The organism is Micromonospora humidisoli (assembly GCF_016900955.1).
Lineage (GTDB): Bacteria > Actinomycetota > Actinomycetes > Mycobacteriales > Micromonosporaceae > Micromonospora > Micromonospora wenchangensis.
In genome coordinates, this window is the sequence record NZ_JAFEUO010000010.1 from 115,344 (window position 1) to 173,014 (window position 57,671).

The 57,671-nt window shown below is 72.8% G+C and carries 40 protein-coding genes (2 of these 40 cut by a window edge); 21 read left to right on the forward strand and 19 right to left on the reverse strand.

Annotation, left to right across the window (positions count from 1 at the left end; translation table 11 throughout):
• The 4 genes in view from JQN84_RS28895 to JQN84_RS28910 are tightly spaced (each overlapping or abutting the next) and all read right to left on the reverse strand, a layout consistent with a single transcriptional unit that may run on beyond the window.
• Positions 1-426, reverse strand: partial view of a molybdopterin-dependent oxidoreductase gene (locus tag JQN84_RS28895; RefSeq protein ID WP_307821471.1) — the start only. Its footprint begins 735 nt before the window's first position; the window shows 426 of its 1,161 coding nt (coding positions 1-426); the start codon lies at positions 424-426; the stop codon falls past the left edge of the window.
• Positions 423-1,064, reverse strand: coding sequence for a methyltransferase domain-containing protein (locus JQN84_RS28900; protein ID WP_281896210.1), 642 nt, complete (start codon positions 1,062-1,064; stop codon positions 423-425). Before JQN84_RS28900 ends, JQN84_RS28895 begins: the two co-directional genes overlap by 4 nt.
• Positions 1,061-1,738, reverse strand: coding sequence for a TIGR04282 family arsenosugar biosynthesis glycosyltransferase (locus JQN84_RS28905; RefSeq protein WP_204961748.1), 678 nt, complete (start codon positions 1,736-1,738; stop codon positions 1,061-1,063). The genes JQN84_RS28900 and JQN84_RS28905 overlap by 4 nt, the downstream gene beginning before the upstream one ends.
• Positions 1,735-2,394, reverse strand: a complete 660-nt coding sequence (locus JQN84_RS28910; protein WP_204961749.1) for a glycosyltransferase family 2 protein — start codon at positions 2,392-2,394, stop codon at positions 1,735-1,737. Before JQN84_RS28910 ends, JQN84_RS28905 begins: the two co-directional genes overlap by 4 nt.
• 143 nt (positions 2,395-2,537) lie before the next feature.
• On the opposite strand from JQN84_RS28910, the gene JQN84_RS28915 reads away from it, so the two are divergent.
• The 3 genes from JQN84_RS28915 to JQN84_RS28925 all read left to right on the forward strand — a co-directional run bounded on the left by JQN84_RS28915 (position 2,538) and on the right by JQN84_RS28925 (position 6,969).
• The gene (locus JQN84_RS28915; protein WP_307821472.1) at positions 2,538-3,590 is read left to right on the forward strand and encodes an NAD-dependent epimerase/dehydratase family protein; all 1,053 of its coding nucleotides are present in this window, start codon (positions 2,538-2,540) and stop codon (positions 3,588-3,590) included.
• A 98-nt stretch (positions 3,591-3,688) separates the two neighbouring features.
• A complete protein-coding gene (locus tag JQN84_RS28920) occupies positions 3,689-4,996 on the forward strand; it encodes a hypothetical protein (protein ID WP_372446024.1) in 1,308 nt (435 codons plus the stop codon).
• A gap of 209 nt (positions 4,997-5,205) precedes the next feature.
• Positions 5,206-6,969 (forward strand): DUF1996 domain-containing protein, encoded by a 1,764-nt coding sequence (locus tag JQN84_RS28925; RefSeq protein ID WP_204961752.1) that lies wholly within the window; start codon positions 5,206-5,208, stop codon positions 6,967-6,969.
• 109 nt (positions 6,970-7,078) lie between these two features.
• Here the strand turns inward: JQN84_RS28925 and JQN84_RS28930 are convergent, their stop codons facing one another.
• From JQN84_RS28930 to JQN84_RS28940, 3 genes are all read right to left on the reverse strand, one after another.
• Positions 7,079-8,626 carry a cellulase family glycosylhydrolase gene (locus tag JQN84_RS28930; RefSeq protein ID WP_204961753.1) on the reverse strand — a complete coding sequence of 516 codons (1,548 nt, stop codon included), beginning with the start codon at positions 8,624-8,626 and terminating at the stop codon, positions 7,079-7,081.
• 127 nt (positions 8,627-8,753) lie between these two features.
• Complete coding sequence (locus tag JQN84_RS28935; RefSeq protein ID WP_204961754.1) at positions 8,754-9,596, reverse strand: LacI family DNA-binding transcriptional regulator; 843 nt, start codon at positions 9,594-9,596, stop codon at positions 8,754-8,756.
• Between the two features lie 17 nt (positions 9,597-9,613).
• Entirely contained in the window at positions 9,614-10,870 is a 1,257-nt protein-coding gene (locus tag JQN84_RS28940) for an ROK family protein (RefSeq protein ID WP_204961755.1), read from the reverse strand.
• 218 nt (positions 10,871-11,088) lie between these two features.
• On the opposite strand from JQN84_RS28940, the gene JQN84_RS28945 reads away from it, so the two are divergent.
• The 7 genes from JQN84_RS28945 (at position 11,089) to JQN84_RS28975 (ending at position 24,765) form a co-directional block, all read left to right on the forward strand.
• Positions 11,089-12,090, forward strand: a complete 1,002-nt coding sequence (locus JQN84_RS28945; RefSeq protein WP_204961756.1) for a LacI family DNA-binding transcriptional regulator — start codon at positions 11,089-11,091, stop codon at positions 12,088-12,090.
• A 308-nt stretch (positions 12,091-12,398) separates the two neighbouring features.
• Entirely contained in the window at positions 12,399-13,775 is a 1,377-nt protein-coding gene (locus tag JQN84_RS28950) for an ABC transporter substrate-binding protein (RefSeq protein WP_204961757.1), read from the forward strand.
• 66 nt (positions 13,776-13,841) lie between these two features.
• Positions 13,842-14,801: a carbohydrate ABC transporter permease gene (locus JQN84_RS28955; RefSeq protein WP_204961758.1), complete on the forward strand. Its 960-nt coding sequence runs from the start codon at positions 13,842-13,844 to the stop codon at positions 14,799-14,801.
• Positions 14,802-14,804: 3 nt separating this feature from the next.
• A complete protein-coding gene (locus tag JQN84_RS28960) occupies positions 14,805-15,692 on the forward strand; it encodes a carbohydrate ABC transporter permease (protein WP_204961759.1) in 888 nt (295 codons plus the stop codon).
• A gap of 70 nt (positions 15,693-15,762) precedes the next feature.
• Positions 15,763-17,388, forward strand: coding sequence for a glycoside hydrolase family 13 protein (locus tag JQN84_RS28965; protein WP_204961787.1), 1,626 nt, complete (start codon positions 15,763-15,765; stop codon positions 17,386-17,388).
• A 115-nt stretch (positions 17,389-17,503) separates the two neighbouring features.
• Positions 17,504-20,380, forward strand: a complete 2,877-nt coding sequence (locus JQN84_RS28970) for a galactose-binding domain-containing protein (RefSeq protein WP_204961760.1) — start codon at positions 17,504-17,506, stop codon at positions 20,378-20,380.
• Between the two features lie 98 nt (positions 20,381-20,478).
• A complete protein-coding gene (locus JQN84_RS28975) occupies positions 20,479-24,765 on the forward strand; it encodes a discoidin domain-containing protein (protein ID WP_204961761.1) in 4,287 nt (1,428 codons plus the stop codon).
• 89 nt (positions 24,766-24,854) lie between these two features.
• On the opposite strand, the gene JQN84_RS28980 is transcribed toward JQN84_RS28975, so the two are convergent.
• From JQN84_RS28980 to JQN84_RS28990, 3 genes are read right to left on the reverse strand one after another with little or no spacing between them, the layout of a single operon-like run.
• Positions 24,855-25,655 carry a hypothetical protein gene (locus JQN84_RS28980; protein ID WP_239486382.1) on the reverse strand — a complete coding sequence of 267 codons (801 nt, stop codon included), beginning with the start codon at positions 25,653-25,655 and terminating at the stop codon, positions 24,855-24,857.
• A gap of 25 nt (positions 25,656-25,680) precedes the next feature.
• On the reverse strand, positions 25,681-26,706 hold the full coding sequence (locus JQN84_RS28985) for a zinc-dependent alcohol dehydrogenase (RefSeq protein WP_204961762.1): 1,026 nt from the start codon (positions 26,704-26,706) through the stop codon (positions 25,681-25,683).
• Positions 26,703-27,038 (reverse strand): L-rhamnose mutarotase, encoded by a 336-nt coding sequence (locus JQN84_RS28990; RefSeq protein ID WP_204961763.1) that lies wholly within the window; start codon positions 27,036-27,038, stop codon positions 26,703-26,705. Before JQN84_RS28990 ends, JQN84_RS28985 begins: the two co-directional genes overlap by 4 nt.
• Positions 27,039-27,210: 172 nt before the next feature.
• Here JQN84_RS28990 and JQN84_RS28995 point away from each other — a divergent pair, with 172 nt between their 5' ends.
• Positions 27,211-27,906 carry a FadR/GntR family transcriptional regulator gene (locus JQN84_RS28995; protein WP_204961764.1) on the forward strand — a complete coding sequence of 232 codons (696 nt, stop codon included), beginning with the start codon at positions 27,211-27,213 and terminating at the stop codon, positions 27,904-27,906.
• Positions 27,907-27,917: 11 nt separating this feature from the next.
• Here the strand turns inward: JQN84_RS28995 and JQN84_RS29000 are convergent, their stop codons facing one another.
• From JQN84_RS29000 to JQN84_RS29020, 5 genes are all read right to left on the reverse strand, one after another.
• Positions 27,918-28,799, reverse strand: coding sequence for an amidohydrolase family protein (locus JQN84_RS29000; protein WP_204961765.1), 882 nt, complete (start codon positions 28,797-28,799; stop codon positions 27,918-27,920).
• Positions 28,796-30,121 carry an enolase C-terminal domain-like protein gene (locus tag JQN84_RS29005; RefSeq protein WP_204961766.1) on the reverse strand — a complete coding sequence of 442 codons (1,326 nt, stop codon included), beginning with the start codon at positions 30,119-30,121 and terminating at the stop codon, positions 28,796-28,798. The genes JQN84_RS29000 and JQN84_RS29005 overlap by 4 nt, the downstream gene beginning before the upstream one ends.
• An 81-nt stretch (positions 30,122-30,202) precedes the next feature.
• On the reverse strand, positions 30,203-31,240 hold the full coding sequence (locus tag JQN84_RS29010; protein ID WP_204961767.1) for an ABC transporter permease: 1,038 nt from the start codon (positions 31,238-31,240) through the stop codon (positions 30,203-30,205).
• Positions 31,233-32,774, reverse strand: a complete 1,542-nt coding sequence (locus tag JQN84_RS29015) for a sugar ABC transporter ATP-binding protein (RefSeq protein ID WP_204961768.1) — start codon at positions 32,772-32,774, stop codon at positions 31,233-31,235. The genes JQN84_RS29010 and JQN84_RS29015 overlap by 8 nt, the downstream gene beginning before the upstream one ends.
• On the reverse strand, positions 32,771-33,838 hold the full coding sequence (locus JQN84_RS29020; protein ID WP_204961769.1) for a sugar ABC transporter substrate-binding protein: 1,068 nt from the start codon (positions 33,836-33,838) through the stop codon (positions 32,771-32,773). Before JQN84_RS29020 ends, JQN84_RS29015 begins: the two co-directional genes overlap by 4 nt.
• A gap of 479 nt (positions 33,839-34,317) precedes the next feature.
• Between JQN84_RS29020 and JQN84_RS29025 the strand changes: the two genes are divergently transcribed.
• From JQN84_RS29025 to JQN84_RS29035, 3 genes are read left to right on the forward strand one after another with little or no spacing between them, the layout of a single operon-like run.
• Positions 34,318-35,964, forward strand: a complete 1,647-nt coding sequence (locus JQN84_RS29025) for an amino acid adenylation domain-containing protein (protein WP_204961770.1) — start codon at positions 34,318-34,320, stop codon at positions 35,962-35,964.
• Positions 35,961-37,298, forward strand: a complete 1,338-nt coding sequence (locus JQN84_RS29030; RefSeq protein ID WP_372446022.1) for an FNR domain-containing protein — start codon at positions 35,961-35,963, stop codon at positions 37,296-37,298. The genes JQN84_RS29025 and JQN84_RS29030 overlap by 4 nt, the downstream gene beginning before the upstream one ends.
• Positions 37,299-37,314: 16 nt before the next feature.
• Positions 37,315-38,079, forward strand: coding sequence for an enoyl-CoA hydratase-related protein (locus tag JQN84_RS29035; RefSeq protein WP_204961771.1), 765 nt, complete (start codon positions 37,315-37,317; stop codon positions 38,077-38,079).
• Positions 38,080-38,122: 43 nt separating this feature from the next.
• On the opposite strand, the gene JQN84_RS29040 is transcribed toward JQN84_RS29035, so the two are convergent.
• Together JQN84_RS29040 and JQN84_RS29045 are read right to left on the reverse strand one after the other, a co-directional pair.
• Positions 38,123-38,803 (reverse strand): response regulator transcription factor, encoded by a 681-nt coding sequence (locus JQN84_RS29040; RefSeq protein WP_204961772.1) that lies wholly within the window; start codon positions 38,801-38,803, stop codon positions 38,123-38,125.
• Positions 38,804-38,858: 55 nt separating this feature from the next.
• Positions 38,859-40,184, reverse strand: coding sequence for a sensor histidine kinase (locus JQN84_RS29045; RefSeq protein ID WP_281896239.1), 1,326 nt, complete (start codon positions 40,182-40,184; stop codon positions 38,859-38,861).
• A gap of 499 nt (positions 40,185-40,683) precedes the next feature.
• On the opposite strand from JQN84_RS29045, the gene JQN84_RS29050 reads away from it, so the two are divergent.
• The gene (locus JQN84_RS29050) at positions 40,684-42,216 is read left to right on the forward strand and encodes a non-reducing end alpha-L-arabinofuranosidase family hydrolase (protein ID WP_204961774.1); all 1,533 of its coding nucleotides are present in this window, start codon (positions 40,684-40,686) and stop codon (positions 42,214-42,216) included.
• Positions 42,217-42,511: 295 nt separating this feature from the next.
• Here JQN84_RS29050 and JQN84_RS29055 read toward each other — a convergent pair whose 3' ends face one another.
• On the reverse strand, positions 42,512-46,066 hold the full coding sequence (locus JQN84_RS29055) for a ThuA domain-containing protein (RefSeq protein WP_204961775.1): 3,555 nt from the start codon (positions 46,064-46,066) through the stop codon (positions 42,512-42,514).
• A 522-nt stretch (positions 46,067-46,588) separates the two neighbouring features.
• On the opposite strand from JQN84_RS29055, the gene JQN84_RS29060 reads away from it, so the two are divergent.
• The 6 genes from JQN84_RS29060 to JQN84_RS29085 all read left to right on the forward strand — a co-directional run bounded on the left by JQN84_RS29060 (position 46,589) and on the right by JQN84_RS29085 (position 53,433).
• Positions 46,589-48,094 carry a sugar ABC transporter ATP-binding protein gene (locus JQN84_RS29060; RefSeq protein WP_204961776.1) on the forward strand — a complete coding sequence of 502 codons (1,506 nt, stop codon included), beginning with the start codon at positions 46,589-46,591 and terminating at the stop codon, positions 48,092-48,094.
• A gap of 55 nt (positions 48,095-48,149) precedes the next feature.
• Complete coding sequence (locus tag JQN84_RS29065; RefSeq protein ID WP_204961777.1) at positions 48,150-49,124, forward strand: ABC transporter permease; 975 nt, start codon at positions 48,150-48,152, stop codon at positions 49,122-49,124.
• Between the two features lie 2 nt (positions 49,125-49,126).
• Positions 49,127-50,110, forward strand: a complete 984-nt coding sequence (locus JQN84_RS29070) for an ABC transporter permease (RefSeq protein ID WP_204961778.1) — start codon at positions 49,127-49,129, stop codon at positions 50,108-50,110.
• 12 nt (positions 50,111-50,122) lie between these two features.
• On the forward strand, positions 50,123-51,307 hold the full coding sequence (locus JQN84_RS29075) for a substrate-binding domain-containing protein (RefSeq protein WP_307821473.1): 1,185 nt from the start codon (positions 50,123-50,125) through the stop codon (positions 51,305-51,307).
• Positions 51,308-51,312: 5 nt separating this feature from the next.
• Complete coding sequence (locus JQN84_RS29080; RefSeq protein WP_204961779.1) at positions 51,313-52,182, forward strand: sugar phosphate isomerase/epimerase family protein; 870 nt, start codon at positions 51,313-51,315, stop codon at positions 52,180-52,182.
• Between the two features lie 171 nt (positions 52,183-52,353).
• Positions 52,354-53,433 carry a cellulose binding domain-containing protein gene (locus JQN84_RS29085; protein WP_204961780.1) on the forward strand — a complete coding sequence of 360 codons (1,080 nt, stop codon included), beginning with the start codon at positions 52,354-52,356 and terminating at the stop codon, positions 53,431-53,433.
• Between the two features lie 96 nt (positions 53,434-53,529).
• Here the strand turns inward: JQN84_RS29085 and JQN84_RS29090 are convergent, their stop codons facing one another.
• Positions 53,530-57,671, reverse strand: partial view of a type I polyketide synthase gene (locus JQN84_RS29090; RefSeq protein ID WP_204961781.1) — the 3' portion only. Its footprint extends 2,305 nt past the window's final position; 4,142 of the gene's 6,447 nt are visible here — the last part of the coding sequence; its start codon lies beyond the right edge, outside the window; the stop codon is at positions 53,530-53,532.

Genomic DNA, 57,671 nt, shown 5'->3' on the forward strand with positions numbered 1-57,671 from the left:
CGGCGCGTACCAGCGGGCGACGTTCAACACCCCGCCGACCACCTCGAACAGGGCTGCGGCGACCAGCACGCCGACGCTCACCCGTTCCAGCGCGTGGACGACCGAGCGCACCGGCGGCCAGCGGAACAGGTGGTGGTAGACCGACCACAGCTTGGCCCCGAGCAGCGGCACCGTGGCCAGCCCGGTCGCCACGTGCAGCCCCTGGGTGAACCGGTAGAGCCCCACCGGCCGTGCCGGCCACCGGAACCAGCCAGGCGGGTGCTGGATCAGGTGACTGAGCAGCCCGGTGAGGAAACAGACGGCGAACGCCACCCCGAGCGCGACACCGAGCTGGCTGGTCAGCCGGGTCGACCGCAGCGGGGACGGGAACCGGTCGGGGGTCACCGGCGGGGCGGGCCGCCGTGGCACCATCGGCCGGCCGCTCACCCGGGGCCGAGGGTGGCGAACCACCGGCCCCCCTCGGTCCAGGTGTCGCGCACCCGCAGCGCCGTCGCCCCGGCCAGCGCCGCAAGACCGTCCAGGGGTACGCAGGCCCAGGGCAACGGACCGTCCGCACCGTCAGGCGTCCGCACCGTGGCCGTACCGGACCAGGCCGGGGTGCCCGGCGGCGCGAACTCGACGTGCAACCGGCCGTCGGGGGCCACCAGCCGCCGGCACCGGCGCAGCAGCCGGTACGGGTCACCGCCGATGCCCACGTTGCCGTCGGCCAGCAGCAGGTGCCGCCACCGCCCGGCACCCGGCACCGGCCCGAACACGTCCCGGCGCAGGGCCACCGCGCCGCGCCCCCGGGCCAACCGGACGGCGGTGGCGCTGACGTCGATGCCGAGCGCGGGCTGCCCGGCGTCGATCAGCGCACCGGTGAGCCGGCCCGGTCCACACCCGACGTCGAGGGTCGGGCCGGTGCACCGGGCCAGCAGCGACGCGTCCCCGGCGACGGCGTCCCGACACCACACCGCCGGATCGAACCGCAGCACCCCACCACCGGGATACCGGGCGGTGAACGCGGCGGGCACACCCGCCGCGGCCCTGTCGAACACGGCGTCGAACAGCGCCACCGCGTTCACCAGGCCACCGCCGTGGGCGACGGGACGTCGACGGCGACCGCGCGGGCGAACCGGCTGTCCGGTGGGCACAGCGCCGCCACCGCGTGCGCGTCGACGGCGGTGTCCACGTCCCGCAGCCGGGGCAGCAGGTGCACCCGCAGACCCCGGTGGCGCAACGCCGCCAGGGTGCGCGCGCCGGTGCTCGCCACCGAGGTGGGCACCGTCCGCAGCGCCGTGGCGTGGCCGGGATCGCGCAGCCCCAGCGTCCACCAGCCGCCGTCGTCGGCCGGTCCGAGCACCGCGTCCGGCCCGTCCGCCCGGCCGAGCAGGTGCCGCGCGGTGTCCAGGTGCACGGCGGTGAGCTGCGGGGTGTCCATGCCGACCAGCAGGGTCGCCGCGCCCGCCACCCGGGTGTCGGCGAACGCGTGGGCGAGGCGGTCGGCGAGCGGGCCACCCCGCTGGGCGAGCCGCTCCCAGCCGGGCGGGGCCGGCAGGTCACCGTCGACGACCAGCACCCGGGCGTCGGCGGTGGCGGTGGCGACGGTGTCGAGGGTGTCGGCCAGGGCCGCCGCGGCGACCCGGGCGGCCTGCTCCGGGGTGCAGGGCGGGCAGAGCCGCGTCTTGACCCGGCCGGGCACCGGCGTCTTGGCCAGCACCAGCACCTGGAGGGCGGGCGGCCGGCGGTGGACGTTCACCGGGCCAGCACCGTGCCCATGTCCCGCACGGCGCGGGCGGTGCCGAGCACGGTGCCGGTCACCTTCGACCGGGTGCCGGCCGCCCGGGGGTGGTAGTCGACGTCGACCTCCAGCACCCGCCAGCCCGCCCGACCGGCCGCGATCAGCAACTCCAGCGGGTAACCGAAGCGGCGGTCCCGCAACCCCAGCGCCAGCAGGTCGTCGCGGCGCACGGCCCGGATCGGCCCGATGTCGTGCACGTCGAGGCCGGTGGTGCGGCGCAGCCGGTGGGCCAGCACGGCGTTGCCGACCCGGGCGTGCCACGGCCACACCCCGCGTCCCGTCGGCCGCCGCCGGCCGGTGCCCAGGTGCGCCGCGCCGGACCGGACCGGATCGGCCAGCCGGGGCAGCTGAGCCGGATCGAACGAGCCGTCGGCGTCCAGCACGCACACCACCCCGTCGACCGGGTCGGCGGCCAGCACCCCGGCGTGCACGGCCGCGCCGTACCCGGGCTCGGCCACGCTGATCACCTCGGCCCCGCAGGCCCGGGCCACCGCAGCCGACCCGTCGGTCGAGCCGTTGTCCACCACGATCGGCCGGTAGCCGGCCGGCATCCGGGCCAGCAGGTCGGGCAGGGCCGGGGCCTCGTCGCGGCAGGGAAGAACCACATCGGTCATGCAGCGGGACGCTAGGGCACCACCGGCCCGGAAATTCTTACCTGACGATGACGGATCCCCGCCCGCCGCCGCAGTTCTTACGAACCACTGACGGCTGGTCGCCGTCGCGGCGCGACGCCGGTCGCCGGCCCTACCGTCGGCGGGTGACCCACGTACTCGTCACCGGCGGCGCCGGTTTCATCGGCACCCATGTGGTGACCGCCCTGCACGCTGCCGGCCACCGGGTGACCGTGGTGGACTCCGGCCACCCCGGCGCGCACCGCCGGCCGCTGCCGGACACCGTGGCGGGCGCACCGCTCGTCCGGCTCGACGTCCGCGACCGGCCCGCCCTCGCCGCCGTCCTGGCCGACGGGGTCGACGCGGTGGTGCACCAGGCCGCCATGGTGGGCCTCGGCGTCGACCTGGACGACCTGCCCGAGTACGTCGGCTGCAACGACCTCGGCACCGCCGTGCTGCTCGCCGCGATGGCCCGGGCGGGCGTGCACCGGCTGGTGCTGGCCAGCTCGATGGTGGTCTACGGCGAGGGCGCGTACACCTGCGCCGGGCACGGTCCGGTGCGCCCCGCGCCGCGTACCGTCGCCGACCTGGCCGCCGGCCGGTACGACCCGACCTGCCCGCGCTGCGCCGCCACGCTCACCCCGGGGCTGGTCGACGAGGACGATCCGCTCGACCCGCGCAGCGGGTACGCCGCCAGCAAGGCCGCCCAGGAGCACCTGACCGCCGCGTGGGCCCGGCAGACCGGTGGCGCGGTGGTGGCGCTGCGGTACCACAACGTCTACGGGCCGGGGATGCCCCGCGACACCCCGTACAGCGGGGTCGCGGCGATCTTCCGGTCCGCGCTGGAGGCCGGCCGGGCACCCCGGGTCTTCGAGGACGGCGGCCAGCGGCGCGACTTCGTGCACGTCCGGGACGTGGCGGCGGCCAACCTCGCCGGGCTGGACGCGACCGGCACCGGCACCGGCTGGCGGGCGTACAACGTGGCCTCCGGCCGGCCGGTCACCATCGCCGACGTCGCCACGGAGCTGGCCCGCGCCGCCGACGGACCGCCGCCCGTGGTCACCGGCGAGTTCCGGCTCGGCGACGTGCGGCACGTGGTCGCCTCGCCCACCCGGGCGGAGACCGAACTCGGGTTCCGGGCCGCCGTGGGACTCGCCGAGGGGATCGCCGAGTTCGCCCACGCCCCGCTGCGCGGGTGAGCGCCACCCCCGGCAACCGTCCGGCTCCGCCCGAGGGCGCAGGAGGACTCCGAACGGAGCCGGACGGTGGTCCGCGCCGTCGCCCGCCGCGCGCCGACGTGATCGCCGCCGCTGCCGCCGTCGGCCTGTTCGCGGTGGCCGCCGTCACCGGCGGGGTGCTCTACCTGCTGGGCCGCCCGGTGCACGCCAGCGCGGCGCCGCTGTTCGCGCAGTGGCTGCCGCACGTCGGCCTCGGCACCCCGGCGGCCCTGCTGCTGGCCGCGCTGGTCTGCTGGCACGGGCCGGCGGTGGCCGCCCGGCTGCCCTGGCGACCGCTGCTCGCGCTCGGCTACGCCACCGCCGTGGCCTGGACGCTGTCGCTGGCCCTGGTCGACGGCTGGCAGCGCGGCGTCGCCGGCCGGCTGGCCACCCGCTACGAATACCTGCACGAGGTCCCCGGCGTCACCGACGTCCCCGCCATGCTCGCCGGTTTCGCCGGCCGCATCCTCGACGGGCAACCGGACTCGTGGACCACCCACGTCTCCGGCCACCCGCCGGGTGCGCTGCTCGTCTTCGTCGGGCTCGACCGGGTCGGGCTGCGCGGCGGCGGCTGGGCGGGAATGCTGTGCATCCTGGTGGCGGGGCTGGTCGCCGTCGCCGTGCCGCACACCGTCCGGCTGCTCGGCAGCGATCCGGCGGCCCGTGCGGTGCTGCCGTTCGTGGTGCTGTTCCCCGGGGCGGTGTGGGCCGGGGTGTCGGCCGACGGGCTGTTCGCCGGGGTGACCGCCACCGGTGTCGCCCTGCTGGCCCACGGCGTCACCCGGGGCCGCGCGGTGGCGGCCCTCGCCGGTGGGGCCCTGTTGGCGTCCGGTTGTTACCTGTCGTACGGGCTGGTGCTGATGGGCCCGCTCGCGCTGGCGGTCGTCGTGCTGGCCGACCGGCACCGCCGCACCGTGGGGTGGGCGTTCGTCGGGGCGCTGCCGGTCGTCGCCGGGTTCACCGCCGCCGGATTCTGGTGGCCGACCGGCTACCACCTGGTCGTCGAACGCTACTACCAGGGGGTCGCCGCCGACCGGGCGTACGGCTACTGGGTCTGGGCCGACCTGGCACTGGTCGTGGTGGCCGCCGGCCCGGTGGCGGCGGTGATCCTGCGGCGGACGGTGCGGGCCGGGTGGCGGGCCGTCGTGCTGCGGCTGCCGGACCCCGAACGCGCCGCCTGGCTGCTGCCGATGGCCGCCACGGCGGTGATCGTCGCGGCGGACCTGTCCGGTTACAGCAAGGCCGAGGTGGAACGCATCTGGCTGCCGTTCACCGTCTGGCTGACGGCAGGTGCTTCCCTGATCCCCGCGGCCGACCGGCGCGGGTGGCTCCTGGTGCAGGCGGCGGTGGCGCTCACGGTCAACCACCTGCTGCTGACCGGCTGGTAGTCCACCGCCTGCTCTCGACGGTGCCGGGCACGCGCGGCGGCCGGTGACCCCGTCACCCGGCCGCCGCGTCCGGTTGTGCCCGGTCGGGTCGGGACTTCTTACCGAACCATGACGCACCCGGCCGACGGTGACCGTTGCCCACCGCCGGGCCGTATCCCCGCACGACAGCACATCACCGCAGCCGGTTTCCGGCTTGGAGGAGATTTCCGATGAACCGCAGACCCGACGGGACCCCGCTGATCCACACCCGGCCGGCCCGGATCGCCCTGGCCGCACTGGTTCTGGCGGCCACCGGTGCGCTCACCGTCACCTTCGTCTCCGGCGGTGGCAGGGGCACCGCGGACGCCGCCACCAGCCTGGACCAGTTCGTGCCGATCGAGAAGGTGCCGCCGAACGTGCGCAACCCGCAACCGGCCCCCGGCGGGTCGACCGGCCGGTTCACCGTGGACTGCGGCACGAACGGCAACGGCAAGTTCAGCCCGGACAACCCGGTGGCCCAGCCCGGCATCCGCAACGGCGCCGAACACGTCCACGACTTCGTCGGCAACCTGGCGATCACCGCCAACTCCTCCAACGCCGACCTGGACGCCTCCGGCACCACCTGCCGCAACGGCGACAAGTCGTCCTACTTCTGGCCGGTGGTACGCATCGACAAGAGCGTCCGCAACGACGACCAGGTGCGGCAGGCCCTCGCCCAGACCCAGCCGATGGTCGTCTGCCCCCCGGTCGGCAAGCGGCTGCGCGCCGTCCCCACCGGGGCCCGGGGCACCGTCGACCGGTTGCTGGCCGACCTGGACCGCCAGCAGGCCGCCGCGAACCAGCGGATGAGCGCCAGCCGGGGCCGCATCGACGCCGCGTTCAACCGGGAGGTCACCGACGCGTTGCGGGCCCGCCGCGCCACGACGATCAGGCAGATCAGCAGCACGGTCACCGCCGCCGGCGGCAACCAGCCCGGCCTGGTCTCGCTGGTCGAGTGCGACGTCAGCTACGACGACATGCACGCCCGGATGCCCGCCGGTGCCCACCGCGCCAGCGTCACGGCGGCCCAGGCGGCCAACCCACGCATCCAGTGCCCCACGGTGCGGGACAAGCTGCCCGGTGTCCCGGCCGGGGCGCTCGCCGAGGTGAACCGCAACCTCGACGAACTCGACAGGCAGCTCTCCGAGGCCAACGAACGCCTCGTCACCAGCCGGGGTCAGGGCGGCCCGGCCTTCGTCGACAACGCCATCCTCGGCCCGCTACGCGCCAAGCGGATCGCCGTGCTCGACCGGATCGCCATCGCGATCAGCCGGCAGGCCACCCGCCCGCAGGGCCTCGACGCGTTCGCCACCTGCACCCTGGACCAGGCCCCCGCCCCGGCCGGCACGCCCACCACCGCAGCGCCCACCACCGCAGCCGCACTGCCCGACCCGCAGGGGCCCGACCTGGAACTGCCCGGCAACACCGGCGGCATCGTCCGCCCGGCGCAGGTGCTGATCGAATACCGCGGCAACCCGGTCAGCCGGGTGGTGCCGATGCCGAAGTTCCTCCGGGCGCTCACCGGTGACGCCAAACCCACCAGCCGTGGCCCGGCCAACGCCCGCGCCACCTGGACCTGCTCGGGCTTCGCCGACCGGCTCTCCGACAGGTACCCGATCTGCCCCGCCGGCAGCCAGGTGCAGCGGGTGCACGACTTCCCCGGCTGCTGGGACGGCAGGAACATCGACAGCGACAACCACCGCAACCACGTCGCGTTCGCCGACCGGGCCACCGGCGCCTGCCCGCAGGGCTTCCGGGCGATCCCGCAGTTGCGGATCACCGTCGGCTACGACATCCCCCGGGACGTGCAGCTCAAGGGCCAGTACGCACTCGACTCGTTCCCGGAGGAGAACCACAACCCGTTCTCCGACCACAACGACTTCGTCAACGTCAACTCCGCCCAGACCATGCAACGCATCGCGACCTGCATCAACAAGGGCAAGAACTGCTCCTGACCCCTGGGCGCCCGGCGCGGGAGGGCGCGACACCACCGCCACGCCGAGGGCGGTGGTGTCGCGCCGACCCGTGGCCGGCCCGGCCGGTCGGAACCGGTCGGATGGTCGGTTACGGGGTGACGGAGAGCAGGTGGGCCCGGTAGCCCTCGCCGTAGCTCTTGGTCGGGGTGCCGTTGTAGTCCTCGATGAGCACGTTGCCGCCGCTGCAACCCCACGGGTTCCAGGTCCACGCGGTGTAGCCCAGCCGCTTGCCGTCCAGCCAGGTCATCAACCGGTCGATGTAGTCGTGGGCGCAGGTGTCCTGGCCGATCTCCCCGGCGTGCACCGGCACCTGCGCGGCCACCGGCGCGATCTGGGTGTCCCAGCAACTCTCGGTGACGCAGGCGTTGAAGTTGTACGAGTGCCAGGAGGCGACGATGTTGTTGCGCGGGTCGGTCGGTTTGTAGGTCAGCCACTGGGTCAGGTCGTTGGTCCAGGTCAGACCGGGAACCAGCAGCACGTTGGTGGCCCCGGTGGCGCGGACGGCGTCGACCAGGCTCTGCATGCCGGCCACCTGGTACTCGATGCCGGTGCAGGTGCCGCCGTCCCGCAGGCAGCGCCACGCGGCCGTCATGTCCGACCAGTTGTTGGCGGCGTCCGGGTACGGCTCGTTGAACAGGTCGAACAGCACCGCGTCGTTGCCCTTGAACGCGGTGGCCACCCCGGTCCAGAACTGCGGCGTGTACTGCCGGCTCGGCATCGGCTTCTGGCAGGTGGCGTTGACGTCGGTGCAGGCCGAGATGTTGCCGGTGTACTGGCCGTGGGTCCAGTGCAGGTCGAGGATCGGGTTGATCCCGTTGGCGACGAGCAGGTTCACGTACGCCTTGACCGCCTGCTGGTAGGTGGCCCCGCTGGGCGACCCGGACAGGCCGAGCCAGCAGTCCTCGTTGAGCGGGATGCGTACCGCGCGGATGTTCCAGGCCTTCATCGCGTCGACGGAGGCCTGGTCGACCGGGCCGCTGTCCCACATGCCCTTGCCCTGGACGCAGGCGAACTCGCCGCTGGCCCGGTTGACGCCGAGCAGGCGGTAGGTCGCCCCGGCCGCGGTGACCAGCCGGTTGCCCGACACCCGCAGGCTCGGCGCGGCCCCGCCCGGCGGCGGGGTGGTGGTCGGCGGGGGAGTGGTGGGTGGCGGCGTGGTGGGCGGTGGGGTGGTCGGCGGTGGCGTGGTCGTGGGTGGGGGCGTGGGTGTCGTCGGGCTGACCACGCCGGTGCAGGTCGTCCCGTTGAGCGCGAACGAGGTGGGTACGGGGTTGGTCCCGCTCCACGCGCCGTTGAAGCCGATCGTGGTGGACGCGCCGGTGTTCAGCGCGCTGTTCCAGCTCATGCTGGTCGCCGACACCCGGGCACCGGACTGCGACCAGGTGGCGCTCCAGCCCTGGGTGACCCGCTGGTCGGTGTCCGGGAAGTCGAACGTCAACGTCCAGCCGGTCAGCGCCGAGCCGAGGTTGGTGATGGCGACGTTGCCGCTGAACCCGCCGTTCCACTGGCTCTGCACGGTGTAGGTGACGGCACAGCCCGCGGCGGCGGCCGAGGCCGGCAGGGTGGCCGCGGTCAGGCTGGCGGCCACCAGCGTGCCGGCGGCTGTCGCCGCCAGCAGGGCATGACGACGTGTCATGAAGCTCTCCTAGGCATAGAGGGGAGCGTCGATGGGAGCGCGCCTGCGAGCTTTCTTTATTCGCCTTATTAAGTCAAGCGTATCGATGCCGTTTCGACGGACCGCCAGGTGGAACCGCATTCCCGCCCTACCGGGGCGGGCCGGTCGTGCCCCGGGCGACCACCGTCTCGGTCGCGCACCAGCGCTGCGGCACCGACTCGCCGGTGACCAGCCGCAGCACCGACTCGCCGACCGACTCGCCGAACGAGTGCACGTCGAGGCTCATCGTGGTCAGCGCCGGCGAGGCCAGCCGGCACAGGCTGGAGTCGTCCCAGGCGATCAGGCTGACGTCCCGGGGGACCCGGTACCCCAACTCGGTCACCGCGTGCAGGCCCGCCACCGCCATCAGGTCGTTGTCGTAGATGACCGCGGTGGGGGGTGTGGGCCCGTCCAGCAGCCCGGTGGTCAGCCGCGCCCCCGACTCCGCCGAGTAGTCGCCCGCCACGACGACCGCGTCGACCCCCGACTCCGCCGCCGCCGCCAGCATCGCGGCCGTGCGGGTCCGGGTGTGCAGCAGCGCGTCGGGGCCGCTGATCCGTGCCACCCGCCGGTGCCCCAACGTCACCAGGTGCGCCAGGGCGGCCCGCATCGACCCGGCGTCGTCGCGGCGTACCGCCGGGTTGTCCCCGGTGGGCTCACCCGCCACCACCACGGGCAGCCGCAGTTCCCGCAGCACCGCCGGCCGGGCGTCGTCGACCGACGGGTTCACCAGCACGACCGCGTCGACCAGCCGCTGCCGCGCCCACCGGCGGTACGCGGCGATCTCGGCGTCGTGGTGCGCGACGACGTGCAGCAGCACCGACCGGCCGTGCGCGGCGAGCCGCTCCTCGATGCCCGCGATGAACTCCATGAAGAACGGTTCGGTGCCGAGCAGGCGGGGCGGCCGGGCCAGCACCAGCCCCACCGCGCTCGTGCGCCACGTGTCGTCCATCGCCTACCCCCGGATCCTCAGCCTGCCGATTCGGTGAGCCGGACCCGGTGACCGGCCACCTGCTCGGGTGGGCGTGGCCCGTGGCCCGGCGGGACCAGCTCCGATTCGAGGACCAGGGCCGCCGCGCCGATCGCCGAGGCCGTCGCGGCGGAACGGGAGAGCCGGACGTCGACGGTGTGCGTGCCCCGGGCGAAGCAGGCGCGCAGTTCCTGCCTGACGATCGGCAGGTACACCGACCCGGCGGTGGCCAGGCTCGGCCCGGTCAGCACCAGCACCTCCAGGTCCATCAGGTTCGCCAGCGTCCGGGCGGCCACCCCGACGTGCCGGGCCGACCGCTCCAGCAACGCCAACGCGTGCGGCTCGCCCCGACGGGCGGCCCGGCTGATCGCGGCGAAGTCGGCGACCACCGAGGGCCGGCGGACACCGGGCGTGAGCCCCACCGCCCGCGCCGTCGTCGGCTCCGACCGGGCGGCGGCGACCACCGCGGCCGGCCCGGCCACCGCCTCCACACAGCCCCGCGCCCCGCACCAGCACCGGGGCCCGTCGGCGGACACGCACACGTGCCCCAACTCGCCGACGTTGCCGCTCGGCCCCCGGTAGGTGCTGCCGTCGATGACCAGCCCGGCACCGATGCCGGTGCCCATGTAGAGGGCGGCGGCCGAGGTCGCCGTGCCGAACCCGCCGGTCCAGTGTTCGCCCAGCGCCGCCGCGGTCGCGTCGTTGTCCAGCGCCACCGGCAGGGTCGTCAGCCGCTCCAGCGCCGCGCCCAGCGGGAACCCGTTCCACTGTTGCATGGCCGGGGCGAGCCCCACGTCCGGCGGGCCGCCCATGCCCCGGGTGGCGTTGACCGGCCCGGGGAACACCAGGCCGACGCCGAGGATGCGGTCCCGTTCCACCCCGACCCCGTCGATCAGCGCGGCGATCTCGGTGGCGATCCGGGCGACCACCACCGCCGGCTCCTGCGCCCCGGCCCCCGGGCGGGAGATCCGGGCCACCACCGTGCCACCCAGGTTGGTCAGGGCGTACGTGATGACGCCGTGGTCCAGGTGCACGCCGACGGCGTACCGGGAGGCGTGGTTGAGCTGAAGCAGGACCCGACGTTTGCCGCCCGTCGACTTCGCGTGGCCGGTCTCGACCACCAGGTCCTCGTTGATCAGCTTGCGGACCAGGGTGGAGATGGTCGGCGCGGTGAAACCGGTGGCCCGGATCAGCCCGACCCGGCTGATCGTGCCGGCCGCGCGGATCGCGTCGAGAACGACCGACCTGCTGCTCACCTGGGGTTTGCTCGCTGCTGGTCCGCTCACTGCTTCTCTGCCAGGGGCTGTTAGGTCGGCGGACCAGAGTATACAAGTATCCCGATGGCACAGGATCGTGGCCGAGGCGCGGGTCGCCGGCTCGCTGACTCGCTCCGACGCCGTGACGGTCCGGGTCGGACCGATTCTCGCCGTCTTGCTGTTCAGTTTTTGCAAGAATCCGACGTAGTATTGCCGTCGTGACGAAGCGTCTGACGGAGGTGGCCCGCAAGGCGGGGGTCAGCGAGGCGACCGTGAGCCGGGTGCTCAACGGTCGCGGGGGAGTGTCCGAGGCGACCCGGGCGGCGGTGCTGACCGCCCTCGACGTGCTCGGCTACGAACGCCCGACGAAACTGCGCGGCGAGCGGGCCCGGCTGGTCGGCCTGGTGCTGCCGGAGTTGCAGAACCCGATCTTCCCGGCGCTGGCCGAGGTGGTCACCGGCTCCCTCGCCCAACGGGGGTTCACCCCGGCGCTGTGCGCCCGCACCATCGGCGGCGTGCCGGAATCCGGCTACGTGGAGATGCTGCTCGACCACCAGGTCAGCGGGGTCATCTTCGCGGGCGGCTCGTACGCGCTGGCCGATGCCTCACACGAGCACTACCGGCGGTTGACCGACCGGGGCCTGCCGGTGGTGCTGGTCAACGCGGGCGTCGAGGAGCTGGGCTTCCCCCGGGTGTCCACCGACGACGCGGTCGCCGTCGAGCAGGCGTACGGGCATCTGCGCTCGCTCGGTCACCAGGCGATCGGTATGGTGCTCGGTCCGGCCGACCACATCCCGTCGCGGCGCAAGCTGGACGCGATGGTCCGTACCGCCGGCTGGGACACCGACCGCCACCTGGTGGAGCGGTCCAGCTTCTCGATGGAGGGTGCCCGGGTCGCGGCGACCAGGCTGATCGAGCGGGGCGTGACCGGCGTGATCTGCGCCAGCGACGTACTGGCGCTGGGCACCGTCCGGGCCGCCCGCCGGCTCGGTCGCGCGGTGCCGGCCGACGTGTCGGTGGTGGGCTTCGACGACTCGGCGTTCATGACCTGCACCGATCCGCCGCTGACCACGGTGCGCCAACCCATCGAGACGATGGGGCAGGCCGCCGTCGACCTGCTGGTCACCCAGATCGAGGGGGCCGGTGTGCTGCACGACGAGCTGCTCTTCGAACCCGAGCTGGTGGTACGCGGCTCCACCGCCCCCGTCCCCCGCGACTGACCCGCCACGACCGAACCGCGACGCCCCCCACGGCCGTCGACCGCACCCGCGGTCGACGGCCGTGCTGCTGCCCGGGGTTGGCCTCGTTGCGATCAACCACTATCAAGTCGAATTCTTTCGTGATGCGGTCGAAACCTTGCTGTAAAGAGTCCGCGTCGCTACATTGACTCCACTCAACCCGACCCCCGGGCACCGAGTCCGGGGCAGGGCGCGGGCGGCTGCCACCCCACCACCCCCGTCACCGGCCGCCGCCCGGTCACCGCAGATCAGTGCAGGTCATGGATAACCGTTCCCGAAGGGATGGACAGATGTCCGTACCGCAGTACCGGAAGGTCGCGGCCCTGACGCTCGCGGCCGGCCTCGGGCTCAGCCTGGCGGCGTGCTCCACCAAGAGCGACGACAGCAGCGACGCCGGCGGCAAGGTCACCATCACGGTCGACTGCCAGCCGGTCGGCGCGCAGAAGGAACTGCTGAAGAACTGGAACGACGACGTCGCCGCGTTCCAGCAGCAGAACCCGGACATCGTCGTCAAGAGCGTCAGCGTCGGCGAGCAGTGCAACAACCCGCCGGACTTCACCGCCCGCCTCGCCGGCGGCACCGTCACCGACGTCTTCTACGGCTACATGACCGACCTGGCGCAGGTGCTGGACTCCGGCCAGGCGATGGACATCACCGACTACGCCACCAGGGACACCATCCCCACCTGGGACAGCGTCGACCCGGCGCTCAAGGAGGTCTTCACCGACGGCGGCAAGCTCTACGGCGTACCGGTGAAGAACTACTCGATGGGCCTGATCTACAACAAGGCGCTCTTCCAACGCGCCGGCCTCGACCCGGCCACCCCGCCGAAGACGTGGCCCGAGGTGCGTGCCGCGGCCAAGAAGATCTCCGCGCTCGGTGGCGGCGTCGCCGGCTACTCCGAGTACAGCGCCGGCAACACCGGTGGCTGGCACTTCACGTCGCTGCTCTACTCGCAGGGCGGCCAGGTGCTCAGCGCCGACGGCAAGAAGGCCGACGTCAACACCCCGGCGGGCAAGCAGGTCCTACAGAACCTCAGGGACATGCGCTACGGCGACGACAGCATGGGCAGCCGCCAGCTCCTGCAGTGGGGCGACCTGCTGACCAACGCCGGCGCCGGCAAGGTCGGCATGTTCATCGGCGCGCCCGACGCCACCCAGGCGATCGTCACGCAGTTCCAGGGCAGGTACCAGGACTGGGCGATGGGCCCGCTGCCCGGCCAGGACGGGAAGGCGTTGGCGACGCTCGGCGGCGGCGAGGGCTACTTCTTCAAGAAGGGCCTGTCGCCCGAGCAGGTCAAGGCCGGTCTGAAGTGGATCGCCTTCCAGAAGCTCACCCCGGGCAAGGGCCAGTTCGACTACGTCCGGGCCAAGCCGCAGAACTACCCGGTCGGCCTGCCCCAGCCGCTGCTGTTCGCCGCCGGCAGCGACGCGCAGAAGCAGGAACTGGACCTGCGCAAGGCCAACGCCAACGTGGACACCGCCAACTTCGCGGCCTTCGAGGCCAACCCGGTGCCGATCAAGGGCGAGCCGCGCAACGCCCAGGCCATCTACGCGGTGCTCGACGCCGCGATGTCCGGGGTGCTGACTAACCCGAACGCGAACATCGACGCCCTGCTCAGCACGGCCGAGAGCAAGATCAACCAACTGTTGGCCGCCGACAGCTGACCCGCCCGCGTGGGGGCCGGCCACCCGGCCCCCACGCCACCGGACCCACTACCGCAGGGAGTTGCCTTGGCGCTCACCACCGCCCCGGGAGCCACCCGCCGCCCCGGCCGCCGCACACCGTCGCCGCAGCCCACCGCCGCGCGCCGGGCCGGCCGCGGCCGGCGGGTACGGGACAACCTGACCGGGCACACGTTCCTCGTCGGCGCGCTCGTCTGCTTCGCCGTCTTCTCCTGGTACCCGATGGTGCGTGGCGTGGTGATGAGCTTCCAGCGCACCCGGCGCGGCGAGACCACCTGGGTCGGCTGGGACAACTACGCCCGGATCATCGCCGATCCGAGCTTCTGGACGGCCTGGAAGAACACCTTCGTCTTCACCGGCCTGGCCCTGGTGCTCGGCTACGCCGTCCCGTTCCTCGTGGCGATCCTGCTCAACGAGCTGCGCCACGCCACCGGCTACCTGCGGGTGCTGGTCTACCTGCCGGTGATGCTGCCCCCGGCGTCCGCGCTGTTCCTGTTCAAGTTCTACGCCTACGACCCGAGCGGGGCGGGACTGTTCAACGCGGTCCTCACCGCGCTCGGCCTGCCCACCTCCGAGTGGATGCAGTCGCCCACGATGACCATGCCGGCCATGGTGCTCGCGTCGACCTGGATGAACATGGGCGGCGCGGTGCTGATCTACCTGGCCGCGTTGCAGAACGTCCCCGGCGAGCTGTACGAGGCCGCCGAACTCGACGGCGCCGGACTGTGGCGGCGCATCGTCCACGTGACCGTCCCGCAGACCCGGCTGATCCTCGCCCTGCTGGCCATGCTCCAGATCGTCGCCACCATGCAGCTGTTCATCGAGCCGCTGATCCTCGCCAACGGCGCCGGCACCCAGGACTCGGCGACCTCGGTGGCGTACCTGATCTACCAGCACGGCTTCTTCCAGAACGACCTCAACGGCGCTGCCGCGCTCGGCGTGATCATGCTGGTGGTGCTGGCCGGGTTCTCCGCCATCTACCTGCGACTGACCGCGAGACAGGACTAGGACATGGCCGCCGCCCCCACCACCCGGACCCTCATCGCCCCGGCACAACTGCGACGCGGACGCGGCCGGGTCCTCTACTGGACCGTGCTGACCGTCGTCGTGGTCGTGTTCACGCTGGTCTTCCTCGGCCCGCTCTACTGGATGGTCACCGGCGCGCTCAAGAGCGGCCAGGAGATCGCCCAGACCCCGCCGTCGCTGTTCCCCCGCGACCCGCAACCGGGCAACTACGTCGACGCCTGGACCAGCCTGGATCTGGCCAAGCTGCTGTTCAACACCTTCTACTACGCCACCGGCGCGGTGCTGTTCCAACTCGTGTTCGACACCGCCGCCGCGTACGCGCTGTCGAAGCTGCGCCCGGTGCTGGGCGGGCTGATCCTCGCCATGATGCTGGCGACGCTGATGATCCCGGCGATGGTGCTCATCGTCCCGCAGTACGTGACCGTGATCGACCTTCCGGTCGTGCACCTCAACCTGCTCGACTCCCCGTTCGCGATCTGGCTGCCGCTGGTCGCCAACGCGTTCAACATCTTCCTGCTCAAACGGTTCTTCGACTCCATCCCGGACGACCTGATGGCCGCCGCCGTGGTCGACGGCGCGTCACCGCTGCGTACCCTCTGGTCGATCGTCCTGCCGATGTCCCGCCCGATCCTCGGCGTGGTGGCGATCTTCGCGGTGACGGCGGTCTGGAAGGACTTCCTCTGGCCCAAGCTGGTCATGCCGTCACCGGAGACCCGCACGGTCAGCGTCGGCATCTACGCCTTCGCCGGCGGCACCCCGATGAACGTGGTGATCGCCGCCTCGGTCATCGCCGCCATCCCCACCGTCGTGCTGTTCCTGATCTTCCAACGGAACATCATGTCCGGCCTGACCACCGGCGGCCTCAAAGGCTGACCGGGCATCCCGCCCGCCGCCCGCAGCCGCCGCAGCAGAACCGACCCGCAGAAAGCAGGTGACCGTGCCCATGCTCGACAGCAGCCCGTGGTGGCGCTCCGCGGTGATCTACCAGGTCTATCCGCGCAGCTTCGCCGACGGCGACGGCGACGGGATCGGCGACGTCGCCGGCATCCGCTCCCGCCTGGACCACCTCGCCGCCCTCGGCGTCGACGCGATCTGGTTCAGCCCCTGGTATCCGTCACCGATGGCCGACGCCGGCTACGACGTCGCCGACCACCGCGACATCGACCCGGTCTTCGGCACCCTCGCCGAGGTCGAGGCGCTGATCACCGAGGCGCACGCGCTCGGCGTCCGGACCATCGTCGACGTGGTGCCCAACCACTGCTCGGAGGCGCACCCCTGGTTCCGGGCCGCGCTCACCGGCGGCCCGGACGCCCCCGAACGGGAGCTGTTCTGGTTCCGTCCCGGCCGAGGACCCGACGGCGACCTGCCACCCACCGACTGGACGGGCGAGTTCGGCGGCCCCACCTGGACCCGCACCACCGACCCGGACGGCACCCCCGGCGACTGGTACCTGCACCTGTTCGCCCCGCAGCAACCCGACTTCAACTGGGACCACCCACAGGTCCGCGCCGAGTTCGAGGACATCCTGCGCTTCTGGTTCGACCGGGGCGTGGACGGCATCCGGATCGACTCCGCCGGCCTGCTGGTCAAGGACGGCACGCTGCCGGAGGTCCACCCGGACCGGCCGCACCCGTTCCACGACCGGGACGGCGTGCACGACATCTACCGCGCCTGGCGGCGCATCGCCGACTCCTACCCGGGCGGGCGGGCGCTGGTCGGCGAGGTATGGCTGCCCGACCGGCAGCGGTTCGCCAACTACCTGCGCCCGGACGAACTGCACACCGCGTTCAACTTCGACTTCCTCGGCTGCGCCTGGGACGCCGCCGCGCTGCGGGAGAGCATCGACGGTACCCTCGGCGCGCACGCCCCGGTCGACGCCCCGGCCACCTGGGTGCTGTCCAACCACGACGTCACCCGGCACGTCACCCGCTACGGCCGGGCCGACACCCGGTTCAGCTTCGCCGCCAAGCGTGAGGGCATCCCCACCGACCTGGAACTCGGCACCCGCCGGGCCCGGGCCGCCGCGCTGCTCAGCCTCGCCCTGCCCGGTGCCGCCTACGTCTACCAGGGCGAGGAGCTGGGACTGTGGGAGGTCGAGGACATCCCGCACGCGCTGCGGCAGGACCCGATGTGGGAACGCTCCGGGCGGGTCGACCCGGGTCGCGACGGCTGCCGGGTGCCGCTGCCCTGGCAGGGCGACGCCCCGCCGTTCGGGTTCAGCCCCGACGGGGCCGCCGCCGTGCCCTGGCTGCCGCAGCCGACCGACTGGAAGGACCGCACCGTCCGCGCCCAGACCGGCGACCCGCACTCGATGCTGGAGCTGTACCGGGCCGCGCTGGCGCTGCGCCGGGTCGAATCCGCCCTCGGCGACGGCACGTTGACCTGGCTGCCCGCGTCGCCACGGGTGCTCGCGTTCGCCCGGGAACCCGGGTTCGCCTGCCTGGTCAACCTCGGTGCCGAGGCGGTGGCGCTGCCCGCGTACGACCGGGTGCTGCTGGCCAGCGGGCCGTTGCACGACGACCGGCTGCCCCCGGACACCGCGGTCTGGCTGCGGACCCGGCCGACCTGAACCGCACCACCCGGCGGCCCGTCCCGGCCGCCGGAACACCTGGGGAGGAAGGGAAGGAGACAGCAGCACCGCCGCACGGGGGACCTGGCCACCGACGAAAGGGAGCACACCCCGCATGGCCGAGCACCCGCACCACCGACGCCCCACCGGGCTCGCGGCGCTGGCCGCCGCCGTACTCGCCGCCTCGACACTGACCGTCGTGGCGTTGACCTCCACCGCCACCCCGGCGCACGCCGCCGGCCTGTCCCCGTTCGACATCGCCGGCCGGGGCGCGACCGTGCCGTTCCGGGAGCAGGAGGCGGAACAGGCCGCCCACACCGGCACCCGGATCGGCCCCGACCGGCGCTACGGCACGCTGCCGTCCGAGGCGTCCGGCCGGGAGGCGGTCACCCTCGACGCCGTCGGCGAGTACGTCGAGTTCACCCTCACCGCCCCGGCGAACGCGGTCACCTTCCGCTACAGCCTGCCCGACAACGCCGCCGGCACCGGCCGGGACGCCAGCATCGACCTGCGCGCCAACGGCACCCTGGTCAAGGCCGTCCCGGTCACCTCCCGGTACGGCTGGTACTACGGCGGCTACCCGTTCAACAACAACCCGGGCGACACCAACCCGCACCACTTCTACGACGAGACCCGGACGATGTTCGGCACCACCTACCCGGCCGGCACGACGATCCGCCTCCAGGTCTCCTCGACCGCGCAGTCGCCCACCTTCACCATCGACCTGGCCGACTTCGAGCTGGTCGGGTCGCCGATCGCCAAGCCCTCGGGCGTGCTGGACGTGGTGGCCGACTTCGGCGCGGACCCGACCGGCGGCACCGACTCCACGGCGAAGTTCCAGGCCGCGGTGGACGCCGGCAGGGCGCAGGGGAAAGCGGTGTGGATACCGGCCGGCACGTTCACCCTCTGGGACCACGTGGTGGTCGACGGCGTCACGCTGCGCGGGGCCGGGCCGTGGTACTCGGTGCTCGGCGGCCGGCACCCCACCGACCGCAAGCGCGCCGCCGGCATCTACGGAAAGTACGTGCCCGGCGGCGGCTACTCCGGGGAGATCCGTTCGCACGAGGCCGGCGGACCCAGCCGCAACGTCACGCTGCGGGACTTCGCCATCATCGGCGACATCCGGGAGCGGGTCGACGAGGACCAGGTCAACGCCATCGGCGGCGCGATGACGAACTCGGTGGTGGACAACCTGTGGTTGCAGCACACCAAGGTCGGCGCGTGGATGGACGGCCCGATGGACAACTTCACCATCCGCAACAGCCGCATCCTCGACCAGACCGCCGACGGGGTGAACTTCCACTGGGGTGTCACCAACTCCACCGTGACCAACACGTTCGTCCGCAACACCGGCGACGACGCGTTGGCCATGTGGGCGCAGAGCGTGCCGAACGTCGGCAACTCGTTCACCCACAACACCATCGGCGTCACCGTCCTGGCCAACCACCTGGTCACCTACGGCGGGCGGGACATCACCATCGCCGACAACGTGACCGCCGACTCGGTCACCAACGGCGGCGGCATCCACGTGGCGAACCGCTACCCCGGGGTCACCGGTCCGACGGCGGTGGCCGGCACCATCACGGTGGCCCGTAACACGCTGATCCGCAACGGCAACTCCGACTACAACTGGAACTTCGGGGTGGGCGCGATCTGGTTCTCCGCGCTCAACGAGCCGATCCAGGGCGCGGCCGTCACCGTCACCGACACCGACATCCTGGACAGCTCCTACGCGGCGCTGCACTGGATCGAGGGGCAGACCAGCGGCATCGCGTTCAACAACGTCCGGATCGACGGCGCGGGCACGTACGCGCTCCAGGTGCAGGCCCCCAGCCAGGTCAGCTTCACAGGCGTGCGGGCCACCAACATCGCCCAGGCCAACCCGATGCACAACTGCGTCGGCAGCGGCTTCCAGATCACCCAGGGCACCGGCAACTCCGGCTGGTACACGTCCACCCCGTACTGCGGGCCGTGGCCACAGCCGCAGTGGGGCAACGGCCCGTCCAGTCCGCCGCCGACCACCGCGCCTCCGACCACCGCGCCCCCGACCACGGCCCCGCCGACCACCCCACCCCCGACGACCCCGCCGGCCGGCGGGAACCTGGCCCTGGGCCGACCGGCGACCGCCACCAGCGTCAACCAGTCCTACGCGGCCGGCAACGCGGTCGACGGCAACGCGGGCAGCTACTGGGAGAGCGCCAACAACGCGTTCCCGCAGTCGCTGACCGTCGACCTCGGGGCGTCGCGCACCGTCGACCGGGTGGTGCTCAAGCTCCCCGCCGGCTGGGAACGCCGCACCGAGACGCTCTCCGTGCTCGGTTCCACCGACGGCTCCTCGTTCAGCACGCTCGCCTCGTCGGCGGGTCGGGTGTTCGACCCGGGCTCCGGCAACAGCGTCGCGATCGCGGTGCCGTCCGGCACCCGCCGGTACGTCCGGGTCACCGTCACCGGCAACACCGGCTGGCCGGCGGCCCAGCTCGCCGAACTGGAGGTGTACGGCGACGGCAGCACCACGCCGCCGCCGACCACGACCCCGCCCTCCACCACTCCGCCCCCCACCACCGCGCCGCCGACGGGCAACCTGGCCGCCGGCCGCCCGGTCGCCGAGACCAGCCACGCCGACGTGTACGGCGCGGGCAACACCGTCGACGGCAACCCGAACACCTACTGGGAGAGCGCCAACAACGCCTTCCCCCAGTCGGTGACCGTCGACCTGGGCAGCGCCCGACCGGTCGGCCGGGTGGTACTCAAGCTGCCGCCGTCGACGGCCTGGCAGACCCGTACCCAGACGGTGGCGGTGCTCGGCTCCACCGACGGCGCGTCGTTCACCACCCTCAAGTCGGCGGCCGGCTACCCGTTCGACCCGGCGGCCGGCAACAGCGTGTCGATCACGCTGCCCGCCGGTGACCGCCGTTTCGTGCGGTTGACGTTCACCGGCAACACCGGCTGGCCGGCCGGTCAGCTCTCCGAGTTCGAGGTCTACGCCTCCTGACCCGACGCGGCGGGGACCCGCCCGGGTCCCCGCCGCACCACACCCCCCACCCCGTCAACGCCTCTCCACCTCCCCCGGGAAGAAGGTGTCCGTCCACCATGTCCAGACTCCGTACCAGAATCGTCGCGGTGTTCGCCGCGGTCGGCCTGGCCGTCACCGCAGCGCCCGCTCCACCCGCCCTGGCCGCCGGCGGCCCGAACCTCGCCGCCGGCCGCACCGCCACCGCCAGCAGCGTCAACGGGCCCTACGTCGCCGCCAACCTCACCGACGGCAACCAGGGCAGCTACTGGGAGAGCAGCGGCGCGCTGCCCCAGTGGGCCCAGGTCGACCTCGGCACCGGCCGCGCCGTCGACCAGGTGGTGCTCAAGCTCCCCGCTGCCTGGGAGGCCCGCACCCAGACGCTGTCCGTGCAGGCCAGCGCCGACGGCAGCGGCTTCACCACGGTCGTCGCGTCCGCCGCCCGCTCGTTCGGCCCGGCCGCCGGCAACACGGTGACGCTCGGCTTCAGCGCCACCAACGCCCGCTACCTGCGCGTCGTCGTCACCGCGAACACCGGCTGGGCCGCCGCCCAACTCGCCGAGCTGGAGGTCTACGGCACCGCCAACTCCTCGACCAACCTGGCGCTCGGCAAGACGATGACCGAGAGCGGCCACTCCGACGTGTACGCCGCCGGCAACGCCAACGACGGCAACGCGGGCACCTACTGGGAGAGCCCGAACACCGCGTTCCCGCAGTGGATCCAGGCCGACCTGGGTGCCACCACCAGCGTCAACCGGCTGGTGCTGCGGCTGCCCACCGGCTGGGGCGCGCGCACCCAGACGCTGACCGTGCAGGGCAGCACCACCGGCTCCACGTTCGGCACGCTCGTCGCGTCCGCGTCGTACGCGTTCGACCCGGCCGGCGGCAACACGGTCACCGTCACCGTGCCCACCGCGTCCACCCGCTACCTGCGGCTGCTGTTCACCGCGAACAGCGCCTGGCCCGCCGGACAGCTCGCCGAGCTGGAGATCTACGGCGCGGCGACCGGCGACACCCAGGCGCCCAGCGCGCCCGGCAACCTGGCGTTCACCGAGCCGGCCACCGACCACGTCCGGTTGACCTGGACCGCGTCCACCGACAACGTCGGCGTCACCGGCTACGACATCTACGCGGGCGGCGTGCTGCGCACCAGCGTCGGCGGCACCACGCTCACCTACACCGACACCCAGCCCGCCGGCAGCACCGTGTCGTACTACGTGCGGGCCCGCGACGCCGCCGGCAACGTGTCCGCGAACAGCAACACGGTCACCCGCACCGGCAACACCGGCGACACCACCGCGCCGACCGCGCCCGGCAACCTCGCCTACACCCAGCCGGCGAGCGGCCAGATCCGGTTGACCTGGACCGCGTCCACCGACAACGTCGGCGTCACCGGCTACGAGGTGTGGGCCAACGGCACGCTGCGCACCACCGTCGGCGGCTCCACGCTGACCTACACCGACGGCCAGCCGGACAGCGCCACCGTCTCCTACCAGGTGCGGGCCCGCGACGCCGCCGGCAACGTGTCCGCCAACAGCAACACGGTCACCCGCACCGGCAGCACCACCGGTGGCACCAACCTGGCCGTCGGCAAGCCGGCCACCGCGTCGTCGGTGGTGCACGTGTTCAACGCCGCCAACGCGGTCGACAACGACGTCACCACCTACTGGGAGGGCGCGCCGGGCGCGTACCCGGGCACGCTGACCGTGGCGCTGGGCGCGAACGCCAGCATCAGCGCGGTCGTGGTGAAGCTCAACCCGGACCCGGCGTGGGGTGCGCGCACCCAGACGTTCCAGGTGCTCGGGCGGGAGCAGTCCGCCTCCGGGTTCACCAGCCTGGTCGGCTCCGCGACGTACTCGTTCAACCCGAACACCGGCAACACCGTGACCGTCCCCGTCTCGGCGACCGCCGCGGACGTCCGGTTGCAGTTCACCGCGAACTCCGGCTCGTCCAACGGCCAGGTCGCGGAATTCCAGGTCATCGGCGTGCCGGCGGCCAACCCGGACCTCACCGTCACCGCCCTGACCGCCTCGCCCACCGCGCCGGTCGAGACCGACGCGATCACCCTGTCCGCCACCGTGCGCAACGCCGGCACCGCCGCGTCCGCCGCTACGAACGTCACCCTCTACCTGGGTACGACGAAGGTCGGCACCGCCGCCGTCGGCGCGCTCGCGGCCGGCGCGTCCACCACCGTCTCGGCGAGCATCGGCGCACGCGACGCCGGCAGCTACCCGCTCACCGCCAAGGTCGACGAGGCGAACACGGTGATCGAGCAGAACGAGGCGAACAACTCCTACACCAACCCGACCGCGTTGACGGTCAGCCCGGTGGCCAGCTCCGACCTGGTGGCCTCGGCCGTGACGTGGTCGCCGGGCACGCCGGCCGCCGGCGCCACGGTCAGCTTCGCGGTGACGCTGCGCAACCAGGGCACGATCGCGTCGGCGAGCGGCGCGCACGGCATCACGCTCACCGTGCTCAACGACGCAGGCTCCGTGGTCCGCACGCTGACCGGCGCGTACTCCGGCACGATCGCCGCCGGGGCCACCGCCGGCCCGGTGTCGCTCGGCACCTGGACCGCCGCCAACGGCCGCCACACCGTGCGGGTGGTGCTCGCCGACGACGCCAACGAGTTGCCGGTGAAGCGGCAGAACAACTCCAGCGACCGGCCGCTGTTCGTCGGCCGGGGCGCGAACCTGGGCTACGACGCGTACGAGGCCGAGGACGGCTCGGTCGGCGGCGGCGCGCAGGTGATCGGCCCGAACCGCACCATCGGTGACCTGGCCGGCGAGGCGTCCGGCCGGCGGGCGGTCACCCTCAACACCACCGGCGCGTACGTCGAGTGGACCACCAGGTCGGCCGCGAACGCCCTGGTCACCCGCTTCTCCATCCCGGACGCGCCGGGCGGCGGCGGGATCGACGCGACGCTCAACGTCTACGTCAACGGGGTGCTGCACAAGCCGGTCAGCCTCACCTCGAAGCACATCTGGCTCTACGGCGCGGAGGCCGCCCCCAGCGACTCGCCAGGCGCGGGCGCGCCCCGGCACCTCTACGACGAGGCGAACGTCCTGCTCGACTCCACCGTCGCGGCGGGCAGCCGGATCCGGCTCCAGAAGGACCCGGCGAACGCCACCACGTACGCGATCGACTTCGTCAACACCGAGCTGGTGTCGCCGCGCGCCAACCCGGACCCGACCCGCTACCAGGTGCCGACCGGCTTCAGCCACGCCGACGTGCAGAACGCGCTGGACGCGGTGCGGATGGACACCACCGGCACCCTGGTCGGCGTCTACCTGCCCGCCGGCACCTACGAGACCGCGCAGAAGCTCCAGGTGTACGGCAAGGCGGTGAAGGTCGTCGGCGCGGGCATGTGGTACACCCGCTTCCAGACGCCGACGAACCAGCAGAACACCGACGCCGGGTTCCGGGTCGAGTCCTCGGCCAGCGGGTCGACCTTCGCCCACCTGGCGTTCTTCGGCAACTACACCAACCGGATCGACGGTCCCGGCAAGGTGTGGGGCGAGCTGAAGGACGTCGACGACCTGACGCTGGACAGCGTCTGGGTGGAGCACACCGTCTGCGCGTACTGGGGGGTGAGCGTGGACGGGCTGACCATCCGGGACAGCCGGTTCCGCAACACCTTCGCCGACGGGGTGAACATGACCAACGGCAGCACCGACGCACTGGTCACCAACACGGAGGGCCGGTCCAACGGCGACGACGCGTTCGCCCTGTTCTCGGCCACCGACGCCGGTGCCTCCGGCGGCAACCACGGCAACGTGTTCGAGAACCTGACCGCCACGCTGACCTGGCGGGCCGCCGGCATCGCCGTGTACGGCGGTTACGACAACACCTTCCGCAACCTCTATATCGCCGACCAGTTGACGTACTCGGGCATCACCATCAGTTCGCTGGACTTCGGCTACCCGTTCGTCGGGTTCGGGGCGAGCCCACCCACCCGGTTCGAGAACGTCTCGCTGATCCGCTCCGGCGGGCACTTCTGGGGCGGTCAGACGTTCCCGGCGATGTGGTTGTTCTCCGCGTCCAAGGAGTTCCGGGGCATCCGGGTCAGCGCCGTGGACATCGTCGACCCGACGTACTCGGGGATCATGTTCCAGACCAAGTACACCGGCGGCCAGCCGGAGAACCCGATCACCGACACGGTGCTCACCGACGTGTCGATCTCCGGGGCGCGGCGCAGTGGTGACGCGTTCGACGCGAAGTCCGGCTTCGGCATCTGGGTCAACGAGATGCCCGAGGCGGGGCAGGGCCCGGCGGTGGGCTCGGCGACGTTCACCAACCTGCGGCTGAGCGACAACCACCAGGACGTCCGCAACACGACGAGCACCTTCACCATCGTCCGTAACTGAACCGGCGATCAGCCGGCGGCGGGTCGACCGGGCCGGGTGGCCTCCTCGGAGGTCCGCCCGGCCCGGGCGGTCCTCCGCGCCGCAGTGGCTCAGTCGCCGGCGGCCGGCCCCGTCCCGCGCCACCCGACCACCGTCGCGTCGTCGGTGGCCACCCCGTGCCGGGCCTCGGCCTCCCGGACCCGCCTGATGATCCCGTCCGGCCCGTCGGTGTCCAGCAGGCGCAGCAGGCCCGCCCAGTCGGTGCGCCCGAAGGTGTCCACGAGCCGGCTCGCCCCGTTGCTCAGCAGCGCCGCCACCGTCACCCCGCCCGCCGGGCAGTCGCCGGTGACCGCCTCCTCGACCACCAGCGGGTCGTCCTTGGCCACCCAGAAGCCGCCCGGGGCGTTGCGGTGCCCCCGCAGCTCGGCCAGCAACCGCCGGTGCTCCCCGCTGCCCTCGGCGACGCCGACCAGCCGCCGCTCGAAGGACCTGGCGATCACCACCTCGCGGGGGTCGTGGGCGACCAGCGGCCCGCCGGCCACCCGGCCGACGACCGCCACCGCGTCCCCGAGGACCAGGTGCTCGACCAGCCCGCCGGTGCACCGCAGCACCGCCACGGCCGCGTGCGGGCTGCTCGGGTGGGTGACGTCACAGGTGCCCCGGTGCGCGTCGGTGACCTGCTCGATCCCCTCGGCCAGCACCGCCCGCAGGCTCCCGCCCGTCCACAGGGCGCCCAGCAGCGCGCCACCGAGTCGCCTGGCGTACCAGGCCACGCCGTGCCGGCAGACCTCGCCGGCCCCGGGGACGCCGCCCGCGCCGTCGACCAGCACCAGGCCGGCCGGCACCGCCCCGGCGAAGTCCTCGTTGTCCCGCCCGGGGTGTCCCGCGTCGGTCGCCAGCACCACCCGCATCCGCCGATCATCACACGGCCGGGATTCACCACGTGACCCCGCAGTCGACGAGGATCTTCACCTCGCCGCCGGCGGCGAGCGCCCGGAACGCCTCGGCCACCTCGGGCAACGGCACGACCCGGGTGATCAGCCGCCCGGCGGGCACCAGCCCGGCGTGCACCAACCGGACGGCCTCGGTGTAGTCCTCCCGTTCGTACACCCGCACCCCGATCAGCTCCAGCTCCCGCCAGAAGACGCGGTGCAGGTCCACCTCCCGGGGGGTGGGGTGGATCGCCACCACGACCAGCCGGCCGCGTGCGGCGAGCAGGTCGGTCGCGGTGCGGACCCCGGCGGCGGACCCGGACACCTCGAACGCCACGGCCGCCCCGGCCCCGCCGGTCGTCTCGTGCACGTGCCGGGCGACGTCGACCGTCGCCGGGTCGACGGTACGCAGCCCGAGTTCGGTGGCCAGGGCCCGGCGACGCGGGTCGAGTTCGAGCACCGTCACCTCGGCCCCGGCGGCCCGGGCGACCGTCCCGATGAGCAGGCCGACCGGCCCGGCGCCGACGACCACCGCGTGCTCCCCGGCGGTCAACCGGGAGCGGCGTACGTCGTGCACGGCGACGGCGGTCGGCTCGATCAGTGCGGCGTGGGTCAGCGGCAAATCCGCCGGCAGCGGCACCACGATGCGTGCGGGCACCGTCCACGAGCGCTGCATCGCGCCGGGGGAGTCGATGCCGACGAAGGTGAGCCGGTGGCAGATGTGGCTGTTGCCGGCCCGGCAGGCGGGGCAGTCGCCGCACCAGTCCAGCGGCATCACGGTCACCGGGTCGCCCACCCGGTGCCCCGCCACCCCCGGGCCCACCTCGGCGATACGTCCGGACATCTCGTGCCCGATCACCGCCGGCACCCGGACCCGCTGGTCCATCGCGCCGTGCGCCACGTGCAGGTCGGTGCCGCAGATCCCGGTGTACGCGACGTCGATACGCACCTCGCCGGGCCCGGGCGGTACGACGGCGGTCCGCTCGACGACGAAGGTGTGGTCGCCGACGTAGTGCGCGCTGTGGTTCACGACTCCTCCTCGGACAGGTGCCAGACCTCCCGCATCGGTGCCCACCAGTGCCCCGAGCCGGGTTCGGCGACCGACTCCTGACACGGGTCGGTCAGCGTCCACCACTGCTGCGTCCGGGGGTCGGCGGCGATGCGCCGTTGGTCGGCGTCGTGGTCCTCGCCGACGTACTCGTAGTAGCCGAAGAGCAGGTCGCCGTGCAGAAAGATGCTGTAGTTGCGGATGTTCGCGGCGCGCAGCGTCCGTTCGACGTCGGGCCAGACGGCGGCGTGCAGCCGCAGATAGGTCTCGCGCTGCTCGGGTCGCAGCCGGATCACCCAGCCATAGCGCTGCACGTCACGCCCCTCCGGTGCGGGTGGTGGCCGCCGGTCGACGGCGGTGGGCGGCGGTGGGACGACCGCCGTCGGCGAAAACGTCGGATGTCTCTATATTGGTGGGGGTCGCCGCCGGCCGCCCCAGCCGCAGCGGCCGGGACGACGCGCGACCGGCCGGCCGGAGGGGGACGTGATGGCACTGACCGACGACGCGATCGCCAAGATCCGGAGCATGGTCCAGAGCGGCGAGCTGCCGCCGGGTGCCCGGCTGCCACCCGAGCCGCAACTCGCCGAGCAGATGGGCCTGTCGCGCAGCGGGGTCCGGGAGGCGGTGAAGGTCCTCGAATCGGCCCGGGTGCTCGACGTCCGCCGCGGCGACGGGACGTACGTCACCAGCCTCGCCCCCCGGCTGCTGCTGGAGGGGCTGGGGGTCGCGGTGGAGTTGCTGCGCGACGACACCCTGCTGGAGGTGATGGAGGTGCGCCGGCTGCTGGAACCGATGGCCACCGGGCTGGCGGCGCTGCGGATGACCGAGGCCCAGCTCGACGACCTCGGCGGCATTCTGGAGGAGATGCGGGCGGCGGCCGACGACGCCGAGAAGCTGATCCGGTTCGACACGGCGTTCCACCACACCGTCGTCGCCACCACCGGCAACGAGACCCTCACCTCGCTGCTGGACGGGTTGTCCAGCCGTACCCTGCGGGCCCGGGTGTGGCGCGGGCTGATCGAGGGCAACTCGGCGCACACCACCATCGAGGAGCACCACGCGATCTACCGCGCGCTGCGTTCGCGTGACCAACTGCTCGCCCAGGCGAGCGCGTTGATGCACGTCAACACGTCGGAGGCGTGGCTGCGTACGGTGCTGGCCGCCAACGCGGGGCCCGCCTGACCCGGCCGGCGTCACGCCGGCCCCGCCGGGTGGGTCGCGCCGACCCGGTCGGCCAGCCCGTAGGTGCGCACGGCGGTGCCGGCGAGGATCTCCCGGTGTTCCCGCTCCGACAGCGGCGGCAACGCGGCCGTCAACGCCCGCAGCACCCCGGCGTAGTCCGACCGGAGCAGGCAGACCGGCCAGTCCGAGCCGAACATCAGCCGCTGCGCGCCGAACTCGGCGACGGCCACCGCGACGAACGGCCGCAGGTCGTCAGGTGTCCACTCCGGGGCGGCCTCGGTGACCAGGCCGGACAGCTTCGCGGTGACGTTGGGGTTGGCGGCGAGCGCGGCCAGCGGGCCACGCCAGCTGCGTAGCCCCGCGTCGCCCGCCTCGATGCGGGGCTTGCCCAGGTGGTCCAGGACGAACCGCAACCCCGGCACCGCACGGGCCGCCCGCGCCGCCGCCGGGAGCTGGTCGGCGCGGATCACCAGGTCGAACGCGAGTCCGGCGTCGGCGAGCGCGGCGAGCCCGCGACGGACGTCAGGCCGGTCCAGGTAGTCCGGGTCCGGCTCGCCCTGCACCTGGGAGCGCACCCCGGCCAGGTACTCGCCGCCGCGTAGCCGGCGGTAGCGGGCCACGGTGGCGGGCACGTCGTCGGCGGCGACGTCGAGCCAGGCCACCACCGCCAGGATCGGCGCGGTGTCGGCGGCGTAGCCGAGGAACTCGGCGGCCTCGTCGCGATGGCAGCGCCCGCCCTCGACCAGCACGGTGCCGGTGACCCCGGCGGCGGCGAGCTCGGTGGTCAGGTCCGCCGGGGTGAACGGCCGCCGGATGGCCGCCAGTCCGGGCGCGTCCAGCCAGGTGTACCCGCGTTCGGGCCGCCACAGGTGGTGGTGCGCGTCGATGATCACGGCGTCACCGGGCCCGGGGTGGTGGCGGCGTCGGCCCACTGCGGGCCGTCCGGGAACCGGTACGCGGCCAGGGACTCCGGCCGGATCTGCCCGCTCATGCCCGGCGCGGTGGGGGCCAGGTAGCGTCCGCCGGTGACCCGGACCGGGTCGACGAAGTGGTCGTGCAGGTGGTCGACGTACTCGATGGCGCGGTCCTCGGTGCTGCCGCTGACCGCGACGAAGTCGAACATCGCCAGGTGCTGCACCAGTTCGCACAGCCCCACCCCACCGGCGTGCGGGCAGACCGGCACCCCGTACCGTGCGGCGAGCAGCAGGATCGCCAGGTTCTCGTTGACCCCGGCGACCCGGCAGGCGTCGATCTGCACCACGTCGACGGCGTCGGCCTGGAGCAGCTGTTTGAACACCACCGCGTTGTGCACGTGTTCGCCGGTGGCGACCCGGATCGGGCTGAGCGCCTTGCGGACGGCGGCGTGCCCGAGGACGTCGTCAGGCGACGTCGGCTCCTCGATCCAGTACGGGTCGAACGCGGCCAGCTCCCGCATCCACCCGATCGCCTCGGGCACCCCCCAGATCTGGTTGGCGTCGACCGCGAGGCGGACCTGCGGCCCGACGGCCTGCCGGGCGATGCCCATCCGGCGTACGTCGTCGGCCAGGTCGCCGCCGACCTTGAGTTTGATCAGCCGGTAGCCGTCGCGGACCGCCTCCGCGCAGAGCCGCGCCAGCTTCCCGTCGTCGTAGCCCAACCATCCCGGCGTGGTGGTGTACGCGGGGTAGCCCTCGGCGCGTAGCCGCCGTTCCCGTTCGGCCCGGCCGTCGGCGGCCCGCCGCAACAGGGTCAGCGCCTCGTCCTCGGTGAGGGCGTCGCGCAGGTAGCGGAAGTCGACCTGCGCGACTATCTGCTCCGGGCTGAGGTCGGCCAGCAGTTTCCACAGTGGCTTGCCGGCGCGGCGGGCGGCGAGGTCCCACACCGCGTTGACCAGGCCACCGGCGGCCATGTGCACGACCCCCTTGGCCGGACCGAGCCAGCGGATCTGGCTGTCCCCGACGAGCCGCCGGGCCAGCGCCCCGGGGTCGGCGGTCAACTCGTCGACCGGTTGGCCGATCACCATCGGGGCCAGCGACCGGACGGCGGCTACCTGGATCTCGGTGCCGCGTCCCACGGTGAAGACCAGCCCGTGTCCCTCGCCGCCCGCCGAGGTCCGCAGGACGACGTAGGCGGCCGAGTAGTCGGGGAACGGGTTCATCGCGTCCGACCCGTCGCGGTGCACGGAGGTGGGGAAGCGGACGTCGATGGTGTCCACCGCGGTGATGCGCTCAGTCAACGGAACTCCTGGTTGAGGGGGTCGGATGCGTCGGCGGCCCGCCTCGTGGGCGGGTCGCGCGGGGTCCGGCCGGTGGGCCGGTCAGGTCTGCGCCTTGCCACCGGTGATGCGGGAGACCACCAGGGCGACCAGGATGACCGCGCCGTTGAGGAAGTTCGTCCACTGTGCGGGCACCCCGGCCAGGGTCAACACGTTGATGATCAGGAAGAGCAGCAGGACGCCGGTGAACGCGCCGAAGACACTGCCCCGGCCGCCGTTGAGGCTGACCCCGCCGATCACCGCCGCCGCGAACACCTGGAAGATCGCGCCGTCGCCCTGGGCCGCCGGCACCGCCGCCAGCCGGCCGCTGATCAGCAGGCCGGCCAGGGCGGCGAGCACGCTGGCCACGACCAGCGCGACCCACAGCACCCGGTCGGTGCGGATGCCGGCGGCGCGGGCCGCGTCGGCGTTGCCGCCGATGGCGTACAGGGCGCGGCCGGCGCGGGTGTGGCCGAGCACGACGATGCCGGCGGCGAACAGCAGCAGCGACACCCAGATCGAGGCCGGCACCCCGAGCCAGCTCGTCGAGCCGAGGTACGTCATCGAGCCGGGCAGCGCGAAGAAGGTCTGCCCGCCGGAGATGCCGGTGAGCAGACCCCGCAGGATGATCAGCATGCCCAGCGTGACGATGAAGCCGTTGAGGCCGAACCGGACGATGAGCAGCCCGTTGAACGCCCCGACCAGCGCCCCGACCAGCAGTGTCACCGGCACCGCCCAGGCGTCCGGGAGCAGGCCGAGCCCCAGCCCCCGGGTCAGCTCCGGGTCGACGACCAGCCAGGCGGCGATGCCCGGGGCGAGCCCGAAGGTGGACTCCAGCGACAGGTCCATCTTGCCGGTGATCAGCACGATGGTCTGGGCCAGCACCAGGATCGCGATCTCCGACATGCTCTGCAGCACGTTGAGGATGTTGTCGGTGCTGAGGAAGACCGGGCTGATGATCCAGCCGACGATCGCCACCGCGACGATCGCCGGCACCAGCGCCAGGTCACGCAGCCGGGCGACGGCCAGGCGCCGCGACGACGGGCGGGTCGGCGGGGGTGCCGACGCCGGCACCGTGCCGGTGGACAGCGTGTCAGACATGGTGGAGGTCCACCCCTTCCATGGCGGCTACCAGATCGTTGTCGCTCCAGCCGCGGGCCATCTCGGCGACCACCCGGCCCTGGAACATCACCAGCACCCGGTCGCAGATGCGCAGGTCGTCCAGCTCGTCGGAGACCACCAGCACGGCGGTGCCCCGGCGGCGGACATCCTCGACGACACCGAGCAGGGTCTGCTTGGACCGCACGTCGACCCCGGCGGTGGGCGTGATCAGCACCAGCAGCCGGGGATCGTTGGCCAACGCCCGACCCATCACGACCTTCTGCTGGTTACCGCCGGACAGGTCGGCCACCGGCGTCTGCGGCCCGGCCGCCTTGATCGTCAGCGCGGCGATCGTCTCGCGGGCCAGGGCGTCCCGGCGGGCCCGGGAGACGAGTCCGTAGCGCCCGACCCGCTGCGGCACGGTCATCGTGACGTTCTCCGCGATCGACAGCGCCGGCACCAGGCCCTCCCGGTGCCGGTCCTGCGGCACCAGCCCCACGCCGGCGGCGAGGGCGTCGGGCACGCTGCCCGGCCGCAGCACCCGACCGGCCAGGGCGACCGACCCGGCCACCGGGCGGGTCAGACCGACGACCGCCTCGGCGACCTCGACCTTGCCGCTGCCGCCACCACCGGCGATGCCGACCACCTCGCCCGCCCGAGCCCGCACCGACAGCCGGGCCCCGGACGCGGTGACCAGGTCCCGCACCGCCAGCAGCACCGGCGCGTCGGACGCCGGCGGCCGGTGGTCGGCCGCCGGCATGCTCACGTCCTCCCCGGTCATCGCGGCGACCAGCGCCTGCCGGCTCAATCCGGCGACCGGGGCGGTGCGGATGTGCCGGGCGTCGCGGAAGACCGTCACCCGGTCGCACAGGTCGTAGATCTCCTGGAGGTGGTGGCTGATGAACAGGAACGTCACCCCCTGCGCGCGCAGGTCCCGGATGCGGGTGAACAGCCGGTCGATGCCGGCGGCGTCGAGCTGGGCTGTCGGTTCGTCCAGGACGATGAACCGGGCGCCGAAGGACAACGCGCGGGCGATCTCCACGAACTGCCGCTGCTCGACCGAGAGCGTCGCGGCCGGCTGGCGGACGTCGACGTCGACCGACCACTGCGCCAGCAGGTGCTGCGCCTCCCGCCGCAGGCTCGACCAGCGGATCAGGCCGGCCCGGGAGCGGGCGTGCCGGTTGAGGAACAGGTTCTCCGCCACGGTGAGGGTGGGGATGATCGTCGACTTCTGGTAGACGCAGGCGACGCGCTGCCGCCAGGCGTTCCGGTCGGCCAGCGGCGGCGCGGGACGGCCGCCGAAGGCGACCACCCCGTCGTCGGCGGCCAGCAACCCGGTCAGGATGCCGACCAGCGTCGACTTGCCCGCGCCGTTGCGGCCCACCAGCGCGTGCACCTCGCCGCGCCGGACCGTGATCCCCGCTGCGGACAGGGCGAGCGTGGAGCCGAAGCGCTTGGTGATGTCGACCGCCTCGACGACCGGTGGGTCGACGTCGGCCGGTGCGCCCTCGGGGTGGTACGGGGCGGTGGTCATCCCTGTCGGCCCCACAGCGAGGGGTCGTCGTACCGCACCGTGGGTTGACCGGCGACCGGTGCGCCGTCCAGGGTCACCAGGGGTGCCGGGAGCTGGTCCTCCAGCAGGCCGTCGCGTACCTGGATGATGGTGCTGCCGTGGTCGGTGGGGCCGGGTCGGAACGTCTTTCCCTCGATCGCCGCCTTGGCGTACTCCAGCCCGTAGCGGGCGTACAGGTCGGCGGGCTGGCTGACGGTGGCGTCGATCAGGCCGTCGCCGATGTTCTTCAGCTCCTCGGGGATGCCGTCGTTGGACACCACGAAGACGTGCTTCGGGTCGGTCGGTGGCACCTGCAGGCCGCGCTGCTTGAGGATCTGCAGGGTGCCCGACAGCGCGAACGACGACTGCATGTAGACACCCCGGACGTCCGGGTCGGACGCGAAGCGGGTCTGCAACTTCGACGCCGCGACGTCGGCCTTCCAGTCGGTCGCCTCCCCGAAGACCTTGATCCCGGGGAACTCCTTGGCCATGCACTCGCTGAACGCCTCGGTGCGGTCCCGGCCGTTGATGGAGTCCAGGCCGCCCTGGAGCATGACGACCTTGCCCCGGCCACCGAGCTTGCTGCCCAGGAACTGGCAGGCCTTCGTCCCGTACGCCCGGTTGTCGGCGCGGACCACCATGAACACCGTGCCGGTGTCGGGCCGGGTGTCGATGGTGACCACGGGGATCTTGCGGCTCTCCAGCTGGGCCAGGGTCGGCGCGATCGCGGCGGTGTCCTGCGGGGCCATCACCACCCCCTTGACGCCCTGGCTGATGAAGGTCTGGGTGTTCGAGATGAGGTTGGCGATGTCGTTCTGCGAGTTGGTGGTCTTGAGGTCGATCCCCAACTGCCCGGCGGACTGCGGCACGTACCTGATGTAGGAGTTCCAGAAGTCGGTGTCCGAGCGGGGGTAGTCGACCCCGATGAGCGGCTTGCCGCCGCCCGCGCCGGTCCCGGCCCCCCGGTCACCGCAGCCGGCGGTGAGGGCGGCCGTCGCGCCGAGCAGCACCGTCAGCCCCGCGCTCACCAGACGTCCGTGGTTCATCGTGTTCGCTCCGTTTCTGCGGGAGTGGCCCGGCGGGTCCGGCCGCCGCCGGATGCCGGGTGCGGGGACGGGACGGGACACGGAGACCCTCCGTGGGTGGGAGGTGGGGTGGTGCCGGCATGCACGGTCGAGACATCAGACGTTAGAGTTTCCATTGTGTAACGTCAATGCCTTGACATCGGCTTCCACGTGCGGCCGAGGGCGGCCTGTCGGGGTCTGGCACCCGCGCTGCGGCGGTAGACGTCGTACCAATGCCGCGTCCGCTCGGACGCCCTCGGCTCCGGTGTGCCACGGATGGTGGCGGAGGTGGCCGCGCCCCGATGAACGTTACCGCGAAATCAGTAGTTTTCCGGCGTGTCGTCCGCGCCTCTGCCGCCCGGTCGGCTGCCGCGCCACGGGTCTAAGAGATTTCCCATTTGCATTGGCCAGCATCGATTCCGATCGCCGCACAGGGCGGCCGGTAAGAACAGGAGCGGCCCATGTCCGTACGACAGTCCACCGACGACACCGCCATCCACCAGGTCGGCCTCCTGACCGCCGGGCCGGACGGCTGGCGGACGAGCCTGCTGGACCACCTCCCACCGCGCGACCGGCGGCTGTTCCACCGGTTCGGCCAGGGGCCCCGGGTGCCCGCCCCCGAGCTGCGCATCCACCAGGCGTTCGCCAGGTGGGCCGCCACCACGCCGGACGCCGTCGCCGCCGAGCACCTCGGGGTACGGATCGGCTACCGCGAACTGGACCGCCAGGCCAACCGGCTCGCCGCCCACCTCGTCGCCCTCGGCGTGCGCACCGGCGACACCGTGGGCGTGTTCACCAGCCGGTCGCTGCCGATGCTGGTCGGCATCCTGGCCACCCTCAAGGCCGGGGCGGCCTACGTACCGCAGGACGTCCGGATCGCCCCCGCCGCGCAGTTGCGCCAGGTCGCCTCGACCGCCCGCTGCCGGGTGCTGCTCACCACCGCGGCCACCCTGGACGCGGTGCCGGAGCTGCCCGGTGTGCCCCGGCTCGCGGTCGACGAGCTGATGGCCGAGCCGCTGCCACCCGGCGGGCACCTCACCGCCCCCGTCCCGGACCGTCCGGTACGCGCCGACGACGGCTGCTACGTGCTGTTCACCTCGGGTACCACGGGCACCCCCAACGGCGTCACCGTCACCCACGGCAACGTCGCCAACATCCTGCTCACCGCCCCGGGCGACCTGGGGATACGGCCCGGACAGACGGTCGCCCAACTGCTCAACATCGCCTTCGACATGGCCGCCTGGGAGATCCTCGGCTGCCTCGCCAACGGCGGCACCCTGCTCGTGCGCGACGGGGACCTCACCGCCACCGCCGCCCGGGCCGACGTGGTGGTCGCCACCCCCTCGGTGCTCGCCCGGATCGACCCGGACCGGTGCGCCGGGGTGCGGGTGGTCGCGGTGGCGGGGGAGCCCTGCCCGCGTCCGCTGGCCGACCGGTGGGCCGCCGGCCGGGTGTTCTACAACTGCTGCGGGCCGACCGAGACCACCATCGTCAACACCATGCACCGGCACCGGCCGGGTGCGCCGCTGACCATCGGCCGACCGACCCCGAACAACACCGTCTACGTCCTCGACGCCGACGGACGGCCCTGCCGCATCGGTGAGGTGGGCGAGATGTGGGCCGGTGGCGACTGCGTCTCCGCCGGCTACCTGGACAACGACGCGCTCAACGCCGAGCGGTACGCCCCGGACCCGTTCCTCGGCGGCGACCGGCTGATGTTCCGTACCCGTGACCGGGGCCGCTGGCGCGCGGACGGTGAGCTGGAGCATCTCGGCCGCACCGACGACCAGGTGAAGGTCAGGGGTTTCCGGGTGGAGCTGGACGCGGTCTCCACCGTGCTGGAGACGGTGCCGGGCTGCCGGCGTGCGGTCACCCTGCGGGTCACCGACCGGGACCTGGTCTCCTTCGTCGCCCCCGCCGAGCTGGACCCGCAGCGGTGCCGGGAGGCGGTGGCCGCGGCGCTGCCCTACTACTGCGTGCCGGCGGCCGTGCACCCGCTGCCGGAACTGCCGATGACCGGCCGGGGCAAGGTCGACCGGGACGCGTTGCACCGGCTCGCCCTCGACCTGCGGTGGCAGTGGGCCCACGTCGAGGAGGCGGCGGCGTGAGCACGACCGGTCTGCGACCCGCGTCGACGCCGCCGCGCACCGGCCCGGCGGGTGTCCCCGACGACACGCTTCCCCCGCCGGTGTCGACGCTGCGCCGGGTGCTGGCCCATCCCCGGTTCATGCACCACCACCGGCTCGTCGCGGCGGTGCTCGCCGGCAACACCGCGCTACTGGCGTACGGGCTGGCCGCCGGCTGGTGGCCCGGCCCCGGGGCCGCCGATGCGCTGGGAGCCGCCGCGCTGGGCAACGTCGCGCTGGCCGTGCTGATCCGCCAGCAGTACGTGATCAATCTGCTGTTCCGGCTGGCCACCCGGGCACCCACCAGCTGGCCGCTGCGGGTGCGGGCCACGTTGGGCAAGGTCTACCACTTCGGTGGGCTGCACGTCGGCGCGGCGCTGGCCGGCACCGCCTGGTTCCTCGCCCAGCTCGGCGCGTTGACCGTGCGCGGCGGCCCGGCGGGGGCACTGGTCACCGGGTACGCCGTGGCCGTCCTGCTGCTGGCCGTCGTCGGCACCGCGCTGCCACCGGTGCGCTCCCGCCGGCACGACCTGTTCGAGCGCACCCACCGCCTCGGCGGCTGGGCGGCCCTGCTGCTGCTCTGGGCGCAGGCCGGTTTCCTGGCCGGAGGGCCGGCCGCGCTGGCCACCTCCGTGCCGGGCGGGGTGCTCGCGGTGCTGACCGTCAGCATCGCCCTGCCCTGGCTGCGGCTGCGCCGGGTGCCGGTGCTGGTGCAGCGTCCGTCCTCGCACGTGGCGCTGGTCCACTTCGACCACGGGGTGACGCCGTTCCCCGGCTCGTCCACGGCGGTCAGCCGCAGCCCGCTGTGGGAGTGGCACTCCTTCGCCAACGTGCCGACACCGGGTCGTAGCGGGTTCCGGCTGACCGTCAGCCGGGCCGGTGACTGGACCGGCCGGTTCGTCGACGACCCGCCGCGCCGGGTCTGGGTGAAGGGGATCAGCACCGCCGGGGTGGCCAACATCGAGACGCTGTTCCGCCGGGTGGTGTACGTGGCGACCGGCAGCGGGATCGGCCCGGTGCTGCCGCACCTGCTGGCCGGGCAGGTGCCGGCGAAGCTGGTCTGGGTGGCCCGCCGGCACCGGGAGACCTTCGGCGACGACCTGGTCGACGAGATCCTCGCCCACCAGCCCGACGCGTTGCTGTGGGACACCGCCCGCGACGGCAAGCCCGACATGCTGCGGCTGGCCTGGCAGGCGTGCCGCCGGTACGACGCCGAGGCGGTCATCTGCATCTCGAATCGCCCACTGACCTGGCAGGTGGTGCGGGGCATGGAGGAACGCGGGGTGCCCGCGTACGGCGCGATCTGGGATTCCTGAGGAGAGGGAGGCGACGATGAGGGTCACCGTGGAGAAGGACGACCGGGTGGTCACGGTGCGGTTGTGCCGGCCCGAGGCGCGCAACGCGCTGGACACGGCGCTGCTGACCGAACTGGTCGAGACGCTGCGCCCGTTGGACCGCGACCCGGGGGTGGGCTGTTTCGTGCTCACCGGCTCGGACGAGGTCTTCGCGGCCGGGGCGGACATCCGGGAGATGGCCGGGAAGTCCTTCCTGGACGTGGCGTTGGACGACCACTTCGCCGGTTGGGACGCGTTCGCTGCGCTGCGTACCCCGAAGATCGCGGCGGTGGCCGGTTACGCCCTCGGCGGCGGGTGCGAGCTGGCGATGATGTGTGACCTGATCTTCGCGGCGGACAACGCCCGGTTCGGGCAGCCGGAGCTGCGGCTGGGGGTGATGCCCGGCATCGGCGGCACCCAGCGGCTGACCCGGCTGATCGGCCCGGCCAGGGCGATGGACCTGGTGCTCACCGGTCGGCAGCTCGACGCGGCGCAGGCGTACCGGTGGGGCCTGGTGTCCCGGGTGGTGCCGACGGACCGGCTGCTGGCCGAGGCGAAGGCCGCGGCGGCGGTGGTGGCCGGGTATCCGAAGCTCGCGACGATGCTGGCCCGGGAGGCGGTCCGCCAGGCCGAGGAAGTGGGGGTGCAGGCCGGGGTGCTGTTCGAGCGGCGGGCCTTCCACGCCCTGTTCGCCACCGAGGACCAGCGCGAGGGGTTGGCCGCCTTCCTGGAGAAACGCCAGGCCCGGTTCGTGGGCCGCTGAGCCACCGCGCCGCCCGGGGCCCGTCGGGTCCCGGGCGGCCGGCTCACAGCGCGCCGATCTGGTAGCCGAGGCCGTGCACGGTGCGCACCACCCGGTCGCCGAGCTTGCGCCGCAGGTAGTGCACGTACGTGTCGACCACCGCCTCGGTGCGGTCCGCGCCGAACACGTGTCCGCGCAGCTGGCTGCGGCTGTGCACCATCCGGGGTTGGCTGGCGAGCAGCCGGATCAGCTCGAACTCCCGGCCGCTGAGCGTCACCTCCCGCCCGTCGGGCAGCCGTACCCCGCGCTGGGCCAGGTCGAGCTGACCGGCCCCGATGGGAATCAGTTCGGCCCCGTCGAAGCGGCGGCGGGTCAACGCCCGGACCCGGGCCATCAGCTCGGTCACCTCGAACGGTTTGGGCAGGTAGTCGTCGGCGCCCGCGTCGAGGCCCCGGATGCGTTCGTCGAGGTCGCCGAGCGCGCTGAGCATCAGCACCCGGGCGGCGACGGAGCGTCGCCGCAGCCGGACGAGCAGGTCGACCCCGTCGATGGCGGGCAGCCGCCGGTCCAACATGATCACCTGGTAGGGGCCGCGCAGCGCCAGGTGCAGACCCCGCTGACCGTCGCGGGCCAGGTCGATCGGGTACCCCGCCCGACGGAACAGCTCGACCAGCATGTCGGCCAGTTCCGCGTCGTCCTCGACCAGGAGCAACGGGCCGTGCGCCGGGGGTGACGGGTCGGTCATCCGTTCATGGTCGCACCGAAACGGCAGAAGGTTGACCGGTGGAATTTCTCGCCAGTCAGAATCTGCTGGTCGCGCGTTCCCCGCCCGCCCGGTCCCGGCCCGCCCACCAGCGCAGGGGCCACCGGCCGCCGACCGGGTCGCCGTCCGTCGGTGGGCCACCGGCCCGCCCCGGGTCGGCCACCGGCAGCCGTACGGTGAAGGTGGCGCCCGCCCCGGGCCGGCCGGTGGCGCTGATCGTGCCGCCGTGCGCGGTGACCACCTCGCGGACCAGCGCCAGCCCGAGCCCGGCCCGGCGGTCCCCGGCGTCGGGCCCCCGGTGGAACCGGTCGAAGATCCGGCCGGCGTACCGGGGGTCGAATCCCCGGCCGGAGTCGCTGACCAGCAGCTCGATCCGGTCCGCGCCGGCCGGGCGTAACCGCACCTGCACCCGCCCGCCGGCCGGCGTGTGGTGCAGGGCGTTCGCCAGCAGTTCCGCCACCACCCGGTGCAGTGCGGGCCCGACACCGTGCACCGGCACCGGGTGGTCCGCGCCGGTCACCCCGAGCGTCACCCCGAGGGCGGCGGCGCGCGGCGCGTCGGCCCCGATCGCCTCGACGACCAGCGCGGCGAGGTCGACTGTGGCCGGCGGCCGGGTCATCGCCGCCGGGTCGGCCAGCCGGGCCGACAGGAGCAACTCGTCGACGATCTCCCCGAGCCGCCTGGTGGTGTGCAGCAGCCGGTCCAGATCCTGCCGGTCCGCGTCGTGCGCCGCGCCGGTCGTCCGCTGGGCCAGCAACTGGGCCGCCGTGTGCACCCGGGTGATCGGGGCGCGCAGCTCGTGGCTCGCGTCGGCGACGAAGCGGCGTTGCCGGTCGAGCGCCTCGGCCAGCGGCAGCACCGACCGGCGACGTAGCCGCAGGTCGGTCGCGGTCGCCGCGACCAGGACGGCCAGCGCGGCGGTCGACACCGCCCACAGCAGGTAACGCCGTTCGGCGAGTTGGAAGCGGGCGTCGAAGACCACCTGGACGACCTCGCCGTCGCGCCACTGGGTACGCAGGTGGTAGACGGTGCCGTTGCGGGCGACCTGCCCGACCTGGGGGCGGCCGGTGCGGGCCACGGTGTGGATCGCCCCGTGTTCCGGGAACCCGGCCGGCGGCGCGCCACCGTGACCGGTGTCGCTCGCGCCGCCGAAGATCCAGGTGCAGCCGGACGGGTCGGCCGGGCGGCCGTGCACCATGGCCCAGTCCAGTTCGTGGCGGATCCGGGCCTGCTGGACGTGCACCAGGGCGGCGTAGCCGACCCCGCCGGCCACCGCCAGCAGAGCGACGACCAGCAGGCCGACGGCCAGCCCGGTCCGTGGCCGGGCGTGGGTCGCCGGCCGTGTCCGGCCGGTCAGCGGCACCGGGCCGCCGCCCCGTGCCCGCGGCTGCGACCTCGTCCACCTGCCCGGCCATTGACCCGCATTCATCGAAGATGGCACATCGCGCACCGGATCGGAAGGGATCTCCGTCGCCTGCCGGGCGGCGGAGGAGTTCCGGCGTCTCCCGAACCGGGGTACCCGGAGAGTGAGCGTTAACATCGCGGCCGTGAAGGTCGCCCCGTGGGTGGCCCCTGCCGCGCGGTGCGGACCTGGATGGGTGCCCGGGCCAGCTCTTGAGCCATCGGAAACCCTTTGGTAACATCGCCGGATCTGAATGGAACCCCTGCCGGTCCGTTCGCCTCCACCAAACCGATCATGCATGTGCCCGACTCCGCGCCGGTCGATGTGAGCGTTCACAATTGCCGGTCGTCTCCGGTTCCGTCCACGGAGCGCGGGTCGGTCAGACCACCCAGGCCCTCGGCGACGACGTCACCGGGGGCCGCCGCGCAGGGGCCACCCGTCCTCATGAAGGAGCACCCCCATGCACCTCCCGGCTGACCATCCCAGCCCGGCTCCCCGCAGTCCCGGCCGTCGGCGCTGGCTGCTGTCGGCGGCCACCGCGCTCGTGACCGCCCTGAGCGGTGGCGTCGTCGTCGCGGCCACCGAGACGGAGGCCGCCGCCGCCACGATCGACACCGGCGCGTCGTACGTGCTGGTCAACCGCAACAGCGGCAAGGCCCTCGACGTCTACAACCTGGCCACCACCGACGGGGCCCGGATCGTCCAGTGGACCCGTAACGACGGCAGCCAGCAGCAGTGGCAGTTCGTCGACTCCGGCGGCGGCTACTACCGGTTGAAGTCGAAGCTGTCCGGCAAGGTGCTCGACGTCTCCGGCAAGTCGACCGCCGACGGCGGACCGATCGTGCAGTGGACCGACAACAACGGCACCAACCAGCAGTTCAGCATCCAGGACATCGACGGCTACATCCAACTGATCAACCGGAACAGCGGTAAGGCCGTCGAGGTGCAGGGCGCGTCCACCGCCGACGGCGGCAACATCGTGCAGTACGCCGACTGGAACGGCACCAACCAGCAGTGGCAACTCGTCAAGCTCGGTGGCACCACCACCCCGCCGCCCACGACCCCGCCGCCGAGCGGCAACTGCACGCTGCCGTCGTCGTACCGGTGGTCGTCGACGGGTCCGCTGGCCACCCCGAAGTCGGGCTGGGTGTCGCTGAAGGACTTCACCGTCGCCCCGTACAACGGCAAGCAGCTCGTCTACGCCACCACGCACGACTTCGGCAGCTCGTGGGGGTCGATGAACTTCGGCCTGGTCGACAACCTCAACCAGCTCGGCTCGGCGTCGCAGAACACCATGAGCCAGGGCACCGTCGCGCCGTCGCTGTTCTACTTCGCACCGAAGAACATCTGGGTGCTCGCCTACCAGTGGGGCGGCGCGGCGTTCTCCTACCGCACGTCGACCGACCCGACCAACCCGAACGGTTGGGGCCCCGCCCAGACGATGTTCACCGGCAGCATCTCCGGCTCCGGCACCGGCCCGATCGACCAGGCCCTGATCGCCGACAGTCAGAACATGTACCTGTTCTTCGCCGGTGACAACGGCAAGATCTACCGGGCCAGCATGCCGATCGGGAACTTCCCCGGCAACTTCGGCTCCAGCTACACGACCATCATGAGCGACACCTCGGAAAACCTGTTCGAGGCGCCGCAGGTCTACAAGGTCGCGGGCCAGAACCAGTACCTGATGATCGTCGAGGCCCGGACCAGCTCCTGGGAGCGCTACTTCCGCTCGTTCACGGCGACCAGCCTGAACGGCACCTGGACGCCGAACGCGGCGACCTACAACAACCCGTTCGCGGGCAAGGTCAACAGCGGTGCCACCTGGACCAACGACATCAGCCACGGCGAGCTGCTGCGCACCAGCGCCGACCAGACCATGACCATCGACCCGTGCAACCTGCAACTGCTCTACCAGGGCCGGTCGCCCAGCTCCGACGGCGTCGACTACGGCCTGCTGCCCTACCGGCCGGGCCTGCTCACCCGGCAGCGCTGAGCAGGCGCACCGGCGGACCTCAGGGGTTCCTGAGGTCCGCCGGTGGCCCGGGACAGACCGGGCCACCGGAACGACCTGCGCACCACCGATCGGCAGGGCCCGCACCCCGGGCCCTGCCGATCACCGTCTACCCGCCGAAACCCTGGTCACGGGGTACCGACCTGTCGGCCCGGACCGGGATGGCCCGCCTACCGCCCGGGGTGGGCGGGGCCCGACGCGAGCGCAGAGGGCCGGCTCCGACATCCGGAGCCGGCCCTCCCGGCCTACCGCCGCCGCGACGGCGATGGACCGTTCGTCACACCTGGGTGAACCGCCACTGCTGGTTGCTCGCCCCGTGACAGGTCCACTGCAACAGGCGGGCGCCGTCGGTGGTGGCGGCGCCGTTGACGTCCAGGCAGAGCCCGCTCTGCACGTTGCGCACCGTGTAGACCCCGGCGGTCGTGGTCGCCGTCGCGGTGAACTTCTGCTGGTTGCCGTTGGTGCAGGTGGCCTGCTGGAGGAACGCCCCCGCGGTGGTGGAACCGCCGATCACCTCGGCGCACTTGTTGCTGTGCACCGCCTTGAGGTAGACCGCCCCGTTACCGGCGTCCACGGCCTGCCACTTCTGGTTGTTGCCGCCGGTGGCCGCCCACTGGGTGAGCTGCGCGCCGTCGGCGGTGGAGACGCCGCTGACGTCCATCAGCTTGCCGCTGTGCAGCGCGGTGAGCGTCCAGGTCTTCCCCGCCACGCCGGTGCCGGTCCCGGTGCCGGGCTGGCCGACCCCGTTGCCGCCGAAGGTGTGCGAGTCGAGGTCGAACCAGTTGTTCGTGCTGCCCTTGAACACCAGGTACAGCGGGTGCGTCCCGGACAACGCGGCCACGCTCACCGGCGCGGTGGACTGGTAGTTGTCCCAGCCCCCGGTGCTCGGCACCGGTGTGGTGGCCAGCAGCGTGCCGGTCGGCGAGTCGGCCCGCAGTTCGATCGTGCCGCCACCGGACGGCGACGACAGCCGGTAGCTGACCGTCGAGATGCCCGACAGGCTCATCGGGGTGAACGCGATCCAGTCGTTGTTGGAGATGTCACCGACCCGCTTGGTGCTCTCCGCGGCGGCCTGGTCGACCACCCGGATGCCGGACTGGCTGCTGAAGTACTCGGCCTGCTTGTGCTTGGGTTGCAGGATCGCCTGCGCGGTGCCGGTGAGCGGGGACGCGCCGCCGGGGCCGCCGCTGTCGGTGTAGCGGGCGTTGAGCACGTAGAACAGGTTCGCGCCGTCGGGGTGCCCGCCGAGCAGGTCGGTGGAGATGGTGCCCGAGCAGCCCGGGTACTCGGTGGTCTCGTGGGCGTGGTCGTCGTGGCCCAGCGCCGGGTTGACGACCACCTTGGTGCAGTCGACCGTGCCGCCGTCCGGGTCGGTGACGCTGATCTGGTACGACACCTTGTCGCCGAAGGTGAGCATGCCGCCGTTGGCCGGGGTGGTGATGGTGATCACCGGTGCGGTGTTCCCGACGGTGATCTGGACGTTGGCGAAGCCTGTCTTGCCCGTGTTGTCGGTGACCTTCAACTGCGCCGTGTAGTTGCCGTTGGTGGTGTAGACGTGCGACGGGTTGGCCGCCGTCGAGGTGGTGCCGTCGCCGAACGTCCACTGGTAGCTCAGCGTGTTGCCCGGGTCCGGGTCGGCCGTGCCGGCGCTGCTGAACTGGACGTTCAGCGGGGCGAGGCCGCTGGTGGGCGTCCCGACGGCCTTGGCGATCGGCGACCGGCCGCCCTGGATGTAGTCGATCCGGTAGAGCCCGGAGTCGCTGTTGCCGCCGCCGAAGTTGGTGCCCCACTCCAGTACGTAGAGCGAGCCGTCCTTGCCGAACTCCAGGTCCATCGGCTTGTTGAACCGCCCGCCGGGCAGGAACGTGTTGGTACGGGTCACCACCGTCGCCGAGTCGAAGTGCACCTCCTTGAGGTAGCTGCGCGACCACTCGTAGAAGAAGTGCACCCCGTCGTAGTAGGGCGGGAACTTGGTGGCCGACGGGTTCGCCGGGTCGTAGCGGTAGACCGGGCCACCCATCGGGCCGGAGCCGCCGGAGCCCAGCTCCGGGAAGTTCGGCGAGGTGCCGTAGCCGTACCACATGTTGGGGGCGACGACTGGCTTCAGGCTGGTCAGGCCGGTGTTGTTGGGGGAGTTGTTGACCGGGGCGTTGCAGTTGAACTTCGCGCCGACCACCCCGGTGTCCGGATTGAACGGCGCGTAGGGCTGGTTGTCGCCGTGGCAGAACGGCCACCCGTAGTTGCCTGGCGACTTGATCACGTTGAGTTCGACCAGGCCCTCGGGGCCGCGGTTGGTGGTGGGCGGGTTGCGGTCCGGCCCGTAGTCGGCCAGGTAGACCCAGCCGTTGGCCGGGTCGATCGAGAACCGGAACGGGTTGCGGAAGCCCATCGCGTAGATCTCCGGCCGGGTCTGCGCCGTACCCTGGGGGTAGAGGTTGCCGGTCGGGACCGTGTAGCCGCCGCTGTCCGACGGGCGGATGCGCAACAGCTTGCCCCGCAGGTCGTTGGTGTTGCCGGCGCTGCGGGCGGCGTCGAGGTTGGACTTGCCGGCCCGCCAGTCCAGCGGCGCGTAGCCCTGCCAGTTGGGGTCGAGGTTCGGCGGGGTGTCGTCACCGGTGCCGATGTAGAGGTTCCCGTCCGGGCCGAAGTCGATGTAGCCGCCGGTGTGGCCGGGCTCGGGGAAGGTGCGGTCCCGGTACGCCGGGATGTCGATGATCCGGGCCTCGGTGGACAGGTTGAGGGTGTCACCGGACAGCGTGTAGCGGGAGACGCGGTTGACGTCGGTGCTGCTGCTCGCCGGCGAGTGGTAGAGGTACACGTAGCCGTTGGTGGCGAAGTTCGGGTCGATCGCCATGCCGGTGAGACCGTCCTCGCCGCCGGTGTAGACGCTCAGGGTGGCGGCGGTGACGGTGCTGTTGGTGGCCGGCTTGAAGATCTTGACCTGGCCGCCGCGTTGGACGTACATGACCCGGCCGTCGGGCAGCACGTTCAGCGCCATCGGGTCGACCGTGTTGTCGTCCAGGGTGCGCTTCTCGAAGTTGCCCCACACGGTGCCGCCGCAGTCGCCGGGCAGGTTGCCGGCGGCCCACTTCACCCCGCCGAGCACGTGGTTGCGGAAGTTCGTCTCGCTGTAGGAGTCGATCGCGTGGCCCATCGCGGTGGCCCACACCCGCCCGCCGGCGGCGGTGCGGCACCAGGAGATCGGGTGGTCCGGGCCCATCGCCCGGGACCCCGGGTTGTACGTCCGCTCGTCGGCGGTCACCAACACGTGCACGTTGCCGCGCGGGTTGGTGTCGAAGTTGTACCACTCCTCGCTGCGGTTCCACCGGTCCGGCAGGCCGGTGGTCGACGGGTGCTGCTTGTCGGCGACGATGGCGGTGCCGGGCAGTACGCCGGGGGAGTGCTCGGGCATGTGGGCGCCGCCGTTGAGGGTCTGGTCCCACCAGGGGTACTCGCCCTCGATGCCCATGTCCAGGGCGTTGTGGATGCCGACGATGCCCTTGCCGCTGGCCAGGTAGCCCTCCACGGCCTGCCGTTGGGCCGCCGAGGTCCAGACCATGCCGGAGGTCTGGAACATGATGATCACGTCGAAGGTGGCCAGGTTGGCCGCGGTGAAGACGCTGGAGTCCTCGGTCTGCACCAGCTCGAAGTTGTTCGCCGCCGCCTGCTGCTGGAACATGCTGATCCCGGCGGGGATCGAGTCGTGCCGGTAGCCCACCGTCTTGGTGAACAGCAGGGCGCGGAAGGCCGGGGCCGCCGACGCGGGTGGTGCGAGTCCGAGCGACAGTAACAGCCCGGCGATCATGCCGATGAGCAACGTGGTGCGACGCATGCCGTCTCCTAGGTGTCGGCGGGAATTTCCGGTGGCGACCACGGCCCGTCCGCGCGTCCGGTGGACGCCGGGACGCGTGGCGGGCGCGGGCGTGCTGCCGGGGTCGGCGGGCCGTCCGCCGCAACGGCCGTCCGCCCCGCATTTCGTCGCGCAGAGTGACGTCGGTGATGTGCCCGCCCGGTGGGCCGCGAGGTCAGGATGGGTCAGTCATCGATAGCTGTCAATGGATGGGGTAAGGTTCGATGTTTCGACGATCCGGCTGCGGGCGCGCGTCGACCCTCGACCCGGTGTCGACGCTGCTCGGGTGCCCGGACCGGCGGCGCGCGAAGATCGAGGATTGTGGAGAAGCATCGAAACATCTATCTTCATACGTGTGATGTTTCGTCGATGTCAAGGAAAGTTTGCTCCTTGGCGACGTAAGCGCTCACGAGGGACAGCGAAAGTTCACCGTCCGGCAGTCCGACCGTGTCGGACGCGGAACATCGACCACGCCGATGACTACTTTCAGTGAGGGTTTCCGGGATGCCCGATCCGCCGCCGCTGCTGACCCTCCGGGGTATCGGCAAGTCCTTCCTCGGGGTACGCGTGCTCGACGGGATCGACCTCGACGTCGCACCGGGCGAGGTGCACGCCGTCGTCGGTGAGAACGGGGCCGGCAAGTCCACCCTCATGAAGATCGTCTCGGGCGGGTACGCCCCGGACACGGGCAGCATCGAGGTGGCCGGTGCACGCCGGGTCCTCCGGGGCCCCCGTGACGCACAGCGGGCCGGGATCGGCATCATCCACCAGGAGTTCAACCTGCTGCCGGAGCGTACCGTCGCCGAAAATGTCCACCTCGGACACGAGCCGGTGCGGCACGGGCTGGTCGACCGGCGGGCGATGCGGGAGCACACCCGCAGCCTGCTCGCCGCGATCGGGGAGACCGACCTGGCCGCCGACACCCGGGTGGGGCGGCTCGGCGTCGCCCAGCAGCAGGTCGTCGAGATCGCCAAGGCGCTCGCCCTGGACGCCCGGCTGCTCATCATGGACGAACCCACCGCCGCGCTGGCCGACCACGAGGTCGAGCTGCTCTACGGGCTGGTCCGCCGGCTCCAGCAGCGGGGCATCGGCGTGCTGTACGTCTCGCACCGGCTCACCGAGGTCTTCGACCTGTCCGACCGGATCACGGTCCTCAAGGACGGCCGCCTGGTCACCACCGTGGACACCGCCGACACCTCCACCGACGACCTCGTCCGGCACATGGTCGGTCGGGAACTGTCCAGCTACTACCCCGACCGGGCCGCCCCTGACGACCTCGGCCCGGTACGCCTGACCGTCCGCGGCGCGGGCAACCGGAAGCTGCGCGCCGTCGACCTGGACCTGCGGGCCGGCGAGGTGCTCGGCATCGGCGGGTTGCAGGGTTCCGGACGCTCGGCGCTGGCCCGTGCGCTGTTCGGCGTCTCCCCGTTCACCACCGGCGACGTGACGCTGGACGGCCGGCCGGTGCGGCTGCGTTCACCCCGCGCCGCCGTGCGGGCCGGCATCGCCTACGTCACCGAGGACCGCAAGGGCGAGGGGATCGTGCCCCGGCAGTCGGTGCTCGACAACGCGCTGCTCGCCGGCCGGGCCGTCTTCCCGGCCCGGTCCGGTCACGCCGCCCGCACCCGCCGGGTCCGTGACCTGCTCGCCGCCGTCGAGGTCCGCGCCGCCGGCGACGACCAGGAGATCCGTTTCCTGTCCGGCGGCAACCAGCAGAAGGTGGTGCTGGCCCGCTGGCTGGCGCTCGACCCCCGGGTGCTGCTGTTCGACGAGCCGACCCGGGGCATCGACGTGGGGGCGAAGTCGGCCATCCACGACCTCGTCCGCCGGCTGGCCCGCGACGGCGCGGCGGTGCTGATGATCTCCTCGGACCTGCCCGAGCTGCTGGGGATGAGCGACCGGATCGTCGTCATGCGCGACGGCCGGATAGCCGGCGAACTCCCCGCCGACGCCACCGAGGAGGACGTGGTGGCCCTCGCCGTCGGCCACGCCCCGGAGGCCGACCGGTGAGCGCGAGGAGTGAGCCGGGTTTGCGAGCCCCGCAGTCGCGAACGGAGACCGACCGGTGAGCGCCCTGTCGTTGTTGCCGGTCCGACGTCGGGTGCCGGGCGTGTTCGTGGCGCTGGGGCTCACCCTGGCGGTCGGCTGGCTGGTCGTCCTGGTCGACGGCGGGCAGCTGTTCAACCAGGCTACGACGGTGAGCCTGCTGCACGTCGCGGCCGGTCTCGGGCTCGTCGCCGTCGGCCAGACGCTGGTCATCCTCGGTGGTTCGCTGGACCTCTCCGTGGCGTACGTGATCAGTCTGAGCACCCTGGTCGCGGCCGAGACGATGAACGGCAGCGACGGCGCGCTGCTGCCGGCGGTCGGTCTGGCGCTCGCGGTCAGCGCCGGGGTGGGGCTGCTCAACGGGCTGCTCGTGACCCGGTTCCGGGTCAACGCGTTCATCGCCACCCTCGGCGTCGGGCTGCTGCTCAAGGGGTACCTCGACAGCAACTACGACGGCCCGGCCGGGACCACCTCGCCCGCGCTGGTGCAGTCGCTGGGCTACCAGCGGGTCGGCCCGGTGCCGCTGTCGTTCCTGCTGCTGCTGGCGCTGACCGGGGTGGTCTGGTTCGCGCTGGCACGGACCCGCTTCGGGCACCACCTGGTCGCCGTGGGCGGCGATCCGGAGGTGGCCCGGCTCTCCGGGGTCCGCAACGACCGGGTCCTCGTCGCCGCGCACGTGCTGTGCTCGCTGTGTGCCGGGCTGGCCGGGATCTACCTGGCCAGCCGGCTCGGTTCGGGTGCGCCCCGGGTGGGCACCGAGGGCCTCTACGACCTGGAGTCGATCGCCGCGGTGGTGATCGGCGGGACCGCGCTCGCCGGTGGGCGGGGCGGGGTCGTCGGCACGGTCGGCGGGGTGCTGCTGCTCGCCAGCATCGACGCGATATTCAACCAGCTTGAGGTGGACGCGTTCTTCAAGCAGGTGATCCGCGGCGTGGTGATCATCGCCGCGGTCGCCGTCTACGCCCGTCGGGCCCTGCGGAAGGCGGCGTCCTAGCCATGCAGCTCGTCCAGCGTCGTCCGTCGTCACCGCGTCGCGTCCGGCTGCGCCCCGGCGGGGTGCTGCCGATCCTGGCCCTCCTCGCGGTGCTGCTGGTGCTCGTCGGCATCCGGCAGCCCGACTTCCTCGACCCGCCGTCGCTGATGTCCTTCCTCGGCCGGTCGGCGCCGGTCATCCTGCTCGCCGCCGGCCAGTACTTCGTGATCGTCTCCGGTGAGTTCGACCTGTCGGTGGGCTCACTGGTCACCGCGCAGGTGGTGGTGGCGGCCCGGCTGATCGACAGCGATCCGGCCCGGACCTGGCCGGTGGTGCTGCTCCTGCTCGTCTTCGGCGCGCTGGTCGGGCTGGTCAACGGCCTGGTCACGACGCGCCTGCGGGTGCCGTCGTTCATCACCACGCTGGGCATGTTCCTGATCCTGGTCGGCGCGGTCTACCTGTGGTCGGACGGCGCGCCGAAGGGTGGCCTCTCCGAGGAGTTCCGCCGGTTCGGCAGGCGGGCGATCGAGGACGTGCCGCTGCTCGGCCGGATGCCGTACGCGCTGCTGGTCCTGGTGGTCGTCGCGGCGCTCGCGGTGCTGCTGATGCGGTCGGACTTCGGCCGGACCCTGCTGGCCGTCGGCGACAACCCGCGCACCGCGCAGCTGAGCGGGGTGCGCGTCTGGCGTACCCGGACGGTCGCCTTCGTCCTCAGCGGGCTCGCGGCGGCCGTGGCGGCGATCCTGCTCGGCGGCTACAGCGGGGTGTCCTTCCAGGCCGGGGCGGGCCTGGAGTTCGGGGCGATCACCGCGGTGGTGCTCGGTGGCGTGGCGCTCGGCGGGGGCCGTGGCTCGGTCGTCGGCGCGATGCTCGGCGCGCTCAGCCTCGAACTGCTCTTCGCCCTGATGAACTTCTACGGCGTCTCCGGCGCCCTCAGGTCCACCGTCCAGGGCGCGATCATCCTGCTCGCCGTGGCGGTCTCGGCTACCCGTTCTTCGTCACGATAAGGGGAAACCATAGTGCGACGTTGCCTGGCGGCGCTGGCCGCCGTCACCCTGCTGTCCCTGACCGCCTGCGCCACCGACGAACCGGGCGGAGGGCCGGGCGGCGGTTCCACCTCGGCCGCCGGTTCGGGCACCGGGGAGCAGTCGAAGTTCTTCGTGCAGGCCGACTACGACGCCGAGTTGGCGCTGCTCGGCGCGACCCCGACCGGCCCGGCGGACAAGCCGTGGGAGCAGATGCTCAACCCGACCATGGTGGACACCACGACGTTCAGGAAGGCCGGCCCGCACAAGCTCTGCTTCTCGAACGCGGCGCTGAACAACCCGTGGCGGCAGGTCGGGTTCAAGACCATGCAGGCGGAGGTGGCCGCGCAGGGCAGCCGGATCAGTGAGTTCGTGCACGTCGACGCCGAGGGCAAGGACCAGAAGCAGATCGCCGACATCAACGACCTGCTCGGCAAGGGCTGCGACGCGCTGATCGTCTCGCCGAACACCACCGCCACGCTGACCCCGGCCGTCGAGGCGGCCTGCAAGGCCGGCCTGCCGGTGGTCGTGTTCGACCGTGGGGTCAGCACGAAGTGCCCGGTGACGTTCATCAACCCGATCGGCGGTTACGGTTTCGGCCACGTCGGGGCGGAGTTCGTCAGCCAGAAGATCAAGCCGGGCGGCAAGGTCCTCGCCCTGCGCATCCTGCCCGGCGTCGACGTGCTGGAGACCCGCTGGTCGGCGGCGAAGGTCGCGTTCGACAAGGCGAAGGTCGACGTGGTGGGGGTCGAGTTCACCGACGGCGACCCGGCCAAGACCAAGAAGATCGTCGACGACTACCTCCAGCGGTACGGCACCATCGACGGCGTGTGGATGGACGCCGGCGCGGTCGCCGTCGCGGCCGTCGAGGCGTTCCAGGACGCGGGCAAGCCGGTGCCGCCGATCAACGGGGAGGACCAGCTCGACTTCCTGAAGGTGTGGAAGGACAAGGGCCTGACCGCGATCGCGCCGACGTACCCGACGTACCAGTGGCGTACGCCGGTCATCGCGGCGTTGCGCATCCTCGACGGGCAGCAGGTGGCCAACCCGTGGAAGCTGCCCCAGCCGACCATCACCCAGGACAACCTGGACCGGTACCTGGACCCGGGCATGCCGCCGCTGCACTACGCGATGTGCGGCTGCACCGACCTGCCCGGTTACCCGCAGCGCTGGAAGTAGGCCCGGTGTACGCGTTCGGGGTGAACCCCTGGGTGTGGGCGTCGCCCGTCGACGACGAGGCCCTCGCCACGCTGGTGCCGCGGATCGCGTCGTTCGGCTTCGACGCGGTGGAACTGCCGATCGAGCAGCCCGGCGACTGGGACCCGGCCCGGACCCGGGACCTGCTGGCCGCGCACGGTCTGGTCGCGGCGGCGGTCTGCGCGGTCACCCCGCCGGGGCGGGAACTGGTCGACGCCGCCCCGGCGGTGGTGGAGTCGACGGTGGCGTACCTGCGGGGGTGCGTGGCGGCTGCGGCGGCGGTCGGTGCGCCCTGCGTGGGCGGCCCGGTGTACGCCTCGGTCGGGCGTACCTGGCGGATGTCGCAGGCGGCGCGGGCGGCCTGCCATGCGGACTTCCGGCGGGCGCTGGCGCCGGTGGCCGAGCAGGCCGGCGAGTGCGGCGTGAGCATCGGGGTGGAGGCGCTGAACCGGTACGAGACGAGCGTGGTCAACACCGTCGGGCAGACGATCGAGCTGATCGACGGGTTGCCGTCGAGCGTCGGCATCATGATCGACACTTACCACATGAACATCGAGGAGTCCGATCCGTACGCGGCGCTCGCCGCCGCCGGCCCGTACGTCAAGCACGTCCAGGTCAGCGGCACCCACCGGGGTGCCCCGGGGTCGGACCACTTCGACTGGCCGCGGTTCTTCGCCGTGCTGGGGGAGACCGGCTACCGGGGTGCGGTCTGCATCGAGTCGTTCACGGCGGAGAACGACACCATCGCCACCGCGGCGGCGATCTGGCGTCCGTTGGCCCCCTCGCAGGACCGGCTGGCCACCGACGGCCTGCGACACCTGCGGGCGGTGACGGCGCGCGTCCCGGCCGGGGGATAGGGCGTTCGGGGCGGCCCGTCGGGACGTCTCGTCGGGGTGGCCGGACCATCGGCCGGCCACCCCGACGTCCTGCCGGCGGCAGGACTCCCGTCCTTGTCTTGACAAGGCGAGCGGGACCGCAGGACAGTCGTCGTACTTATTGATGCCCAACGATTTATGGCGGGGTGTGCCATGCGAAAATCGCTGACGGCGGTGGTCGCCGTCGTTGTTGCCCTGGTCGCGACGATGGCGGCGGTCTCGCACGCCGGTACGGCGAACGCCGCCGCCGGCTGCCGGGTGGACTACGTCGTCACCAGCCAGTGGACCGACGGCTTCCAGGCCGACCTCGTGGTCACCAACCTCGGTGCGCCGGTCAACGGCTGGACGTTACGGTTCGCGTTCCCCGCCGTCGACCAGCGGATCGCACAGAGCTGGAGCGCCACCTGGACCCAGACCGGCCAGCAGGTCAGCGCGACCAACCTCAACTGGAACGCGGCCCTCGGCACCAACGGCTCGGCGAACATCGGTTTCGTCGGTGCCTGGTTCCTCAGCAACCCCAAACCGGCGGCGTTCACCCTCAACGGCGTCGCCTGCACCGGCGGGGTGCTGCCCAGCATGACACCGACCGGGCCGACCACCTCGCCACCGGTCGCCGACTACCCGGCGATCGTCACCTGGCTCAGCCCGGCCGTCGGGGCGGTGTACACCGCACCCGGTCCCGTCCCGCTCGCGGCGACCGCGACCGTGGGCGGCGGCCACCACATCACCGGGGTGTCGTTCCGGGTGGACGGCGTCACGGTGGCCCAGGGCGTGCGGTCCGCCGGCGACCGGTACGACGCGTCGTGGACCCCGCCGGTCGGGGCCCCCGGGACCAGCACCAGCTACCTGCTGTACGTCTCCGCCGGCACCGACCAGTCGCTGTCCGGCGGTGCCCCGCCCCGGCTGATCACGGTGGTCACGCCCCCGACCAGCGGCACCAACCAGCCACCGAGGGTGGCGCTGAGCACCCCCGGCGGGCAGACCTACTTCCCCGGACCGACCACCGTCACGCTGACCGCCGACGTCACCGAGGTCGACGCCGGCGACGCGGTCGACCGGGTGGAGCTGTACCTCGGCGCGACCCGGTCGACCGCGACGCCGACCCGCAACGGACAGCGCTTCCAGTTCCAGGTCGACCTGGCGGCGGTCGGTTCGTCGACCTTCACCGTCCGGGCGTACGACACCCGCGGTGGCATCGGCATCTCCCACCCGCTGACCCTGATCGTCTTCTAGCTGGTCGCCTCCGGTCACCGGGCCCGCCGGGTACGCACCCGGCGGGCCCGGTGACCGGGCGCGGACGGTGCCGCCGGCCCGGCACCGTCCGACGGGTCACGACCCGTCGGACGGTGCGGCGGGCAGGTACCCGCGGGCGACGAAGAACTCGACGTGCCGGCGGAACAGCGCCCGGGTCGCCGGTGGGCAGACGATGCCGCTGCCCGCGAGCGCCTCGACGGTCTCCCGGTCGTCCACCGGCGGGTAGAACCGCTCCGGGGCCTGCGCCATCACCTCGAAGGCGTCCAGCAGCGGCAGCAGCGCGTTCTCCGGGTCACCGGTGATCGCGGCCCGCCAGTCCTGCGGGTCGCGGTCGGTCAGCCGGTAGCCGGCCGCCCGCAGCTCGTCCACCATCTCCCCGAACGTCACGGCGCTCTGGTTGGCCACGTGGAACGTGCCCCCGGCGGCCTGCGCCCGCCGGGAGATGTGCACGATCGCGGCGCTGCTGTAGCTGACCGGCATCAGCCGGAACCGCACCGGGATGCGCCCCGGCACGGCGGCGGCCTGGAGCATGCCCTTCACCGCCAGCCAGACGAAGTCCCGGCTCTGGCACGCCCCGGTACGGTCGTCCCCGGCGATCAGGTCGATCCGGTAGACGGAGATCGGCAGCCCACGGGAGCGGCCGATCTCGATCATCTGCTCGGCCACCCACTTGCTCTGGGTGTACCCGGTGGGCAGGGTGCTGCCGGGACCGGTCGGGTCGCTGGCCCGGATGGGCACCCCGGCGGTGTCCCTGCCGACGAAGACGCCGAGCGTGGAGACGTGGTGCACCGGCACGGTGCGGTACCGCGCCGCCAGTCGCAGGATCTCCTCCGTGCCCAGCACGTTCGCCCCCTTCACCGTGGCGTACGGCTGCACCCAGTTGACGGCCGCGCCGGCGTGGTAGACCGCGTCGACCGTACGGGCGAGGACGTCGTACCGGTCGCCGTCCAGGCCCAGTCCGGGCGCGGCGAGGTCGCCGACCTCCACCACCACCCGCTCCGCGTCGATCTCGTTCCCGATGCCGTACCACTCCAGGTTGGCGCGCAGCCGCTGCCACGCCGCCTCCCCGTCCGCCGCCCGGACCAGGCAGTGCACCCGGGCGTCGGTGTCGCGCAGCAGGTCCCGCAGCAGGAACGCGCCGAGGAAACCGGTCGCGCCGGTCAGCAGCACCGCACGCGGATCCTCCACGACGCGGACGAGGTCGGCGGCGGGCCGGATGTCCTCGGCGAGCCCTACCTCGGCAGCGAAGTCGATCTCCACCGGGGCGGCGGGCGCGACGTCACCACCGAGCTGCCCGTCGAGGAACGTGGCCACGGCGTCGACGTTCGGGTGGTCGAAGACGAACGTGGTGGGCAGCCGCAGCTCGGTCAGCGCGCCGAGCCGGTTGCGGAACTCCACCCCGGTCAGGGAATCGAAGCCGAGCTCCGTGAACGGCTGCCCGACCGGTATCCCGGCGGGGTCGGCGTGACCCAGCACCGCCCCGGCCTCGGCCCGCACCACCTGGACGAGCAGCTCGCGGCGTTCCTCGACGGGTAGGCCGGCCAGGGCCTCGGTGAGCGACGGGCCCGACGTCGCGTCGTTGCGGACACGTCCCCGGCGCGGCTGACGGAGCAACCCGTCGAACAACGCCGGCACCGCCGACGGCTGCCCGCGCAGGGCGGCGAGGTCGAGCGGTGCGGCCACCGAGGTCGCCCACTGCAACGCGAGCGCCGCGTCGAGCATCGGCGGCCCCTGCTCGGTGGCGATCGGTGGGTAACCGGCCCGGGTGATCCGCTCGACGTCGGCGCTGCTCAACTCCCCGTCCGCGCCGCTGACCGCCCACAGCCCCCAGGCGACCGAGGTGGCCGCGAGCCCGAGCGCCCGCCGGTGCTCGGCGAGCGCGTCCAGGAAGGTGTTCGCGCCGGCGTAGCTGGACTGTCCGGCACCGCCGATGACACCGGCCAGCGAGGAGAACAGCACGAACGCCGACAGGTCGAGGTGCCGGGTCAGCTCGTGCAGGTGCCAGGCCGCGTCCACCTTGGGCCGCAGCACCGCCGCCAGCCGTGCCGGGGTCACCGCCGTGACGAGGCCGTCGTCGATGGTGCCCGCCGCGTGCACCACCCCGGTCAACGGACGGTCGGCCGGCAGGGCCGCCAGGGTCGCGGCGAGCGCCTCCCGGTCGGCGGTGTCGCAGGCGGCCACCGTGACCCGGGCGCCCAGCGCGGTCAACTCCTCGACGAGGAGGTCGACGCCGGGGGCCTGCCGGCCGCGCCGGCTGGTCAGCAGCAGGTCGGTGACGCCGTGCCGGGTGACCAGGTGCCGGGCGAAGAGCCGGCCGAGGGTACCCGTACCGCCGGTGATCAGCACCGTGCCGCCCGGCCGCCAGACCGGCGGCGTCGCCGGTGGCTCGGGTGCCCGGCGCAGCCGGGGGAGCAGCACCCGGCCGGCCCGGACGGCGCACTGGGACAGGCCGGCCCGGACGACTGCCGACAGCAGCCCGGTGGACCCGACGTCGTCGGACCCGCCGTCGACCAGCACGAAGCGCCCCGGGTTCTCGGACTGGGCCGACCGCAGCTGACCCCAGACCGTGGCCGCCGCCGGGTCGGTCACCGGCGCACCGACGGCACCCCGGGTGGTCACCACGAGCGGCACGTCGTCGAGCGTCGGATCGGCGAGCCACGCCTGCACCAGCAGCAGTACGCGCCGGGCGTGCCGGTGGGCCTCGGCGGCGCTGTCCGCCCCGCCCGCGGCGGCCGACCGGCAGTCGTAGCGCACGGCGTCCGCCCCGGCGACCCCGGCCAGCGCCCGGACCAACGTCTCCGGCCGGTCCGGGGCCTCGGGCGCGAGGACGGCCCAGGTCGTCGGCGTCGCCGGGGCGGGCAGCTCGATCGCCTCCCAGCCCAGGTGCAGCAGGGCATCGTGGGCGCGGTCACCGGCCCGGGAGAGCGCCACCGGATCGAGTTCGGCGAACCGGAGCGCGTCGAGGGTGGCCACCACCCGGCCGGCGAGGTCGGTGAGGACGGCCCGGAACGCGCCGTCGGGCGTGGGCGTCACCCGGGCCCGCACCGTCGTCGCACCGACGGCGTGCACCTGCCAGCCGCGCCAGCCGGCGACCACCCGGGCCCCACCCGGCGTCGCGAGCCGCGCCGCCTGCGCGACCGCCTCGACGAGTACGGGGTGGGTGGCGTAGGGGGACACCTCGTCGACCAGCCCGGCGGGCAGGGTGAGTTCGGCGTGGACGGTCGACGAACCGGGGACCGTCCAGGCCGCGGTCACCGCGTGCAGCTGCGGCTCGTACCGGACGTCGGCGCAGGAGCACCGCTCGTGGACCTCGTCGGACGGGATCTCGACGGCGTCGTCAGGCGGCCACTGCCTGTCGGGGGTGACGTCGAGGGCCGCGCGGACCCCGAGTTCGCCCTCGGCGTGCAGCCGCCAGCTCACCTCGCCGTCCTCCGGCCGGGCGTGCACGGTGACCTGCCGGGCCTGCCGCTCGTCCGGGGGACCGACCCGGACCTGGAGGTGCAGCCCACCCCGCGCGGGCAGCACCAGCGGTGCGACGACCCGCAACTCACCCACCACGTTCGCACCCACCTCGTCGCCCGCGCGTACCGCCAGCTCCAGCAGGGCCGCCGACGGCACCACCGGTTGGCCGGCCACGGTGTGCCCGGTCAGCCAGGGCACGGCCGCCCGGGACAACCGGCTGCTGAACAGCGTCTCCGCGCTACCCGCCACCGGGACCGCCACCCCGAGCAACGGGTGGTCGGTGGCCCGCAGACCCAGCCCGCCGGCCTCCCGGGACCGCCCGCCGGCCATGTGCCAGTAACGCTCCTGCTGGAACGGGTACGTCGGCAGCCGGACCGGCCGCGCCCCCGACCCCGCGAACGGGTACGCCCGGTCGACCGCGACGCCCTGCACGTGCAGCTCGGCGAAGGACCGGTGGAACTGTGCCGGGCCGCCCGCGTCGCGGCGCAGCGTGCCGGCGACCACGGCCGCCTCCCCCAGGTTGTCGCGCAGCGGGCCGATCAGCACCGGGTGCGCGCTCACCTCGACGAACACCCCGTGCCCGGCGTCGGCGAGGGCGCGGACGGCCGAGGAGAACTCCACCGGCCGACGCATGTTGTCGTACCAGTAGCCGGCGTCCATGGTGGACGTGTCGAGCCAGTCCCCGGTCACTGTCGAGAGCAGCGGAACCGTGCCGGGGCGCGGGCTGATCCCGGCGAGTGCGGTGAGCATCTCGT

Bases quoted from the DNA above. Each gene is read 5' to 3' on its own strand.
- JQN84_RS28910 (WP_204961749.1), bottom strand. From the start codon at position 2,394: ATGACCGATGTGGTTCTTCCCTGCCGCGACGAGGCCCCGGCCCTGCCC.
- JQN84_RS28925 (WP_204961752.1), top strand. From the start codon at position 5,206: ATGAACCGCAGACCCGACGGGACCCCGCTGATCCACACCCGGCCGGCC.
- JQN84_RS28930 (WP_204961753.1), bottom strand. From the start codon at position 8,626: ATGACACGTCGTCATGCCCTGCTGGCGGCGACAGCCGCCGGCACGCTG.
- JQN84_RS28935 (WP_204961754.1), bottom strand. From the start codon at position 9,596: ATGGACGACACGTGGCGCACGAGCGCGGTGGGGCTGGTGCTGGCCCGG.
- JQN84_RS28950 (WP_204961757.1), top strand. From the start codon at position 12,399: ATGTCCGTACCGCAGTACCGGAAGGTCGCGGCCCTGACGCTCGCGGCC.
- JQN84_RS28960 (WP_204961759.1), top strand. From the start codon at position 14,805: ATGGCCGCCGCCCCCACCACCCGGACCCTCATCGCCCCGGCACAACTG.
- JQN84_RS28965 (WP_204961787.1), top strand. From the start codon at position 15,763: ATGCTCGACAGCAGCCCGTGGTGGCGCTCCGCGGTGATCTACCAGGTC.
- JQN84_RS28970 (WP_204961760.1), top strand. From the start codon at position 17,504: ATGGCCGAGCACCCGCACCACCGACGCCCCACCGGGCTCGCGGCGCTG.
- JQN84_RS28975 (WP_204961761.1), top strand. From the start codon at position 20,479: ATGTCCAGACTCCGTACCAGAATCGTCGCGGTGTTCGCCGCGGTCGGC.
- JQN84_RS28980 (WP_239486382.1), bottom strand. From the start codon at position 25,655: ATGCGGGTGGTGCTGGCGACCGACGCGGGACACCCCGGGCGGGACAAC.
- JQN84_RS28995 (WP_204961764.1), top strand. From the start codon at position 27,211: ATGGCACTGACCGACGACGCGATCGCCAAGATCCGGAGCATGGTCCAG.
- JQN84_RS29010 (WP_204961767.1), bottom strand. From the start codon at position 31,240: ATGTCTGACACGCTGTCCACCGGCACGGTGCCGGCGTCGGCACCCCCG.
- JQN84_RS29015 (WP_204961768.1), bottom strand. From the start codon at position 32,774: ATGACCACCGCCCCGTACCACCCCGAGGGCGCACCGGCCGACGTCGAC.
- JQN84_RS29020 (WP_204961769.1), bottom strand. From the start codon at position 33,838: ATGAACCACGGACGTCTGGTGAGCGCGGGGCTGACGGTGCTGCTCGGC.
- JQN84_RS29025 (WP_204961770.1), top strand. From the start codon at position 34,318: ATGTCCGTACGACAGTCCACCGACGACACCGCCATCCACCAGGTCGGC.
- JQN84_RS29035 (WP_204961771.1), top strand. From the start codon at position 37,315: ATGAGGGTCACCGTGGAGAAGGACGACCGGGTGGTCACGGTGCGGTTG.
- JQN84_RS29040 (WP_204961772.1), bottom strand. From the start codon at position 38,803: ATGACCGACCCGTCACCCCCGGCGCACGGCCCGTTGCTCCTGGTCGAG.
- JQN84_RS29050 (WP_204961774.1), top strand. From the start codon at position 40,684: ATGCACCTCCCGGCTGACCATCCCAGCCCGGCTCCCCGCAGTCCCGGC.
- JQN84_RS29055 (WP_204961775.1), bottom strand. From the start codon at position 46,066: ATGCGTCGCACCACGTTGCTCATCGGCATGATCGCCGGGCTGTTACTG.
- JQN84_RS29060 (WP_204961776.1), top strand. From the start codon at position 46,589: ATGCCCGATCCGCCGCCGCTGCTGACCCTCCGGGGTATCGGCAAGTCC.
- JQN84_RS29070 (WP_204961778.1), top strand. From the start codon at position 49,127: ATGCAGCTCGTCCAGCGTCGTCCGTCGTCACCGCGTCGCGTCCGGCTG.
- JQN84_RS29085 (WP_204961780.1), top strand. From the start codon at position 52,354: ATGCGAAAATCGCTGACGGCGGTGGTCGCCGTCGTTGTTGCCCTGGTC.